At 37.4% G+C, this 57,671-nt stretch carries 53 protein-coding genes (2 of these 53 only partly in view); 25 read left to right on the forward strand and 28 right to left on the reverse strand.

The features are described 5' to 3' along the window. The 6 genes in view from kdpE to GWJ01_RS19075 are tightly spaced (at most 11 nt apart) and all read right to left on the reverse strand, a layout consistent with a single transcriptional unit that may run on beyond the window. Positions 1-476, reverse strand: partial view of a two-component system response regulator KdpE gene (gene kdpE / locus GWJ01_RS16195; RefSeq protein WP_161711309.1) — the 5' portion only. The gene continues 208 nt to the left of window position 1, outside the view; only the first 476 of its 684 coding nucleotides appear in the window; it begins with the start codon at positions 474-476; its stop codon lies beyond the left edge, outside the window. Further along, positions 473-3,193: a two-component system sensor histidine kinase KdpD gene (gene kdpD, locus GWJ01_RS16200; RefSeq protein WP_161711310.1), complete on the reverse strand. Its 2,721-nt coding sequence runs from the start codon at positions 3,191-3,193 to the stop codon at positions 473-475. Before kdpD ends, kdpE begins: the two co-directional genes overlap by 4 nt. Before the next feature lies 1 nt (position 3,194). Next, positions 3,195-3,791, reverse strand: coding sequence for a potassium-transporting ATPase subunit KdpC (gene kdpC / locus GWJ01_RS16205; protein ID WP_109402318.1), 597 nt, complete (start codon positions 3,789-3,791; stop codon positions 3,195-3,197). Positions 3,792-3,801: 10 nt separating this feature from the next. Beyond that, positions 3,802-5,859, reverse strand: a complete 2,058-nt coding sequence (kdpB, locus tag GWJ01_RS16210) for a potassium-transporting ATPase subunit KdpB (protein WP_161711311.1) — start codon at positions 5,857-5,859, stop codon at positions 3,802-3,804. An 11-nt stretch (positions 5,860-5,870) separates the two neighbouring features. Beyond that, the gene (kdpA, locus tag GWJ01_RS16215) at positions 5,871-7,574 is read right to left on the reverse strand and encodes a potassium-transporting ATPase subunit KdpA (protein ID WP_161711312.1); all 1,704 of its coding nucleotides are present in this window, start codon (positions 7,572-7,574) and stop codon (positions 5,871-5,873) included. A 2-nt stretch (positions 7,575-7,576) separates the two neighbouring features. Next, positions 7,577-7,660, reverse strand: coding sequence for a potassium-transporting ATPase subunit F (locus GWJ01_RS19075; RefSeq protein ID WP_099660395.1), 84 nt, complete (start codon positions 7,658-7,660; stop codon positions 7,577-7,579). 227 nt (positions 7,661-7,887) lie between these two features. Between GWJ01_RS19075 and GWJ01_RS16220 the strand changes: the two genes are divergently transcribed. Next, the gene (locus GWJ01_RS16220) at positions 7,888-8,574 is read left to right on the forward strand and encodes an ankyrin repeat domain-containing protein (RefSeq protein ID WP_161711313.1); all 687 of its coding nucleotides are present in this window, start codon (positions 7,888-7,890) and stop codon (positions 8,572-8,574) included. Then, positions 8,574-9,035, forward strand: a complete 462-nt coding sequence (locus GWJ01_RS16225; RefSeq protein ID WP_109402314.1) for a nucleoside deaminase — start codon at positions 8,574-8,576, stop codon at positions 9,033-9,035. The genes GWJ01_RS16220 and GWJ01_RS16225 overlap by 1 nt, the downstream gene beginning before the upstream one ends. 86 nt (positions 9,036-9,121) lie before the next feature. On the opposite strand, the gene dmsD is transcribed toward GWJ01_RS16225, so the two are convergent. The 4 genes from dmsD to dmsA all read right to left on the reverse strand — a co-directional run bounded on the left by dmsD (position 9,122) and on the right by dmsA (position 13,835). After that, a complete protein-coding gene (gene dmsD / locus GWJ01_RS16230; RefSeq protein ID WP_161711314.1) occupies positions 9,122-9,733 on the reverse strand; it encodes a Tat proofreading chaperone DmsD in 612 nt (203 codons plus the stop codon). A gap of 175 nt (positions 9,734-9,908) precedes the next feature. Beyond that, the gene (locus tag GWJ01_RS16235; RefSeq protein WP_161711315.1) at positions 9,909-10,766 is read right to left on the reverse strand and encodes a DmsC/YnfH family molybdoenzyme membrane anchor subunit; all 858 of its coding nucleotides are present in this window, start codon (positions 10,764-10,766) and stop codon (positions 9,909-9,911) included. Between the two features lies 1 nt (position 10,767). Next, positions 10,768-11,385, reverse strand: coding sequence for a DMSO/selenate family reductase complex B subunit (locus GWJ01_RS16240; RefSeq protein ID WP_109402311.1), 618 nt, complete (start codon positions 11,383-11,385; stop codon positions 10,768-10,770). A gap of 11 nt (positions 11,386-11,396) precedes the next feature. Continuing rightward, positions 11,397-13,835, reverse strand: coding sequence for a dimethylsulfoxide reductase subunit A (gene dmsA / locus GWJ01_RS16245; RefSeq protein WP_109402310.1), 2,439 nt, complete (start codon positions 13,833-13,835; stop codon positions 11,397-11,399). A gap of 674 nt (positions 13,836-14,509) precedes the next feature. On the opposite strand from dmsA, the gene GWJ01_RS16250 reads away from it, so the two are divergent. From GWJ01_RS16250 to GWJ01_RS16310, 13 genes are all read left to right on the forward strand, one after another. Beyond that, the gene (locus tag GWJ01_RS16250; protein ID WP_161711340.1) at positions 14,510-15,880 is read left to right on the forward strand and encodes a sucrose-specific PTS transporter subunit IIBC; all 1,371 of its coding nucleotides are present in this window, start codon (positions 14,510-14,512) and stop codon (positions 15,878-15,880) included. Beyond that, positions 15,881-17,287 (forward strand): sucrose-6-phosphate hydrolase, encoded by a 1,407-nt coding sequence (locus GWJ01_RS16255; RefSeq protein ID WP_109402309.1) that lies wholly within the window; start codon positions 15,881-15,883, stop codon positions 17,285-17,287. A 55-nt stretch (positions 17,288-17,342) separates the two neighbouring features. Beyond that, positions 17,343-18,353: a LacI family DNA-binding transcriptional regulator gene (locus GWJ01_RS16260; protein WP_109402308.1), complete on the forward strand. Its 1,011-nt coding sequence runs from the start codon at positions 17,343-17,345 to the stop codon at positions 18,351-18,353. Between the two features lie 82 nt (positions 18,354-18,435). Further along, positions 18,436-19,290 (forward strand): AraC family transcriptional regulator, encoded by an 855-nt coding sequence (locus GWJ01_RS16265; RefSeq protein ID WP_109402307.1) that lies wholly within the window; start codon positions 18,436-18,438, stop codon positions 19,288-19,290. 130 nt (positions 19,291-19,420) lie between these two features. Beyond that, positions 19,421-20,134 carry an AzlC family ABC transporter permease gene (locus GWJ01_RS16270; protein WP_237585721.1) on the forward strand — a complete coding sequence of 238 codons (714 nt, stop codon included), beginning with the start codon at positions 19,421-19,423 and terminating at the stop codon, positions 20,132-20,134. Beyond that, the gene (locus GWJ01_RS16275; protein WP_109402306.1) at positions 20,131-20,445 is read left to right on the forward strand and encodes an AzlD domain-containing protein; all 315 of its coding nucleotides are present in this window, start codon (positions 20,131-20,133) and stop codon (positions 20,443-20,445) included. The genes GWJ01_RS16270 and GWJ01_RS16275 overlap by 4 nt, the downstream gene beginning before the upstream one ends. Positions 20,446-20,758: 313 nt before the next feature. Further along, the gene (locus GWJ01_RS16280; protein WP_098942785.1) at positions 20,759-22,003 is read left to right on the forward strand and encodes a PfkB family carbohydrate kinase; all 1,245 of its coding nucleotides are present in this window, start codon (positions 20,759-20,761) and stop codon (positions 22,001-22,003) included. Beyond that, positions 22,003-22,947, forward strand: a complete 945-nt coding sequence (locus GWJ01_RS16285; protein ID WP_109402305.1) for a tripartite tricarboxylate transporter substrate binding protein — start codon at positions 22,003-22,005, stop codon at positions 22,945-22,947. The genes GWJ01_RS16280 and GWJ01_RS16285 overlap by 1 nt, the downstream gene beginning before the upstream one ends. 31 nt (positions 22,948-22,978) lie before the next feature. Then, on the forward strand, positions 22,979-23,416 hold the full coding sequence (locus GWJ01_RS16290; RefSeq protein WP_161711316.1) for a tripartite tricarboxylate transporter TctB family protein: 438 nt from the start codon (positions 22,979-22,981) through the stop codon (positions 23,414-23,416). A 15-nt stretch (positions 23,417-23,431) separates the two neighbouring features. After that, complete coding sequence (locus tag GWJ01_RS16295) at positions 23,432-24,922, forward strand: tripartite tricarboxylate transporter permease (protein WP_109402303.1); 1,491 nt, start codon at positions 23,432-23,434, stop codon at positions 24,920-24,922. 148 nt (positions 24,923-25,070) lie between these two features. After that, positions 25,071-26,066, forward strand: coding sequence for a dihydroxyacetone kinase subunit DhaK (locus GWJ01_RS16300; RefSeq protein WP_109402302.1), 996 nt, complete (start codon positions 25,071-25,073; stop codon positions 26,064-26,066). 2 nt (positions 26,067-26,068) lie between these two features. After that, positions 26,069-26,674 (forward strand): dihydroxyacetone kinase subunit L, encoded by a 606-nt coding sequence (locus GWJ01_RS16305; protein ID WP_202611243.1) that lies wholly within the window; start codon positions 26,069-26,071, stop codon positions 26,672-26,674. Positions 26,675-26,692: 18 nt separating this feature from the next. Continuing rightward, the gene (locus GWJ01_RS16310; RefSeq protein ID WP_161711317.1) at positions 26,693-27,604 is read left to right on the forward strand and encodes a dihydrodipicolinate synthase family protein; all 912 of its coding nucleotides are present in this window, start codon (positions 26,693-26,695) and stop codon (positions 27,602-27,604) included. A 123-nt stretch (positions 27,605-27,727) separates the two neighbouring features. Here the strand turns inward: GWJ01_RS16310 and GWJ01_RS16315 are convergent, their stop codons facing one another. From GWJ01_RS16315 to GWJ01_RS16330, 4 genes are all read right to left on the reverse strand, one after another. Further along, positions 27,728-28,696: a threo-3-hydroxy-L-aspartate ammonia-lyase gene (locus GWJ01_RS16315; protein WP_109402300.1), complete on the reverse strand. Its 969-nt coding sequence runs from the start codon at positions 28,694-28,696 to the stop codon at positions 27,728-27,730. Then, positions 28,689-29,090 carry a RidA family protein gene (locus GWJ01_RS16320; protein WP_161711318.1) on the reverse strand — a complete coding sequence of 134 codons (402 nt, stop codon included), beginning with the start codon at positions 29,088-29,090 and terminating at the stop codon, positions 28,689-28,691. Before GWJ01_RS16320 ends, GWJ01_RS16315 begins: the two co-directional genes overlap by 8 nt. A gap of 76 nt (positions 29,091-29,166) precedes the next feature. Beyond that, positions 29,167-29,934 (reverse strand): hypothetical protein, encoded by a 768-nt coding sequence (locus GWJ01_RS16325; protein ID WP_161711319.1) that lies wholly within the window; start codon positions 29,932-29,934, stop codon positions 29,167-29,169. Positions 29,935-30,072: 138 nt separating this feature from the next. After that, the gene (locus GWJ01_RS16330) at positions 30,073-31,488 is read right to left on the reverse strand and encodes an MFS transporter (RefSeq protein WP_161711320.1); all 1,416 of its coding nucleotides are present in this window, start codon (positions 31,486-31,488) and stop codon (positions 30,073-30,075) included. A 93-nt stretch (positions 31,489-31,581) separates the two neighbouring features. On the opposite strand from GWJ01_RS16330, the gene GWJ01_RS16335 reads away from it, so the two are divergent. After that, positions 31,582-32,232 carry a helix-turn-helix transcriptional regulator gene (locus GWJ01_RS16335; RefSeq protein WP_109402296.1) on the forward strand — a complete coding sequence of 217 codons (651 nt, stop codon included), beginning with the start codon at positions 31,582-31,584 and terminating at the stop codon, positions 32,230-32,232. A gap of 86 nt (positions 32,233-32,318) precedes the next feature. Here GWJ01_RS16335 and glgP read toward each other — a convergent pair whose 3' ends face one another. The 6 genes from glgP to GWJ01_RS16365 form a co-directional block, all read right to left on the reverse strand. Continuing rightward, positions 32,319-34,769 (reverse strand): glycogen/starch/alpha-glucan family phosphorylase, encoded by a 2,451-nt coding sequence (glgP, locus tag GWJ01_RS16340; protein ID WP_161711321.1) that lies wholly within the window; start codon positions 34,767-34,769, stop codon positions 32,319-32,321. 45 nt (positions 34,770-34,814) lie between these two features. Continuing rightward, positions 34,815-36,248 carry a glycogen synthase GlgA gene (glgA, locus tag GWJ01_RS16345; RefSeq protein WP_161711322.1) on the reverse strand — a complete coding sequence of 478 codons (1,434 nt, stop codon included), beginning with the start codon at positions 36,246-36,248 and terminating at the stop codon, positions 34,815-34,817. Beyond that, positions 36,245-37,594, reverse strand: a complete 1,350-nt coding sequence (glgC, locus tag GWJ01_RS16350) for a glucose-1-phosphate adenylyltransferase (RefSeq protein ID WP_109402293.1) — start codon at positions 37,592-37,594, stop codon at positions 36,245-36,247. The genes glgA and glgC overlap by 4 nt, the downstream gene beginning before the upstream one ends. Positions 37,595-37,615: 21 nt before the next feature. Continuing rightward, on the reverse strand, positions 37,616-39,685 hold the full coding sequence (glgX, locus tag GWJ01_RS16355) for a glycogen debranching protein GlgX (protein WP_161711323.1): 2,070 nt from the start codon (positions 39,683-39,685) through the stop codon (positions 37,616-37,618). Between the two features lies 1 nt (position 39,686). Next, the gene (gene glgB, locus GWJ01_RS16360; protein ID WP_161711324.1) at positions 39,687-41,870 is read right to left on the reverse strand and encodes a 1,4-alpha-glucan branching protein GlgB; all 2,184 of its coding nucleotides are present in this window, start codon (positions 41,868-41,870) and stop codon (positions 39,687-39,689) included. 365 nt (positions 41,871-42,235) lie between these two features. Further along, positions 42,236-43,117 carry a LysR substrate-binding domain-containing protein gene (locus GWJ01_RS16365; protein WP_083629140.1) on the reverse strand — a complete coding sequence of 294 codons (882 nt, stop codon included), beginning with the start codon at positions 43,115-43,117 and terminating at the stop codon, positions 42,236-42,238. Positions 43,118-43,261: 144 nt separating this feature from the next. Between GWJ01_RS16365 and GWJ01_RS16370 the strand changes: the two genes are divergently transcribed. Next, complete coding sequence (locus GWJ01_RS16370; RefSeq protein ID WP_311749057.1) at positions 43,262-43,987, forward strand: sulfite exporter TauE/SafE family protein; 726 nt, start codon at positions 43,262-43,264, stop codon at positions 43,985-43,987. A gap of 29 nt (positions 43,988-44,016) precedes the next feature. On the opposite strand, the gene GWJ01_RS16375 is transcribed toward GWJ01_RS16370, so the two are convergent. Next, positions 44,017-44,634: a TetR/AcrR family transcriptional regulator gene (locus GWJ01_RS16375; RefSeq protein WP_109402288.1), complete on the reverse strand. Its 618-nt coding sequence runs from the start codon at positions 44,632-44,634 to the stop codon at positions 44,017-44,019. An 85-nt stretch (positions 44,635-44,719) separates the two neighbouring features. On the opposite strand from GWJ01_RS16375, the gene GWJ01_RS16380 reads away from it, so the two are divergent. Together GWJ01_RS16380 and GWJ01_RS16385 are read left to right on the forward strand one after the other, a co-directional pair. Beyond that, positions 44,720-45,478 carry a DJ-1/PfpI family protein gene (locus GWJ01_RS16380; protein ID WP_161711326.1) on the forward strand — a complete coding sequence of 253 codons (759 nt, stop codon included), beginning with the start codon at positions 44,720-44,722 and terminating at the stop codon, positions 45,476-45,478. Positions 45,479-45,559: 81 nt separating this feature from the next. Beyond that, positions 45,560-46,159, forward strand: a complete 600-nt coding sequence (locus GWJ01_RS16385; RefSeq protein ID WP_161711327.1) for a sugar O-acetyltransferase — start codon at positions 45,560-45,562, stop codon at positions 46,157-46,159. A 52-nt stretch (positions 46,160-46,211) separates the two neighbouring features. On the opposite strand, the gene GWJ01_RS16390 is transcribed toward GWJ01_RS16385, so the two are convergent. Both GWJ01_RS16390 and GWJ01_RS18890 read right to left on the reverse strand, forming a co-directional pair. Next, positions 46,212-46,979 carry a GNAT family N-acetyltransferase gene (locus GWJ01_RS16390; protein WP_075674316.1) on the reverse strand — a complete coding sequence of 256 codons (768 nt, stop codon included), beginning with the start codon at positions 46,977-46,979 and terminating at the stop codon, positions 46,212-46,214. A 9-nt stretch (positions 46,980-46,988) separates the two neighbouring features. After that, positions 46,989-47,456 carry an FAD-binding oxidoreductase gene (locus tag GWJ01_RS18890; protein ID WP_109402285.1) on the reverse strand — a complete coding sequence of 156 codons (468 nt, stop codon included), beginning with the start codon at positions 47,454-47,456 and terminating at the stop codon, positions 46,989-46,991. 505 nt (positions 47,457-47,961) lie between these two features. On the opposite strand from GWJ01_RS18890, the gene leuE reads away from it, so the two are divergent. Continuing rightward, positions 47,962-48,609 (forward strand): leucine efflux protein LeuE, encoded by a 648-nt coding sequence (leuE, locus tag GWJ01_RS16400; protein ID WP_109393784.1) that lies wholly within the window; start codon positions 47,962-47,964, stop codon positions 48,607-48,609. A 76-nt stretch (positions 48,610-48,685) separates the two neighbouring features. Here leuE and GWJ01_RS16405 read toward each other — a convergent pair whose 3' ends face one another. Further along, on the reverse strand, positions 48,686-48,922 hold the full coding sequence (locus GWJ01_RS16405) for a hypothetical protein (protein ID WP_193528600.1): 237 nt from the start codon (positions 48,920-48,922) through the stop codon (positions 48,686-48,688). 392 nt (positions 48,923-49,314) lie between these two features. Here GWJ01_RS16405 and GWJ01_RS16410 point away from each other — a divergent pair, with 392 nt between their 5' ends. The 3 genes from GWJ01_RS16410 to yqfB all read left to right on the forward strand — a co-directional run bounded on the left by GWJ01_RS16410 (position 49,315) and on the right by yqfB (position 51,231). Beyond that, positions 49,315-49,923: a DNA-3-methyladenine glycosylase family protein gene (locus GWJ01_RS16410; RefSeq protein ID WP_109393783.1), complete on the forward strand. Its 609-nt coding sequence runs from the start codon at positions 49,315-49,317 to the stop codon at positions 49,921-49,923. Positions 49,924-50,000: 77 nt separating this feature from the next. Next, positions 50,001-50,849 carry a bifunctional DNA-binding transcriptional regulator/O6-methylguanine-DNA methyltransferase Ada gene (gene ada / locus GWJ01_RS16415; protein ID WP_109402284.1) on the forward strand — a complete coding sequence of 283 codons (849 nt, stop codon included), beginning with the start codon at positions 50,001-50,003 and terminating at the stop codon, positions 50,847-50,849. Positions 50,850-50,910: 61 nt separating this feature from the next. Then, positions 50,911-51,231: a N(4)-acetylcytidine aminohydrolase gene (gene yqfB / locus GWJ01_RS16420; RefSeq protein WP_161711328.1), complete on the forward strand. Its 321-nt coding sequence runs from the start codon at positions 50,911-50,913 to the stop codon at positions 51,229-51,231. Positions 51,232-51,289: 58 nt separating this feature from the next. Here the strand turns inward: yqfB and GWJ01_RS16425 are convergent, their stop codons facing one another. The 3 genes from GWJ01_RS16425 to GWJ01_RS16435 all read right to left on the reverse strand — a co-directional run bounded on the left by GWJ01_RS16425 (position 51,290) and on the right by GWJ01_RS16435 (position 55,149). Further along, positions 51,290-53,038: an ABC-F family ATP-binding cassette domain-containing protein gene (locus GWJ01_RS16425; RefSeq protein WP_161711329.1), complete on the reverse strand. Its 1,749-nt coding sequence runs from the start codon at positions 53,036-53,038 to the stop codon at positions 51,290-51,292. Positions 53,039-53,410: 372 nt separating this feature from the next. After that, a complete protein-coding gene (locus GWJ01_RS16430) occupies positions 53,411-54,586 on the reverse strand; it encodes an MFS transporter (protein ID WP_109402282.1) in 1,176 nt (391 codons plus the stop codon). Between the two features lie 134 nt (positions 54,587-54,720). After that, positions 54,721-55,149 carry a MerR family transcriptional regulator gene (locus GWJ01_RS16435; RefSeq protein WP_109402281.1) on the reverse strand — a complete coding sequence of 143 codons (429 nt, stop codon included), beginning with the start codon at positions 55,147-55,149 and terminating at the stop codon, positions 54,721-54,723. 202 nt (positions 55,150-55,351) lie between these two features. On the opposite strand from GWJ01_RS16435, the gene ddlA reads away from it, so the two are divergent. After that, entirely contained in the window at positions 55,352-56,452 is a 1,101-nt protein-coding gene (gene ddlA, locus GWJ01_RS16440; protein WP_109393777.1) for a D-alanine--D-alanine ligase, read from the forward strand. A gap of 25 nt (positions 56,453-56,477) precedes the next feature. Next, complete coding sequence (locus GWJ01_RS16445) at positions 56,478-56,864, forward strand: VOC family protein (protein ID WP_161711330.1); 387 nt, start codon at positions 56,478-56,480, stop codon at positions 56,862-56,864. 55 nt (positions 56,865-56,919) lie between these two features. On the opposite strand, the gene GWJ01_RS16450 is transcribed toward GWJ01_RS16445, so the two are convergent. Then, positions 56,920-57,671, reverse strand: the 3' portion of a protein-coding gene (locus GWJ01_RS16450; protein WP_202611245.1) for a DMT family transporter. Its footprint extends 124 nt past the window's final position; 752 of the gene's 876 nt are visible here — the last part of the coding sequence; its start codon lies off the right edge, out of view; it ends in the stop codon at positions 56,920-56,922.

Raw genomic sequence — 57,671 nt, forward strand, 5'->3', positions numbered from 1 at the left:
AATTCAGTCGGCGTTAAATGTACAGGTTCATTTTGACGAGTAACAATACGATTAACCCAATCAATCGTAATATCGCCAAAGGTAAATTGTGTGTTTTCATTTTCTTGTTTAACAAAACGGCGTAGTGACGCTCTAACTCTAGCTAATAACTCACTAATACCAAAAGGTTTAGTTAGATAGTCGTCCGCTCCTGCATCAAGCGCTTTTACTTTGTCTTGTTCCGAATCTCGAGCTGAAAGTACGATAACGGGTGTACTACTCCATTGACGAAAATCTTGAATAAAGCAGAGACCATCTTTATCCGGTAAGCCAAGATCAAGAATAACTAAATCAGGCTTTCTTGATGCCGCTTCAATTAATCCTCGTTGGCATTCACTGGCTTCATAAACACGAAATCCTTCGTTCTCTAAAGCAAGCCGAACAAAGCGTAAGATCTCTTTTTCATCTTCAATAATTAAAATGTTATATGGAGTCACTGTTTTATTTCAATCTCATCAATATCAGGGAGTAATTTTAAAGGTAAAACAAAGTGGAAACTTGCTCCACCTTTTTTATGGTTTTCAGAAAAATTATTGTTTTCAGCCCAAATTTCACCCTCATGTAAGCGAATAATCGCGCTACATATCGCTAAACCTAAGCCAACACCAGGAATTGCGGATTCTTTTACTGCGCGTGAAAATTTATTAAAAATAAGTTGTAGTTGGTCAGTCGGAATGCCATTGCCTTCATCCCACACCTCAACATGAATTTTAAAGGCTTCAATATAGGCTCTTACTCCGAGCTTTGTGTTTGGAGTCGTATATTTTACTGCATTTTCAAGTAAGTTCGTGATAACCCGTTCAATTAAATTACCATCACAATAAAGCAGTAAATCAGCCGGAATATCAATTTGTAATGGATGTTTATCAAGTAAATAAGAGAGTGACCGAATGGCACTGCCTGTAATTTCTTGCAGTGAATTCCATTGTAAATTCACTTCAATACCACCAGATTGAATACGTGCCATATCAAGTAGATTATTGACTAAACGCGAGGTTGTGAGGATCTGCTGTCGAATTTGGTTAACTTGTTCTGTATGGGATGAACCTTCAGCACTTAAATCGAGAAGCAAAATTTCTGATTGCCCAAACAGCACAGTAAGCGGTGTTTTTAAATCATGAGAAAGCGCCGCTAATAATGCATTTCTTAATTGCTCCCGTTCAATGTTAATTCGAGATTGTTCTGCAATTTCAGCTTGTTGTAATCGTTCGAGTGCATTAGCAATCAAACCATTAAACGTTTGCAATAGCTGCTGTTGTTCTGGAATAAGCAATTGGCGAAGATTATTAGGTTCAATAGCTAAAATAGCTAAAACTTGTTGAGATGCGGTAATCGGATGTAATTGGTAAGGCACACTTGGTAACGTATCTGTACCAGCACCTGCAATTTGGTCTTTATCACAACACCAGCGCGCAATGCCATTATCAATAGGTAAATGCCCCATACCTTTGGCATGAAAAGGCATTAATTCACCTTGTTTGTTGGGGAGTAATAAGCAAACTTTTGCATCAAACGCACTCGATAAAAAATGGTAACTGGTACGAACAACATCTTGTAATGTTACCGCGCGTCCCAGCTCTCTTGTCATTTCAAATAAGTGGCGAGTGCGTTGCTCTCTATAACGAGCAACGCGTGTTTGATAACGCATACCCGCAGTTAAATTACCGACTACCAATCCTACAATAAGCATGACTGTAAAAGTGATCAAATACTGCATATCGAGTACAGCAAGTGAAAAATGAGGCTGTACAAAGAACAAATCAAAACTAATGACATTGATTAATGCTGCAAAAATAGAAGGGCGACGACCAAAAAAGAGAGCAATTAATACTACGCCCAATAAATAGAGTGTCACTAAATTGGCTTTATCAAGCGCTAATAGAAATGTGCGAGAGAACAAGGTGATCGCTAAACATATTCCTATCGCTGTAAGATAGCCTTTTATCTCTTGTCGCCATTTTTCATTTTGTAGTGGTGCTGTTTTGGTTTTATAACGGAGCTCCTCGTCATTAAGAGCAACGCTGATAACATGAAGATCGGGTGCATAGCGTGCTAGTTTTTCTGCAAACCGCATCCGTATCCAACGTTTTAACCATTGCCATTTTTGATAAGCACGCTGACCAATAATCACTTTCCCAAGATTATGTTCTCTGGCGTAACGGATCACTGCTTTTTCAGCTTGGTTATCAGAAAGGATCGCGGTTCTTGCACCTAGATGTTGTGCCAGTTTTAAAGAGTGCAAAATTGCCCGGCGTTTATGCTCACCAATTTGATGAAGTTTAGGGGTTTCAACATAAATAGCATGCCATTGGCAACCAAAAGCGGCAGCATAACGAGCTGCCGTACGAACTAATTTGTCGTTACCACCATGAGCACCGAGACACACCATTAGACTATCTGTGGTGTGCCAAACAGGTGATGCTCCTTGGCTATCTCGAAATTCTTTAACTTGTGTATCAACTCTATCTGCCATACGACGTAAAGCTAATTCTCGTAGTGCGATTAAATTACCTTTACGAAAAAAGTGTTCGATGGCTCGTTCTGCTTGTCCGGCTAGATATACCTTGCCTTCATGCAAACGTTGTTGTAAATCATCAGGCGGTAAATCCACCATAACCACTTCATCAGCACTATCAAAAATATAGTCAGGGATCGTCTCTTGAACACGAATTCCTGTAATGCTTCCCACAATATCGTTAAGGCTTTCAATGTGTTGTACGTTTATTGTGGCAAGTACATCAATACCGGCATCCAATAGTTCTTCCACATCTTGCCAACGTTTAGGATGTCGGCATTTGTGTGGATTACTAAATGCCAGTTCATCCATTAATATCACGGCAGGATGTCTGGCTAATGCGGCATCTAAATCAAATGCTACAAGCTTTCTTCCATGATGATGAATACGCAGTGGTGGTAATAAAGGCAACCCATGAAGTAGCGCAGCCGTTTCTTGTCGTTGGTGCGTTTCAACAACACCAGCAAGCACATCAATACCTTGCTGGTGGAGGCGTTGAGCCTCTTGTAACATGGCATAAGTTTTCCCTACGCCAGCACAAGCGCCAAAAAATATTTTTAGGCGTCCACGAGTTGTTGTTCGCGTTGAAGCGAGTAAATCATCGGGTGAGGGTCGTTGCCACTGCTTTTCGAGTTCCATTTTATTGAGTACTCACTTTCTGCTGTTTTTCTGCACTTAATTTATCTAGTGCCTGATTTAGCATAAACACATTCACAACAGGTTCACCCATAAACGACAATAATGGTGATGTTGTATTGTTTTTTATTAATTGCTCAATTTCATTTTTAGTGAGTTGGCGAGAATATGCAATATTTTCAATTTGATAATAAGTTGCTTGTAGTGAAATATGAGGATCAAGCCCACTTCCTGATGCTGTGACTAAATCAACAGGAACAACATGTTGATTATCCGTTGTTTTTTTCCATGTTTGGATACGTTTAGTTATTTCATTAAGAAGTAATGGATTTGATGTTGCCAGCTGGCTAGCACCTGATGCCATGCTGTTATAGGGCATTTCTGACGTCATTGATGGACGACTTTTAAAATAATCATCCCGCGTAAATTGTTGCCCAATCAATTCAGAGCCAATAAGTTTATTATCTTTATACACGAGAGAGCCGTTTGCTTGCCACGGAAAAATAAGGTTGGCTAATCCTGTAACAAGTAAAGGATAGGCAAGCCCAGTTATTAGTGTGAGTAATAATAACATCACTAAAGATGAACGAAATAGATGCATATAAAACTCCTTAAAACCCAATAAACGCTAAGATCATATCGATGATTTTAATGCCAATAAAAGGGACTAATAACCCGGTGATCCCGTATAAAGAGAGGTTACGGCGCAATAATGAGTGCGCAGAAACAGGGCGATAGTGAACACCTTTAAGGGCTAGAGGGATCAAAAAGACTATAATTAAGGCATTGAAAATAACGGCAGATAACATTGCAGATGCGGGTGAATGTAAGTTCATGACATTAAGCATATTGAGTTGTGGGTAAGTGACTGCAAAAGCCGCAGGAATAATGGCAAAGTATTTTGCGATATCGTTGGAAATACTAAATGTAGTTAAAGCGCCTCGTGTCATTAGCATTTGTTTACCAATATGCACCACTTCGATTAATTTTGTTGGATTAGAATCTAAATCAACCATATTTCCCGCTTCTTTGGCAGCTTGAGTACCTGAATTCATCGCAACAGCGACATCAGCTTGTGCCAATGCAGGAGCATCATTAGTACCATCGCCGGTCATTGCGACTAATCGACCTTCAGATTGATATTGACGAATTAATGCCAATTTTGCCTCAGGTGTTGCTTCAGCCAGAAAATCATCAACACCCGATTCTGCTGCGATAGCCGCTGCCGTAAGATGATTATCGCCAGTGATCATGACCGTTTTTATACCCATTTGGCGAAGTTGAGCAAAACGCTCTTTAATTCCGCCTTTCACAATATCTTTAAGCTCAACAACACCTAAGATTTTCTGATTTTCGACCACCACCAGCGGTGTTCCCCCCGTTCTTGCCACTTGTTCGACTATTGTGGTGACTTCATCAGGAAAATGACCGTGACTGACTTCAATATGGCGACGAATAGCATCAACAGAACCCTTGCGGATCAAGCGTTCACCTAAATTAACGCCACTCATTCTTGTCATTGCAGAGAAGGGAATAAAAGAAGCCCCAATTGACGCTAAATCGCGTTCGCGCAAATTGAAACGTTGTTTAGCGAGGATCACAATGCTTCTGCCTTCAGGCGTTTCATCTGCAAGCGAACTTAGTTGTGCTGCATCCGCAAGCTGTTTTTCACTAATACCTGAAAGAGGAATAAAACGAGATGCTTGGCGATTACCCAGTGTAATAGTGCCCGTTTTATCAAGAAGCAAGACATCAACATCACCTGCGGCTTCCACAGCGCGCCCACTGGTTGCAATTACATTGGCATCAAGCATTCGGCTCATACCCGCCACACCAATCGATGAAAGCAATCCACCGATCGTAGTAGGGATCAAACATACTAACAACGCAATCAAGGTTACTACTGAAATAACAGCGCCATGACCTTGAAATTCGACAGCAAAAACACTAAATGGATAAAGGGTAATGCAAGCCAATAAGAAAATCAGTGTCAGAGCGGTTAATAGGATAGTTAAAGCCACTTCATTTGGCGTTTTTCTACGTTTAGCGCCTTCCACCATTCCAATCATGCGATCGAGAAATGAATTGCCAGCTTCAGCAGTGCAACGAATAATCAGCCAATCTGACAATACTCGAGTTCCTCCTGTTACAGAAGAAAAGTCACCGCCTGACTCACGGATCACCGGCGCTGATTCCCCTGTAATCGCACTTTCATCAACAGAAGCACCGCCTTCAATCACTTCACCATCACAAGGAATAACTTCACCGGCATTGACTAAAACGATATCACCTTTATGCAGTGAGAAAGAGTCTACGGTTTCTTTCGAGGAATTAATATCTGCGTGATGTAAACGTACTGCTTTGGATTGTTGTTTGGCTCCACGTAAGCTCGCTGCTTGTGCTTTACTTCGACTTTCTGCTAATGACTCAGCAAAATTGGCAAATAGCAATGTCACCCATAACCAAATCATTACTTGTGAAGTAAAGTGATTATCATTAGGGAGATAACCTAACAGCGAAGCAATCCAAATTCCGCTAGTTAAAAGCGCACCAACATAAACAATAAACATAACGGGGTTACGCCATTGTGCTTGAGGTGTGCATTTTTTTATTGCATCAAAGAAAGCCGACATCACGGTTTTTCTGTCAAAAAGTTGCGTTGTTTTCATGATACGTTTCCTTATTTAGCCCAAAACAGTTGTAAATGTTCTGCTATAGGGCCAAGTGCTAATGCTGGAACAAAAGTCAGGGCGCCGATCATTAATACAGTGAGGATCAATAACAAAATAAATAGCGGTGAAGTGGTAGAGAGAGTTGCCAGGCTTTCTGGCTGACGTTTTTTCACGGCTAAACTACCTGCAATAGCTAAAACCGGTAACATGACACCGAAACGGCCAATCAACATGGCAAGCCCTAATAATAGATTGTAAAAAGGTGAGCTGGCGTTAAGTCCAGCAAAGGCACTGCCATTATTATTAGCAGCAGAAGTAAAGGCATATAACACTTCACTAAAACCATGAGGACCTGGATTTAAAATGGCTTCGCGACCAATATCAGTAAATAAGGCGAGGGTTGTGCCTAATAAAACCACGGCTGGAGAGATTAAAATAGCAACCGCTACCCATTTCATTTCAGCAACACCAATCTTTTTACCAAGGTATTCAGGTGCTCGCCCAACCATTAATCCAGCGATAAATACGGCTAATAATACATAGAGGATCATGCCGTAAAATCCTGATCCCACACCGCCAAAGACCACTTCTCCGGTTTGCATTAACCACATTGGCACCATGCCACCTAAAGCCGTTAATGAATCATGCATGGCATTGACTGCACCACAAGATGCCGCTGTTGTGACAGCAACAAAAATCGCGCTACCAATTATGCCAAAGCGTGTTTCTTTGCCTTCCATATTTAGTGAGCTATCTGTACCAGCAAAGATAAGCTCTGGATTTCCTTGCCATTCAGCCCAAGTGATCACAGCAACGGCAACAATGAAAATTAGCGTCATAGCCCAAAGTAAGGTATAGCCTTGGCGTTGCATCCCACTTAAACGACCAAAGGCAAAACATAAGGCAGTAGGAATAAGAAATATGGCAAGGATCTGCAAGAAGTTGCTGAATGACGTTGGGTTTTCGTAAGGATGTGCAGAGTTTGCTGCAAAATATCCACCACCATTTGTACCCAAGAGTTTAATTGCTTCTTGAGATGCAACAGGCCCCATTGGTAACCATTGTTGGTGTCCATCAAGACCTTGACTTAATACCGCAGGATGAAAGTTTTGTATAACGCCTTGGCTGACAAATAACAGCGACCAAATAATGGCTAAAGGCAATAAAACATATAACGTAATACGCCCAATATCGATCCAAGCATTCCCTAATGAGGTACAAGAAGATTGAGTTAATGCTCTAATTAAAACGAAGGCAACAGCAATACCTGTTGTTGCAGATAAAAAATTTTGTACGGCAAGCCCCGTCATTTGACTTAAATAACTGACAGCCATTTCACCGCTGTAAGCTTGCCAATTCGTATTTGTGATAAAGCTAATTGTGGTATTTAACGCTAAATCCCAACTCATATTAGGGGCAAATTGAGGATTTAAAGGTAAATAGCCTTGGTTAAGCAATATGACAAATAATAGAATTGCGCCCATTAAATTAAAAATAAGTAGAGCGAGCATATAGTGATACCAGCTCATCGGCTGGATTGTTTTTCCTGCGGGTTTAAAACCACAACAACGCCAAACAATATGTTCGATTTGAGTAACCCAATGAGGTAAGTCACCTTCAATAAGGCGAGCTAAATAATGTCCAAGTATTTTCCCCATTACAAATAATGTGATAAGAAAAACAGCAAGATATATCCACATCGTTGTTGCCATTTTTAAAATGCCTCTGCGTTAAATAATACATAGATAAGATAAGCAGTGAGCAAAACAACTAATGCCACAGCACCGAATATCAGCATCAGAACAATCCTTTTACTATTTAGATTGAGTGAGCGTACTTAAAGGTCTGTAAAGATGTTGATAAAAGAGATATGGGAAGTGTAAAAAAAGTATAAAAATGACTTAATAGATGGTTTATTACCCCTTGATTTGTTGAAATAATGTCATGCCTTTGTTAGATATGGAGTGAGTTCAAAGAGTAGGCTAATTAAATGAGTGGGAATTAGCACTTTCTAGGAGATATTGAATGAATACTCTCTATCTAAAGGCTAAATGGTTTTTATACTTCTTAAGCCTGTTAATGATTTCATCTATCTTTATGGTTAAAGCGATGGCAAATTCTGATAAGGCATACCTAGTTACACTGGCACAAGAGGGAAATTTATCTGAATTAAAACGTCAGATAGAACAAGGTGCAAATATTGAACAACGTGATCTAAAGTTACGCACACCGCTAATGGCGGCTACACATGCCAACCAAATTGAGGTTGCAAAATATCTGATTGAGCATGGTGCAGATGTTAATGCCCGTGATGCTATTCATGATTCACCGTATCTTTATGCGGGTGCAAGAGGTTTACAGGAGATCTTAGAATTAACGTTATCGCATGGCGCCTCGCTTAAAAGTGTTAATCGTTATGGTGGAACAGCATTAATTCCTGCATCAGAGCGAGGTCATGTAAAAACAGTAAAAACATTGATTGATGCTGGTGTAGATGTTGATCATATTAATCGTTTAGGTTGGACGGCTTTAATTGAAGCAATTATTTTAGGTGATGGTAGCCAAAAATATGAAGAGATTGTGACTTTACTTATTAAAGGTGGAGCTAATGTTAATCTTGCTGATGGTTCAGGCCATACACCTTTAACCTTGGCTAAAGATAAAGGTTACACAAATATTGTTAATATACTTGAACAAGCGGGGGCAAAATAATGTCAGATAACCAATTTATACAACAAGCCATATCGCTTGCAATGGATAATGTGAAAGTGGGGGGAAGGCCATTTGGCGCAGTTATTGTGAATAATGGTCAAGTGATTGCAAGTGCTGTTAATCAGATAATAACGACAAATGATCCCACTGCTCATGCTGAATTATTAGCATTACGGGAAGCCGGTAAAGTATTAGGGCGAACAAAACTAGATGATTGTATTGTTTATGCCAGTGGACAACCTTGTCCAATGTGTCTTGCCGCAATGCGTATGGCGGGGATCTCTAAAATTTTTTATGCTTATTCTAATGAGGATGCAGAGCCTTACGGACTATCGACAGCCCATATTGCTAAAGTATTAAGAAAGGAACCAGAGCAACAAGATGGCCTCCAATTTACACAGATAAAAACCGAAGATGAAACACAACCTAGGCTTTATCAGTTTTGGTCGAAACAATCATAAGAACGTTAACTTTTTATATATCAAAGCCCTAAAAGCGAGAATTTATTTCGCCTTTAGGGCTTCACATTTTTACTGTCTATTGTAAATCAACAAAATAACTGTTTTTCAGCAGGAGTGACATTTAACTGAGATTGCCAGTTTTTTAGTGTTAATGTTGCCAGCATGGCTAAACCTTCGTAATAAGGGAATGCGCCTTGCAAAGATAACTTTTCTAAATAACGATAAGCCCATGGCAGAAGGTGTTCAGCTAATAGCTCATTTAATTTTTCAGGGCGAGTTTCTGCAATCCATGCCACCATCATCACCATTAAACCAAAGTGATCTTCTGGCTCATTTTGAGTTAATGCAATATCAATGCCGTTTTCTAGCATCCACTCGCGTAAATCTAATGTTGAGTTACCGAATAATACATTTTCATGATCAAGATAAACAGAGCCCCAAGGTGGCGCCGGTAGTGCGTAAGGGCCGACAAATAAACGTTGATATGCCTGTGCTAAAGTTTCTTCCGCTAATGTGGTTTGTGAAAGAAGGTTAGCAATGCGTTGCTTTTCTTCATCACTGCCATAAGGCCATTCTTCAACCCACTTTTGACTAGATAGCAGCTCGACAATGTCACTTTTCTCCGTAGGTGCGTAATAAAACGCGGCGCCTAAAATACGCGCAGTGAGAGAGATATCAGTAATAAGTTGTTGTTCCATAATATTTTTATAATCCGCTTAGATTTATTGTCTTTACTATATGCGATTTTCTATCTAAACATAATGACGAAGATTAAAAAAGAGTGATACCGCATTATAAAAGGAAAACCGCCATAACAGATAAAAAGTATGGGCTTTTTAACTATTACAGCGGTTTAAAGGTAGCCGTTTTTAATTAGCCAACTATCGCCATACCGACAGTCATATGTAAACCATAGAACACACCGCGTCCTATAAACTCACCAGCAAACACTAAAATAAAGCCCAATGCTAACAATGCAACAGAAGGGTTATTTTTACGTAACAGTGGCGCAATCCAGCAACTTAAGCCTAAAACTAAAGCCACTAATTTAATACCCATTAAAGCACCATAGTTAGGGACTAAATCCACCGCTTTTTGCACAGAGGTTTGAATAGAGCCTAATTCAAAACCTTGTGATGTTGCCACAATGGCACTCACAACAATCGCGATAACACTTAATAATGGCAATGCACTGACACAATTGAGGTTAAAACCCGCAATACGCAGTAAAAGTGCCGCTAAAATAGGGCCACCGATAAAGGCGGTTAGCACAAAATTAAATGTCGTGTAGCTGTTATACCAAGTTGGAACGGTATCAATTTGGTATACACGAGAGATCGCCGTAATAAATAATGCGGCTAATACCATAACCAGCGCGACCCATAATTTACCTAATGCAGCGGGCATTTTATTAAGTACAGCCAGTAACCAGTAAATACCACCCAGTGCAAAGAAAATTGAACCGCTGGCAATTTCATTACTTAATGATGAGTGACCTAGACGAAGTAATGAGTTAAATGCACGTAGTGGAGTTCCCATGTGCATCATGGATAGTAAGAAACCAATTCCCATTAATGCCCAGAGTCCAAACATGCTGTAATGCACTTTTCGGTTCATTTCTGCGGAGAGCTTACCCGAAAGAATAGCGCATCCCATAATAATAAAAGCGCCAGCAACACTTTGACCGATAACGGTAAAAAACATTAGTGGCCATTCATGCAATCCCACCATCTTACACCTCCCCTGGGTTTGCCAGATGACCGGTGGTATCACCCACAGGACGGCTATTGGCATTTAATTTAAGGACAATATTTGGCTTGGTATATTTTGCTGAAGGAAGTGGGGCGATTTCAGCTAAATCACCATATTTAGCGCGTAACTCTTCAATCGGTGCCATATCTAATGCACGTAGTGGACAAGATTCGACACAAATCGGTTTTTTACCTTCGGCTACACGCTCATAGCAACCATCACATTTGGTCATATGACCTTTGACTTCATCAAATTGCGGTGCGCCATAAGGGCAAGCCATATGACAATAGCGACAACCGATACAAATATCTTCGTTAACGACAACAAAGCCGTCTTCACGTTTATGCATCGCACCACTTGGGCAAACTTTGGCACAAGCGGGATCGTCACAGTGGTTACACGAAATAGATAGGTAATAAGCAAAAACGTTCTGTGTATAAACGCCATCTTGCTCTGTCCAATCACCACCCGCATATTCATAGATACGGCGGAAATTGACTTCAGGGGATAAATTTTTAAAATCCTTGCACGCCAGTTCACAGGTTTTGCAGCCGGTGCAACGACTTGAATCAATGTAAAAACCATATTGCGTTGACATAACCAGACTCCTTACGCCTTGACGACTTCAACAAGATTACTGTGAGAAGGATTACCCTTAGCGAGAGGTGAAGGGCGTTGTGTCGTTAACACGTTAATGCTACCTGCGTGATCGATACGGTTGCTATCTGGGTTATACCAAGCGCCTTCACTTAAACCGACTACACCAGGTAAAATACGAGGTGTAACTTTTGCGTTGATCCTAACTTCACCACGATCGTTATAAATACGCACTAAATCACCGTGTTTGATACCGCGCTTAGACGCATCAACAGGGTTGATCCACATCTCTTGAGGGCAAGCAGCTTTTAAGACATCAACGTTGCCATAAGTTGAGTGAGTGCGTGATTTATAGTGGAATCCTGTCATTTGTAATGGATATTTTTCCATTGCCGGGTCGCCATAACTTTCAAAGCCAGCAGAATAGACAGGCAGTGGATCAATCACATCGTCAGACGCCAGCTCCCATGTCGCTTTAATGTTGGCAAGCTGAGAAGAATAAATCTCAATTTTGCCTGATGGTGTGGTTAATGGGTTATTTTCAGGATCCTCACGGAATTTACGATAAGCAACGTGATGGCCTTCAGGATCGCGTTTTTTGAAGATACCTTGAGCTCGGAATTCTTCAAAAGTCGGCAGTTCAGGTAAGTTTTGACGAGATTGCTCGTAAAGATGACGTAACCACTCTTCTTGAGTACGGTTTTCAGTGAATTTTTCACCCACTCCCATACGTTTTGCAATTTCGCTTGTCATTTCATAGATATTACGGCTTTCAAAACGAGGTTTGATTGCCTGATCAGCGAAAATAACATAAGCCATATTACCCGCTGAAGCATCCATACAGAAATCCATCTGTTCTGATGCAGTGCAGTCAGGCAGTAGAATATCGGCATATTTAGCAGATGCTGTCATATGGTTATCGATCACCACAATCATTTCGCATTTTTTATCGTCTTGCAAAATGTCATGAGTACGATTGATTTCAGAATGTTGGTTAACTAAGCAGTTACCCGCGTAGTTCCATACCATTTTGATAGGTACATCAAGCTTGTCTTTACCACGAACACCATCACGGGTTGCGGTCATTTCAGGGCCACGTAAAATGGCATCCGTCCACATAAACATGGAAATGCTGGTGGTGACTGGGTTAGTTAGCGTTGGCATACGAACAAAAGGAATACTGTAAGAGCCTTCACGAGCACCAGTATTACCGCCGTTAATTCCCACATTCCCCGTTAAAATAGAGAGCATCGCAATAGCGCGAGAAGCAAGCTCACCGTTAGAACGGCGTTGAGGCCCCCAGCCTTGTGTAATATAAGCTGGTTTTGCTGTTGCGATTTCACGCGCTAATTTAACAATACGTGAAGCAGGGATGCCAGTGATTTGCGCTGCCCATTCAGGGGTTTTTGGCTGACCATCTGCGCCATCACCTAAAATATAGGCTTTATAGTGACCATTTTTTGGCGCACCTTCTGGCATAGTGGTTTCATCATAACCAACACAGTATTTATCTAAGAAAGGCTTATCCACTAAGTCTTCTTTGATCATGACATAAGCTAATGCATTGACTAATGCCGCATCTGTTCCCGGACGAATAGGGATCCATTCATCTTCACGGCCTGCACCTGTATCGGTATAGCGTGGGTCGATGATAATCATTCGTGCATCAGATTTTTCACGTGCTTGCTCAACATAATAGGTAACACCGCCACCACTCATACGTGTTTCGCCTGGATTATTACCGAACATCACGACAAGTTTGGTGTTTTCAATATCTGAAGGGCTATTACCATCTGCCCAACCACCATAGGTATAGTTTAAGCCAGCCGCGATTTGCGCCGTACTATAGTCACCATAGTGATTAAGATAACCACCACAACAATTCATTAAACGTGCAATTAATGTTGCACCCGGTGGCCAAGACTTCGTCATAGTGCCACCTAAAGTACCTGTACCGTAGTTTAGATAAATAGATTCATTACCATAATCTTTGATTAAACGTTTCATGGTATCTGAAATAGTATCAAACGCTTCATCCCATGAAATACGTTCAAATTTACCTTCACCACGTTTACCTACACGTTTCATTGGATAACGTAAACGGTCTGGATTATAAACACGACGACGCATAGAACGACCACGTAAACAGGCACGAACTTGGTGTAATTCTTCGTAGACATCATTGCCTGTGTTATCAGTTTCGACGTACTTAATTTCACCATCAACCACATGCATACGTAATGGACAACGGCTACCGCAGTTTACAGTACAGGCGCTCCATACCACTTTTTCGCTGTTGGTTGTTGGTTTTGTTTCTGAGGCGACGGCTTGATTAAAGGGGAGAGATAATCCCCCAGCAGTTATTGCTAAACCACCCGCTGCACCTGTTTTTACAAAACGACGGCGAGATAAGGGAGTGGAAAGTAACGCCATCTCTTTGATGTTTTTCATACATTACTCACTTGATTATTTATATTTTCAAGAAAAAAGAAGCCCATAAGCTTATAGAGAAATAATTATTGTTATTGTTGTTAAAAAATAAGCATTTTAACGTAGGCAATAAAACCCAACTGTTAATGTGGATACTACGTATTTTCTAAAAGTTGTAGTTGCTTTACATCAAAGAAAAGTGATTTATTACAAGCGTTACCAGTTTTTGAGGTTAACTTAAGTTTTTGTATTAATTAAATTTAATCATTTGATTAAATACATTATATAATAAAATACATAACGATTTATGAGGTATTGTAATGTTACGGATAACAGAAAATAGCAGAGTAATAATGTGCTATCTATCAGATTTAAATAGATTATTTACCAATAAAACTAATGAATGGAATATATTTTTCTAAAATTAAATTATTTAACATTATATTAATTTATTTAGCTAAACAAAAAATAAATTGTTTAGCCTGTCGATTGTATTCACTTCTCTCTTACTATCTAAATAAGATTAATTATCTGTTTTTTTGTCGTTTAGATCACAAATAAAACGCTTTTATACGCATATTTATTGCCATTTAAGATAGGTTTTTATTTAATCAAGTTATTAGCTAAACCGTTTTAGTTTTTGTGGTTTCTATTAATAATCGTTTATAAATGAAGTAAGAGTTACTGAGGCTATGATGAATATTGAAAATATTGCTCGCCAACTAGTACCTTTATTGGGAGGTGCTGAAAACATTGCCAGTGCGGCGCATTGTGCTACTCGTTTAAGACTTGTATTAGTCGATGACACTAAAGCTGATAAAGAGGCAATCAATAAATTAGAGGGTGTGAAAGGGTGTTTTAGTAACGCAGGGCAAATTCAAGTGATTTTTGGTACTGGCTTAGTCAATAAAGTTCATGCTGCATTTATTGCGGCTGCCGGCATTGGTGAATCAAGCAAATCTGAAGCTGCCAATATTGCGGCTAAAAAACTCAATCCATTTCAACGTATTGCCAGACTGCTTTCTAATATCTTTGTTCCCATTATTCCCGCTATTGTGGCGTCAGGTTTATTAATGGGATTACTGGGATTAATGAAAACTAACCAATGGGTAAGTCCTGATAATGCACTCTATATCATGCTTGATATGTGTAGCTCTGCGGCATTTATTATTTTACCTATTTTAATTGGCTTTACAGCCGCAAAGGAGTTTGGCGGAAATCCTTATCTTGGTGCAACACTCGGTGGAATTCTAACGCATCCCGCATTAACTAATGCGTGGGGCGTTGCTGCGGGTTTTAACACCATGAATTTCTTTGGATTAGAAGTCGCCATGATTGGTTATCAAGGCACTGTTTTTCCAGTATTACTTGCCGTTTGGTTTATGAGTGTATTGGAAAAACAATTACGTAAAGTTGTTCCTAATGCCCTCGATTTAATTATCACGCCATTTTTAACCGTCATTATTTCAGGGTTTGTCGCGTTATTAGTCATAGGGCCTGTTGGTCGCCTTTTAGGTGACGGTATTTCATTATTATTAAGCACCTTAATTACACAAGCGGGTTGGATTGCAGGGCTGATTTTTGGTGGACTCTATTCTGTGATTGTTATTACAGGTATTCATCATAGTTTTCATGCAGTTGAAGCTGGTTTATTAGGCAACCCAAATATTGGGGTTAATTTTTTATTGCCAATTTGGGCGATGGCAAATATTGCTCAAGGGGGAGCTTGTATTGCTGTTTGGTTTAAAACCAATGATGCAAAAATTAAAGCTATTACGATCCCCTCAGGCTTCTCCGCTATGTTAGGCATTACTGAAGCTGCCATTTTCGGGATCAATTTACGTTATGGAAAACCATTTATTGCGGCTTTAATTGGTGGTGCAGCTGGAGGCGCTTGGGTTGTAGGCTCGCATGTTTATATGACAGCCGTAGGGTTGACTGCCATTCCGGGTATTGCAATCGTGCAAGCAGGTTCAATGATGAACTATATTATTGGCCTTGTGATTGCCTTTGTGACTGCGTTTGTTATCTCTCTTTTGCTGAAATACAAAGTGGAGTCTGCATAAATGAACACAAACGAAGGGTTATCTGCGATTTTACAATCGGTCATGCGTAATAGCGCTAAAACCATAAAAGATAAATATTATCCGCATTGGCATTTAGCGCCAGTAACTGGGTTATTAAATGATCCCAATGGGTTTTGTTTTGATGGCGAATATTATCATCTATTTTATCAATGGAACCCTTTGTCTTGTGAGCACAAACATAAATGTTGGGGTCATTGGCGCTCAAATGATTTGATTACTTGGCAGCATCAACCTATTGCTTTATTGCCTGATGAATTTTACGACAAAGATGGCTGTTATTCCGGTAGTGCCGTGATCCACCAAGGGCAATTAACCCTTTGTTATACTGGTAATGTCAAATTTGAGGATGGCTCTCGTACGGCATGGCAATGTTTAGCTATTGAAAATAAGCAGGGAGGGTTTGATAAGTTAGGGCCTGTATTAGGGCTTCCTGAAGGTTATAGTGGTCATGTCCGTGATCCGAAGATATGGCAATATAATGATGTCTGGTACATGGTATTAGGCGCACAAAATTTAGATAAACAAGGAAAAGTTTTACTCTATCGTGCATCTCACTTATATCAATGGCAATTAGTCGGCGAGTTAGCGGGAAGTTATTTAGGCGGGTTAGCTGATGCGGGTTATATGTGGGAATGCCCAGATCTCTTTGAATTAGATGATCATTTTATTTTATTAACATGTCCCCAAGGTATAAAAAAAGAGCAACAGCGATTTTTAAATTCGCATTCTAGTGCCTATTTAATAGGAGATTTTGATTATTCAACATTGCAATTTCAGCATGGTGATTTAATCGAACTAGATGCAGGTTTTGAGTTTTACGCACCTCAAACAACATTAGCGAATGGTAGACGTTTATTATTTGGTTGGATGGGAGTTCCTGATGGTGAAGAGATGTATCAACCGACCATTGCTAATGGTTGGATACACCAAATGACTTGCCCTCGCGAATTACATATAAAAGAAGGGAAGCTTTATCAACAACCCGTAAAGGAGTTACAGCAACTCAGACAAAAGCCAGCATATTGGCAGGGTATTGCTGATGATGCGCCAGATATTAGCGGATTTTTATTTGAACTTGAAGTAGAACTATTCGGCTCTCTTACTATTCATTTTTCTGATACTCTTGTTTTACTTATTGAAAATAATCAAGCCGTACTAAAACGCCGTAGTGTTAAAAACGGGGAATGGCAATCACGTTTCTGGTCTGGTGAGATAAAAGATCTTCAAATATTATGTGATAGCTCAAGTGTAGAGATTTTCTTTAATGGTGGTGCTGGCGTAATGAGTAGTCGTTTTTTTCCTTCAGAAAAACGGACTATTTGTTTTTTGGGAAAAGACACCATAAATCTTACAACTTGGCAATTAAAGAATATATTACTTAGCTAAATAAGATTATATACACAGTTTAAATTTAGCGAACGTGACATTAAGTAGAATAACAGTGAAAAAACAAAAACGTATCACGATCACCGACATTGCAAAATTAGCCGGTGTTTCAAAAACAACGGCAAGCTTGGTGTTAAATGGCCGAGGTAAAGAGATGCGCGTTTCGGATGATACCATCGCGCGTATTACGACTATTGCTGAACAATATCAGTATAAGCCTAATATTCATGCTCGCTCTTTACGTGATAATCGTAGTTATGCGTTGGGATTAGTTATTCCTGATATTACTAACTATGGTTTTGCTTCCATGGCTTATGAGCTAGAAATATTATGCAGAGATGCGGGTATCCAGTTACTTATTTCCTGTACTGATGAAAACGCGGCTCAAGAAACGCTAGCAATAGAACATCTGTTATCACGACAAATTGACGGTTTAATTGTGGCTTCTTGTTTACAAAGTGATTTTGAATATCAACGTTTAAGTAAACAAATACCTGTTGTGTTATTTGACCGATATTTTGAAGGAACAACATTGCCTTTTGTTGTCACCGATTCAATAACGGCAACACAACAGCTTATTGCAGAAATTGCTTCGACAAAAGGTATTGATGAATTTTATTTTCTAGGTGGGCAGTCAACACTTTCACCGACTAAGGATCGTCTTTTAGGTTTTACGCAAGGGCTTTCACAAGCACAAATCAATCTAAAATCAGAATGGGTTATTCATGGACATTATCACCCAAGTTCGGGTTATGAAATGTTTGGCTCTTTGTGTGCATCGCTAGGGCGAGCGCCTAAGTTTGTTTTTACTTCTGCTTGTGGCTTATTAGATGGAGTGTTGCGCTATCTAAGTCAAAATAAACAGATGCAAAATGAAGTCTATTTGACAGGTTTTGATGATCACTATCTTTATGATTCATTATCAATACCCATAGATACAATTGCTCAAAATAACCCTGAGTTAGCTTCACACTGTTTCCGACTGATTATGGGATTAATTAACCAGACAAATTTAGGATCTCATCAAATTTTTGTTCCAGCAAAAATTCATCAACGACATGAGTAAGACTGAGCAATTTTATGCAATCATCAGTATAGTGTTTATGATACAAGCTGATGATTTTTACTGTTGATGGAGTCAATATTCAATGCGACAAGAGCAGGCTAAACTTATTCACCTTCCTGAGCTTAATAGCCTTGCTTATCTGCAAGCTGAATATTTATATCAAACTTTCTCTCGCCATACCCATGAAGGCTTCTGTATTGGTGTAATTGATGATGGCGCACAACAGTTTTATCGCACAGGAAGTGAACATATAGCCCCTAAAGGCGATATCATTATTGTTAATGCAGATGAAGTTCATACCGGCTCCTCTGCGGTTGAATCTGGTTGGGCGTATCAAGCTATTTATCCCACACCAGAATATCTGCAAACATTAACGCGTGATTTACAGCAAGAGCGTGGTTCAACGCCATGGTTTCCTGATGCCGTCATTCACGATCCGGGTTTAAGTCAGCAGCTTTTATTGCTTTTTTCATTATTAGAACAACCCAATAATTTTCTACTTAAAGAGTCTCTGTTACTTTCAACAATGGCAATGTTGATATTGCGTTATAGCAAAACACGAATTCAAGAAAAGCCGTTGAGTGCAATAGGTCAACGCTTGCAATGGGTAAGTGAATTAATGAATGACACACCTGAAAATGAATTTTCACTTAATACCTTAGCCGAGATGGTAAATTTAAGCCCTTGGCATTTTTTACGTCAATTTAAAAAAGAAATTGGCATGACTCCCCACGCTTGGCTTATTCAAGCGCGAATTCGCAAAGCAAGACAATTACTTTCTTTAGGTCATACGCTTTCTGATGTTACACAACTTTGTGGTTTTTCAGATCAAAGCCATTTTCATCGCCATTTTAAAAATGCCATTGGTGTCACGCCGGGTAATTATTTAAAAGGGCTTCGATTGTCATCCTCTTTAAAATCCCCTTTATTGTCATAAAAAATAAATGATAGTAAAAAAATACAGCGTAATAAAAAAACAAAATAGCAATTTTATACAATCCCATTTATCTTTACTGACTGATAATCATTCTCCATAGAATTAATGCATTAGAAGTGAAGACAGGTAAATGGAAAAAATCAAAAATAATAATGAAGATAGGCAAGTAATGTGTACTTTCGGCCTTGGTGCTTTGCATGTTTTGCCTTTATGCCTTGCAGTTATTCCTTGGGGAATATTAGCAGGATCAATGGCAGTTGATGCAGGGTTGAGCTTTGCTCAAAGTGTCGGAATGTCTGCAATTATATTTGCAGGAGCTGCACAACTAGTCACACTAGGATTAGTGGTTTCTGGTGCAGGAATGATGACCATTATTGTTTCTGTCTTTTTTATTACAGCACAACATCTTTTATACGGATTGACCTTACGTCCACATGTTGCCCATTTAAAATGGTATCAACGTATCACGATAGGTTTTTTATTAACGGATGAGCTTTTTGCCGTTTCAGCACAACCAAAAGTAAAACTCACACCCGCTTATATGATAGGTGCGGGATTATGTTTTTATTTAGCGTGGGTGGCTGTCAGTATTGTTGGCATTATTATGGCAAGTCAAGTTTCTGATTTATCTCGTTATCATCTTGATTTTTCTATTGTTGCTACTTTATTAGCGATTGTTATTCCGTTAATAAAAACATTTAGTACGTTAGTCGGCGTTATTGTCTCTTTTTGTCTCTCGATTATTTTTAGTTGGTTGAATATAGAAGGTGGCGTAGTTATTGGTGGATTAACAGGCATGTTTATTGCTGTTTGTGTCGCTAGAGCAAGAGGAGAACAAAAATGACATGGTCGTTATTATTAATTTTGGCACTGGTCATTTTCATGTTGCGTTATTTCTTTCTTGAACCGGCGATCCCCGTCAAATTACCGTCAGTGATCAGACAAGCATTAGGATATTCTGCACCTTGTTTATTAACAGCAATCTGTGCGCCAATCGTGCTGTTAGAAAAAGGAGAATTTAAAGGTTTTTTAGATAATCCTTATCTTTGGGGAACCTTATTATGTGTAGGATTGGCGCTTAAAATACGTAATACCTTAGTGGTGGTTTTACTCACATTAGTGGGTTTTTATTTGCTTAATGCCTTGTTAAATTAAATATCAAGGTGATTTTATCTAACATAATATTTACATTTTAGAATTATCATTTCTGTAATAATATAAGTCGTTATTTTATCAGCCGTCTTTGAACGGCTGATTCTACCTCTCTTTTCTTAATCACCATTCTTTATTCGACTCGTTTCACCTCTCACTTTTAACGTATACCAATTGATATTGTGTTAAAGAAATGTGATCTAAATTGCTTCGGTTTGGTTTTGCTTTTGCTTTTGGTTTTTTGTTTTGAATACCATCGCAGAATCACTGACCTAATCTCCTTATTCTCGTTATCAATGATACGGAGGCACTTTATATGTTTTCAGAAGAACGGCGGCAGGAAATTTACACCATCATCAGGGAACAAAAGAAAGTTAAAGTGGCTCAGCTTGCGGAAAGATTCAGTGTCACATTAGAAACTATCCGCAGTGATTTGAAATACCTTGAAGGAGAAGGGTTGATCAAACGTTGTCATGGTGGCGCCATACTAGGGAAACAAGAAATTAAAAAAATAAGTAAATTTAGTGATAGTTTTGATATTTCATGTTTATTGCACGATTTATTAATCGTGAGAGAACGTAAAGATAGAAAGCCTGAAGGCAAAGTCTGTGTGCTTGGGTCGTTTGTGGTAGATATTATTGCCAATGTCGATTCTTTTCCAAAAGTTGGTGAGTTAATTAACTCTAAAAGTAATTCGATAGGCCCTGGTGGAAAAGGAACAAATCAAGCAATGGCTGCCAGTTTTTCTGATGCGAAAGTGCACTTAATAACGAAAGTGGGTGAAGATCATTTTAGTAAATACGCTTATAAATATTTACAAGAAAGTGGGATTGATTCTTTTACTATTTTTCAAACAGAAATAGAACCAACAGGTAGTTCAATTAGTTATTTAGCTGATAAAACACAAAATAATATTACAGCGACTTATTTAGGTGCGAACAATACATTCTCAGATCAAGAAATTGATATTTCTTTGCCTTATGTAAGTGAAGCTGATGTGTTATTGCTCCAAGGTGAAATTAATATAGAAGCCAATATTAAAGCCGCACTGTTTGCAAAATCAGTTAATAAAACAGTTGTACTTAATGTTGCACCTTATAACGAAAACCTAAAGCAACTTTATTCAAATCTTGATTTTATTACCTTAAATGCGAATCAAGCATCACATTGGGCTGACATTGAAATAAACGATATTAATGACGCTAAACAGGCTATTGACGTTATTTCAGGTGATGAAAACAAGAAAGTCATTATCTATATGGATGAGCTTGGTGTGGTTTATTTTGATGGACGAGCCACATTTCATATACCCCCAATGCCATCGTTGCGAGTGGATACGATGGCAGCCACGGATGCTTTTAATGGCGCATTTGCTTCAAAAATAGCGGCGGGAGGCACAATGCATGAGAGTGTATTATTTGCCAGTGCTTTCCTCTCTGCATTTATAGAACAAAAAGGCGTAACAGCAATGCCTGTGCTTTCTCAAGTTCAGGCTCGCCTTAAATCAAGGCTCGAAGATATTCGACCACACATAATCTGCAATGAGAAAAGGTGCATATAATGAAAAAAACACTTCTGGCATTTACCCTATGCAGTTCCATTTTTACACTTCCGGCTTTTGCTCAATACCCTGAAAAGCCGATTACTATTGTTGTTCCTTGGGCTGCTGGAGGTAATACTGATACAGTTGCACGCCTAGCAGCTAAAGGGCTACAAGAAGAATTGGGCGTGACTGTTAATGTGGTAAATAAAACTGGCGGTAGTGGAGTTGTAGGTCACGATGCGATTAAAAATGCAAAGCCCGATGGTTACACGCTGGGGATTGCAACAGTTGAAATTACCATGATGCATCATCAGGGAATGACGAATTTAACTTATCAAGATTACACACCGATTACACGCCTTGCCGTTATTTATGGTGGATTACAAGTTGGAAAATCTTCGCCATTTAAAAATGCACAGGAAATTATTGATTACGCGAAAACAAATCCGGGCAAGTTAAAAGCATCGGGTAGCGGCTTAAATTCAATCTGGCATCTCAATACGATTGGTATGTTGCGTGCCGCAGGGTTACCTGATAACGCCATTCGCTTTATTCCATCACAAGGTGCAAGTGCTGCATTACAAGAGCTTGCTTCTGGTGGTGTTGATATTGTGACTTCTTCATTAGGTGAAGCGGACAGCATGGTAAAAGCTGGATTAGTGAAACATATGGCAGTTATGTCAAATGAGAAATCGGCTTTTTATCCTGATGTACCGTTATTCAAAGAAGCCACACCTTATAATTGGGATCTGCAAGCGTGGAATATGCTAGTTGCGCCAAAAGGGCTAGATAAAGAAGTACAAGATAAACTCACTGCGGCAATGAAAAAAGTGTATGCCTCTGGTGAATTAGCCGAGTTTGCAAATAAACAAGGTTTTGAAGTTATCGAATTATATGGCGATGATGCCACTCAATTTATGGCCAATGAAGATAAAAAGTTTGGTGAAATTATAAAGAAATAACTGAGGAAACGGCTGAACAACAGCCGTTTTTATGCCTATGCTAAATCGTCATATTATATCGCTAATATTTTGTTGCTTTGGTTTATTTCTTATTGTTTATAGTGCGTATTCATTAGGTGATTTTAGTGAATATGGTGCCGCATTTATGCCTTCCATTATTGGCGGTGGCATGATTATATTTTCATTAATCGATATATTTTCACGTGATCAAGAAAGTGATATTCCATTAGTTTCATGGCATGAAATCAAATTTGTTTTATTAATTATTGGCATTATTCTTTTTTATGTTTTTGCATCAGATTATCTAGGTTTTATTTTAACAGGTTTAATTATTACAGCACCGCTAATGATGAAGTATGCAATAACAAAACCTATATACAGTTTTATTATTTCAGCCAGTGTGGTGTTAGGTGTGTATTACTTATTTACCGCTGTACTGTTAGTACCGCTACCTCAGCTATTTTCATAAATAGAGAACAACAGTATGGATATATTAATTAGCGCCCTTGCTTATATTGATTACACAACAATACTTGTCATTATTGGTGCTTGTTTATTTGGCTTATTTGTTGGTGCAATTCCTGGGTTAACATCAACAATGGCCATCGCATTAATGGTGCCATTTACTTTTTTCCTCGATCCCATACCTGCATTAGCCTTAATGATTTCTGTCGGAGCCTCTTCTATATTTGCAGGCGATATTCCTGGTGCCTTATTAAATATTCCGGGTACGCCAGCATCGGCAGCCTATACCAATGATGCGCACTCTTTAGTTAAAGAGGGCAAAACAAACCGCGTACTGGGCATGTCATTAACAAGCTCTGTCATTGGTGGCGTTATCGGTACGATTATATTAGCGTCCACAGCACCAATTTTAGCTGAGTTTGCTTTAAAATTTAGCTCTTATGAATATATGTGGCTCTCTTTAATTGGGCTTAGCTGCGCAACCATAGTTTCAGGTTCACATATTCGAAAAAGCCTATTAGCGCTGTTCTTTGGTATCGCACTAGCCACTATTGGTTACGATGAGTTTACCGGACAAGCTCGCTTTACTTTTGGTGAAGTCTCTTTAATGCAAGGAGTAAGCTTTATTCCAGCAATGATAGGATTATTTGCAATTTCGGGTGCAATTAAATATTACGTTGAACGTTGGAAAAAAAAGCAAATTACGCTAAACGAAGCGAATGCCGAAAATAACTCTTACAATATTTTTAAAGGGGTTGGTGGCGTTGTTCGCCAACGTAAAGGCGGTATTTTCCGTAGCGGAATAATAGGAACATTAATTGGTGCTTTACCGGGTGCTGGCGCCGATATTGCGGCATGGATCTCGTATGCTGTTTCAAAGAAGCTCTCTAAAAAACCAGAGAAATATGGTCATGGCTCTGAGGAAGGTATTGTTGATGCTTCAGCGAGCAATAATGCAAGCTTAGCAGGAAGTTGGATACCTTCTTTAGTCTTTGGTATTCCGGGCGATTCTGCGGCTGCAATTATTATTGGTGTATTGTATATGAAAGATATGCAACCAGGGCCAACACTGTTTTTATTCAATCCTGATAAGTTATATGCCGTTTTTATTATTTTCTTTATCGCTAACCTAATTTTATTACCGATTGCTTTTATTGTTGTCAATTTATTGAAAAAGATTGTTGCTATTGATAATGCGATTATCTATCCAGCAATTATCTTATTTAGTCTTGTCGGCTCTTATGCAATCACAAATACGATGTCTTCTATTGTTGTTATGTTGGTAATGGGCGTTATCGGCTATTTCCTTCAAGAACGAAAATTCCCAATATCACCGATTATTTTGGGCATGATCTTAGGGCCAATGTTAGAAAAGAATTTACTCTCATCATTAATGAAATCTGATGGTGACTTAATTAATTTCGTTAACAGACCTATTTCGATGGTATTAGCAAGTGTATTTCTACTCATTGTAGTAATGCAAATTAGAGGTGCATTTAAAGCTAAATAAAATAACCTATTTAATACTCATATTTATTATTAAACATTTAATCATAGAGAGATACTTTTTTAAGTATCAGGGAAAACTCACCTTAAATAAAGTCAGTTTATTTAAGGTGTCAGAAATCAGCAGATAAATAAAAATATCGGGTGATCACATGAAAAAAATATTAAATAAGCCAGAAAATTATGTCAATGAAACATTAGCAGGTTTATGCCTTGCTCATAGTGATATTTATCGCCAACCACAGTCAAGATTGATTACTCGTTCGAAAAAAACAGATAAGCCCAAAGTGGGGATTGTAACTGGCGGTGGTTCAGGTCACTTACCTGTATTTACCGGATATGTCGGTGAAGGGTTACTCGATGCTGCCGCTGTAGGTGATGTTTTTGCTTCGCCTTCAGCAGATTTAATGGCCGATGCCATTCGTGAAGCCAACAATGGCTTAGGTGTATTGCTACTTTATGGTAATTACGGTGGCGATATTATGAATTTTGATATGGCGACTGAAACGGTTGATTTTGAAGATGATATTCGTTGTACAACTGTTTTAGCCGCTGATGATGTGGCTTCAGCAAAACCAGAAGAAGCGCACAAACGCCGTGGTGTTGCTGGGATGATCTATGGTTTTAAAATGGCAGGAGCAAAAGCAGAAGAAGGTGCAACGCTTGATGAAGTTACGCGTATTGCTCAAAAAACCATGGAAAACACCCGAACTATTGGCTGTGCGTTGACATCTTGTACCTTACCCGCAGTAGGCCATCCTACTTTTGAAATTGGTGAAGATGAAATGGAAATGGGGATGGGCATTCACGGTGAGCCAGGAATTTGGCGTGATAAATTACGTAGTGCAGATGATATTGCACAAGAGATGTTTGAACGTCTACAAACGGAATTATCATTAAAAGCAGGGGATAAAGTCTCTGTATTAGTTAACTCTTTAGGCGCAACGCCATTAGAAGAGCTTTATATTCTGTACAATAAAATTGCACAACTGATCAATAAAACAGGTGCAACCATTGTGCACCCATTGGTCGGCCGTTATGCCACATCTATGGAAATGACAGGTGCAAGCTTAACATTGTGCAAGTTAGATGAGGAGCTAGAAGCCTTGATGAATGCACCGGCTCATTGTGCATTCTGGAGGGTATAACGATGAATATTACACTTGAAATGCTCAAACAAGCGGTTGTGCGTATCGCCATCGCTTGTGAGCAATCTCAACCAATGCTTTGTGAAGCAGATAGCCGCCTAGGTGATGGGGATTTGGGGATCACCATGCAAAAAGGCTGGCGGCAAATTGCCGACGATTCACATGATTGGCCTGATGATCTCAGCAAAGCATTTTTTCAATGCAGTAAATCATTACAAAAAGCCTGTGCTTCTTCTTTTGGTACATTGCAAGCAACAGCTTTTATGGCCATGGCAAAATATTGCAAAGAAAACCAACTTCAAGAAATATCGCCCTCCGACATTTCACCGCTATTAACCGTTGCCTATCAAAGCATGATGGCGAGAGGAAAAGGGGAATTAGGGCAAAAATCTGTACTCGATATTCTTTACCATTTATCTGAAGCGTTAAAACCCATTTTAGCTATCGATAATCTAAAAGCAGTAGCCTTACAAAGCATCGATAGTACGCTTAATGAATACCGCCAAAAACCTAATTTATTAGGTCGAGCTCGTATGTTCCCAGAAAAATCTATTGGTTTAGATGATCCGGGTATGTTGGCAATTAAAGTTATTGTTGAAGCAATCTGATTTAATAAAGGTCTTTATATGAAAAAATTATTTGGCGTTACAGTGGCAATGGTTACTCCGTTTGATTTGAACGATCAAGTGGATATTAAAGCGTTATCTGCATTAACTGAAATGTTAGTAACCAAGGGTGTTGATTGCCTTTATCCTTGTGGTACAACAGGTGAGATGTTGCGTTTATCCGCGTTAGAACGTAAAAATGTTGCAAAAACCGTTGTCGAAACGGCGAATAAACGTTTACCTGTCTTTATTCATGTTGGTGCAATGACATTAAATGAAACCATTGAATTAGCCAAACATGCTGTTGAAGTTGGTGCTGATGGTATTGGTGTGGTGACACCACAATTTTTTAGTGCAACAGACAGAGAATTAGAAAATTATTTTGTAACAGTAGCAAACAGCGTACCGGATAATTTCCCTGTTTATCTGTATAACATTCCCCAATGTGCTGCAAATAATATAAAGCCTGAATTAGCGGCAAAAGTACAACAACAGTGTAAAAATGTAATTGGTATTAAATACAGTTTTGCTGATAACAATACAACATTAAGTTATCTTGCGGTTGCAGAAGGTTTTTCAGTTCTTCACGGCTACGACAAATTATTCTTAGGGTTATTAGATGCAGGTTGTGATGGTACAGTTTCAGGTTGTGCTTGTGTGTTCCCTGAGCCATTTGTGAATATGTATAAAGCCTATATTGCAGGTAACTATCAAGAAGCGAAACATTGGCAACAATTTTGTGTGAAATTTAGTGATGCACTTAAGTCTGGTGCGAATATGGCAATATTTAAATCAGCATTAACTATGCGTGGTTTAGATGGTGGTCATATGCGTTTGCCACAACTGGATTTATTGTCTGATGAAAATCAACAACTAAAAGAAAATCTAACTCAATTATGTAAAGAAGCAGGTATCACTTTTTCACTTAATTAAACAGTGATCAAATAAACGCCCCCGTTATTTTAATTGATTGGGGTTGTATGTTGATCCTTTCAAGCAGTATAGGCTTTTCTATACTGCTTTTTTAATATTAGGACATACATAAGGGGCAATGGTTTATTGTGCTAAAAAGTGACCATATTGCGCGATATCGACATTACCGCCACTGATAATAATACCGATTTTTTTACCTTTAAATTTATCACCAAATTGACGCGCTGCGGCTAAACTTAAACAACCCGTTGGCTCTACAATTATTTTCATTCGCTGGGCGTAAAACTGCATAGCCGAAATTAACTCTTCATCTGTTGCAGTTAAAATATCGTCCACATTATTACGAATAATCTCAAAAGTATAATTGCCTAGATGCTGAGTTTGCGCGCCATCTGCAATTGTTTTCGGGGTATCAATATGAATGATTTCGCCTTTGCGTAATGATTGTTGTCCGTCATTTCCAGCTAAAGGCTCAACACCGTATATTTTACATTGCGGTGAGAGGGCTTTGGTTGATAATAAAGAGCCAGAAAGTAATCCACCACCACCTAATGGAACAAATAGCATATCTAATTCACCCACTTCATCGAATAGCTCTTTGGCAGCAGTACCTTGCCCCGCAATAATATGAGGGTGATCGTAAGGTGGAATTAATGTTAAGCCTTCTTTTTGTGCTAATTGTTGCCCAATTTCTTCGCGATCTTCTGTATAACGATTATAAGTGATCACACGACCACCATAGCCTTTTGTTGCTTCCATTTTTGCCTTTGGTGCATCTTCAGGCATGATAATTGTTGCAGGAATACCTAATAGCTTTGCCGATAAGGCAATTGCCTGAGCATGATTACCTGATGAAAAAGTCACAACACCATTTTTACATTGTTGATCATTAAATTGAGATAACGCATTCATCGCACCACGGAATTTAAATGCTCCCATTCGTTGAAAGTTTTCACACTTAAAATAAAACTGTGCTCCTGTTAGCTCATTAATCGTGCGAGAGGTTAAAACAGGTGTTTTATTAAGATAAGGCAGAATGCGTTGATGGGCTTCTGCAACATCTTTATAGGTAGGAATAGACAACTTATTCATAAGATTGCTCCTTGATCACCACGGCTTCAATTTCAATTTTGCTCCCAAAATGGAGCTCTTTTACACCTGCGACTAATCTTGCTGGTCTGTGCTCACCAATCCATTTTGCGTATAGTTCATTAACAATAGGCCACTCGTTAATATCTGTCACATAGACTTTAACTTGAGCAATATCGGTTTTCTTTGCATTAATTCCGAGAAGACAAGCATTTAAGTTTTCAAGCACTTGTGTAATTTGAACTTCAACGGGCTTGTCTGCCAATGGATTACCTTGTTTATCTAAGGGTAATAACCCAGAAATAAACGACATATTGTTTGCAGTCACAACATGAGAGTAATGCCCACCAGGGGATGAGAGGGCATCAATATTTTGTAGTGTAAGATGTGAGGTCATTGCGGTTTCTTATTTCACTTAAGTTAGATAAAATGTATATCTATTTATACGCAATGTCTAAAACTAGATCAATAGTTTAATTTTTACAGAAAGCGAGTGTAAATACAGGATAAAAAGAAAAACCACCTAATTCACTTTTAGGAACACCGAATTTTCGTTGCGCTATTTCTTTAATTGCTTCTTTTATTTCAGAAAAATTAACTTTATTTTCATTTCCTGATAAAAAATTGTAGATATTTCCAGCCAATAAACAATAGACTTCATATTTTAAATATGAGTTATCAGAAATTCCCAAATCATCTATTGCTTTTACTACTTCAGGAATATCTTGTAATTGCTGGATCAGTGTACTTTGAGCAACGTTACTATCTAGTTCTAGATTAAATTCATGAGATATTAAAGAAAATAAACATTGCTTAGTCTCTTTATCCACAATAATCTTTTCATTACGATATAAATTGTCAATTGTCCGATTAATTATTGAAGAAGGGAGAACTTTCTTTTCATTTATCCACCAATCTAAAATATTGTCATCTACTTTTTTATAGGCTTCATTTAATAAACTTGTTGATTTTTCTGGGTTTTTTATATCGACCCTGTAAGAGGATATTTCTTCTGGTGTATATAGATCTCGTATTTTTGATATTAATTTTTTACTGAGATCCGCAATGTCTACAGTGATCTCTTTTCTTTTATTATTATCACATATGGAGATATCTAAATAGGTGTTTTTAATATTTTTTATATTATTTAAAAAATTCCCATAATTATTTAATGGTTCTTTGTTAAAAACAACATTAGAATTATTATTTAAAATTGCAGGTTTTGAAAAAATATTTGTCATAAAAACTCCTTTTATCGTTAAAAGGTATTTTGACAGAATAAAAAATAGGATCTTTCATAAATAAAACCAATGTTTTAATAAAAAAGAGGCGAAAATATATCACCTCTTTTGTGTTTTATATGACATTAAAAATAAGGATTAATAAGAACAACGCGTTATTTTCCATGCCGTATAAATCGCCATTAACGGTGCTAATGCTAAAAATAAGAATAGAGCAGATGCAGAAGAAGAAAGCCCTTCAGGAGTACCACTATTAAAACCATTCAAGTTAACTATCATACCTGCAAATGCAGAGCCTAATGCGGTTGCAAACAGTTGTACGGTTGTAATTGAAGCGCCTGCAATATCTTTATCTTGCGTGGAAGCAGCTTGCAATATACGAGTTAATAAATGAGGCCAACCAAAACCAATACCATAACCCACCAAGAACAACGCAAATAAAATAATAAAAAGACTAACCGCGTTTTCTGATTGCAGTAGTGGGTTTGGAATAACAAAAGCCAACACCAGCAAACCGATAAAAACAATAATAGGGCCACTTAAAATACTAAAACGCATTTTAGCACCTTGCCAACTTGCGCTAATTACTTCAGCAACTGTCCAACCTAATGCCATTAATGCACTCATATAACCTGAAGCTAAAGGTGTTTGCATATGTAAGCTTTGTAGATAATAAGGGACAAAGATCTCACAAGTCATACCAATAGCTAATAACGAAATAGTTAAATACAAAAGTGCATGTAAAGAGAGACCTTTAAACGTATTAGTGGGTAGCAATCGAACAGCAAGGCGTTTCTCACAAAAAATAAGCACACCAATTAAACCAAACACAACCACGATACTCAGTAAATTAATGGTAAGTGAGGAAGAAAGACTACCCGATGAAATAAGCAGAACGGCAACTGTTAAAATTATTAACTGAAGATAAGGCAAGCTTTGTGATGTTGATTTTGGAGCGTCATTGTCATTCTTGGGTAAGATAAACCACAGATAAATTCCATAAAAAAGCATGATAGGTAGCATAATACCAAAGGCATAACGCCAAGCATCTAATTGAGCAAAAATACCGCCAATAGCAGGGCCAATTAATGTAGCAACACCCCACATACCTGAAATTAATGCCATTGCTCTTGGCCATAATGCTTGATCGTAAACGATATTTACCATGGCGTAAGAAAGGGCAAATAAAAGCCCACCACCAAGGCCCTGAACAAATCGACCAATTAGCATCACTTCCATTTTAGGTGCAACTGCACACAACAAACTACCAATAAAAAATAATACTGTACTGGCTAAATAGGCACCTTTAGCGCCCAACAAATTGAGCAAACGAGCAGATAATACTGAGCCAATAATTGAAGCTGCTACAAATAGCGTGGTATTCCATGCATATAATCCCATTCCACCAATATCAGTTACAACAGAAGGCAAAATAGTGGTTGCCATTAAAATATTAATCGCGTGGATCACGACACCAAAAGAGAGGGCAAAGGAAATTGCACCATTCCGTCCTGAAAAGAGATCACGCCATTGGCTATTATTATTTGGGTGCATTAGAAAAAATATCCTTCTTTTATTGCTATTACGACATAGCTTCGTTAAATTACCAAGGTAAAACTTGGATAAATAAATACTGAGACGCTTAATATGTCAAGAAAAAACTTGGAATATAATTATCCTGCTCAACGTACTGTTGGCGATAAAATTCTATTTTTAATTAAAAAACATGGGCCTATGCAAGCAAATGAGATTGGGCAACGTCTTGGTACAAGTGGTGAAGCCGCAAGACAACAATTTGTAAAACTTGCTAATGCAGGACTTGTTGAAGCGATAACTGAACCAAAAGGTGTTGGAAGACCTATTCAATATTGGCATTTAACCGAATTAGGACAGAAACAATTTCCTGATACACATGCTGAATTAACCGCTCAGATTTTACTGACTATTCGTGAAGAATTGGGTGAAAGTGCTATCGAAAAAATTATTTTAGCACGAAAGAAACAGAGTTATCAGCGCTACACACAAGCAATAAAAGATTCAGATGAACTCACAGACCGTTTAGATATTTTAGCCACACTGCGTAGCCAAGAGGGCTATATGGCACACTGGGAGCAAGTAAAAGATAACGAGTATCTTTTTATTGAAGATCATTGCCCAATTTGTGCAGCAGCTAAAGTGTGCCAAGGTTTTTGTAATACAGAGAAAGAGCTATTTTCTGAAACACTAGGGGTAGAACTACAACGTGTTGAATATATCTTAGAAGGCGCAAGACGTTGTGCCTACCGTATTAAAATCTAATTTTATTAAACCGCTTAACCAATAAAAGCAAAAACCGCGCAATAAAGCGCGGTTACTGTTCTGTCCTTAGAAATTTAGCTTAATTTTTACAATGTAATCGCAGAAGCTTTCCAAATTCGTTGCATATATTCTGTTACCGCGCGATCCGCAGAGAAATAGCCCATTTGGCAGATATTTAACGCGGATTTTTTCAACCAAGCATCTTCATCTTGATAAAGCACATCAACATTATCTTGCGTATCAACATAACTACGATAATCGGCTAATACCTGATAATGATCACCAAATTCAATTAAGCTATCGAAAATTGATTTGTATTTATCAGGATAAGTTGGATTAAAGAAACCATTAGCGATTTGATTAAGCGCAGTGTGTAATTCGATATCTTCATCGTAATAACGACGAGGGGAATAACGCTGTCTTAACTCTGCCACTTCTTGTGCATTGTGACCAAAGATAAACATATTATCAAAACCAACATGCTCACCAATTTCAATATTAGCACCGTCAAGTGTACCGATAGTTAATGCGCCATTTAGGGCAAATTTCATATTCCCTGTACCAGAAGCTTCTGTTCCTGCTAATGATATTTGCTCAGATAAATCTGCAGCTGGAATAATGTGTTGCGCTAAGCTTACGCCGTAATTAGGAATAAAGATCACTTTTAGTTTGTCTTTAATTCGCTCGTCATTATTAATCTTATTGGCAATATCGTTGATAAGATTGATAATTTTCTTCGCATTATAATAAGCTGATGCAGCCTTACCTCCAAAAATAAATACGCGAGGTACCCAGTTTTTCTCTGGATTTTCTAAAATGCGATTATAACGAGTGATAATGCCTAACACATTGAGAAGTTGGCGTTTATATTCATGAATACGCTTGATTTGCACATCAAACAGCGCATCAGGGTTAATATCAATATTTAAATCTTCCTTAATGATTTGCGCAAGATTTTGTTTATTGATACGTTTTGAATCTTTTAATTGGCGCAAGAAATTTTTATCTTTCACCAATGGCATTAACTCACCCAACTGCTCTAAATTGGTTCGCCAATTAGTACCAATATGGCTATCAATTGCTTGAGAGAGAGATGGATTTGCTAATGCCAGCCAACGACGTGGTGTGATCCCATTGGTAATATTGCAGAATTTCTTAGGATAGATCATCGCAAAATCAGCAAATAAAGATTGCACCATTAATTGGCTATGAAGCTCAGAAACACCATTAACCTGATGACTAATAATAACCGCTAACCATGCCATACGAACATTACGGCCATTTTCTTCATCAATAATAGAAACACGACGTAATAAGTCGTTATCGTTAGGGAATTGCTCTCTAACTTGTTTCAAAAATTTATCATTGATTTGGAAAATGATTTGTAAATGACGAGGAAGCGAACGACCAAGCATATCAACAGGCCAAGTCTCTAATGCTTCACCCATTAATGTATGGTTGGTGTATGAGAATATATGAATAGTTTGTTCCCATGCTTCATCCCAACTAAATCCATGATTATCAATTAGCTGACGCATTAGTTCAGGAATAGCAAGAACAGGGTGAGTGTCATTAAGATGAATTGCAATAAAATCTTTTAGATTATCAAAGCGTTGATGCAAATGATAATGACGTTGCAAAATATCTTGAACAGAAGCACTTACTAAGAAATATTCTTGTTGTAAACGCAATATTTTACCTGATGTTGTTGAATCATCAGGATAAAGAATACGAGAAATATTTTCAGAGCGATCTTTAGCCTCTGTTGCCTCTAAATATTCACCTTTATTAAATTTACCTAAGTTAAACGCCACATTTGATTTAGCTGACCATAAACGAATGGTATCTGTCGCTTGTGTGTTATAACCCGGAACAATAGAGTCATAAGGTTGTGCCATTACGTTGAAAGTATCAACCCAATAATTTTTCTCACCTTCTTGCTGTAAACGTCCGCCAAAATCTACTTCAAATTGCAGATCATGACGAGGGAATTCCCAAGGGTTACCTTTTTCAAGCCAGTTATCCGCAACTTCATGTTGTTCGCCATTCTGAATTTGTTGGCGGAACATTCCGTATTCATAACGAATACCATAACCCGTAACGGGATAACCTAATGTGGCACAAGAATCAAGGAAACAAGCAGCCAAACGACCTAAACCACCATTACCTAAACCAGGATCGGGCTCAAGTTCGATTTGTTTTTCAAGATCAAGACCTAACTCTTTTAAAGCCTCTTTAACTTCGTGATAAACACCTAAAGAGAGCATGGCATTGGTTAAAAAACGCCCCATAAGAAATTCCATCGAAATGTAATAAACCTGTTTTACTTTCGGTGAAAGCTCTGCTTTGGTTGATTTTAACCAGCGTTCAACTAAACGGTCTCTAATGGCATAAGAGGTTGCATTTAACCAATCTGTTGGTGTTGCATATTTTGGCGACGTACCAACAATAAACATTAGTTTATAAACAATAGAACGTTTTAATGATTCAATATCCTTATCAGGTGATAAATAATCAAACTCACATAAATTTTTCATTATAAATCTCTTTTTGTTATCCACTGGCTCGAATAGACCTCATATCTATAAATGTTGATACAGTGTCGCATACGTTTTTGCAGCGGTTTCCCAACTAAAAATAGTTTGATTCATGCCATCAGTTTGAGCTTGTTGCCACTGTTTAGGCATACTCCATAAGGTAAAAGCACGATTAATAGCCTGACGCAAAGAGTCAGTTGTCGCTTCATAGAAAACAAAACCTGTAGCTTGGTGATGCGCTAAATTTTCTAATGAACAATCATTAACCGTATCGGCTAATCCGCCCGTGTATCTCACTAAAGGTAGGGCTCCATATTTCAAGCCATATAACTGAGTTAATCCACAAGGTTCAAAACGACTAGGCACCATAATCACATCAGCACCGGCGACAACTTGGTGTGAAAAACTTTCGTCATAACCAATATGAACCGCTACATTTTGAGGATACTGTTGTTGTGCGTGTAAAAATGCCGCTTCAAGGTGACTATCGCCAGTACCTAATAAAACAAACTGACCACCTTGTTCAACGATATTAGGAAGCGTTTCAATAACTAAATCGAGCCCTTTTTGCGAAGTTAAACGACTGACAGCCGCAAAAAGAGGAGCATTATTTTTGACAGGTAAACCACATTTTTTCTGTAATGCAGTTTTGTTTTCTAAACGCTTATTCAGGTTTTTAACATCATAACGACGTGTAATTAAGCTATCTTTTGCAGGATCCCAAACCGCCTCATCAACGCCATTTAAGATGCCACTTAATCGCTGTTCATAAGCACGTTGACGCAATAACCCCTCTAAACCGTAGCCAAATTCTTGAGTGGTTATCTCTTTGGCATAAGTTGGGCTGACTGTCGTAATGTGGTTAGCATAAAAAAGACCTGCTTTTAGGAATGAAATTTGTCCGTAATATTCCAGTCCATTAATTGAAAAACTGTAATCAGGTAATTCAAGTTGATGCAGATGATAAGGTGAGAATTCACCTTTATAAGCCAGATTATGAACAGTAAAAACAGATTTTGCTGAATAATGTTTAAATGCTAAATAGGCACAAGCAAGTCCTGCATGCCAATCATGGGCGTGAACAATATCAGCTCGCCATAAAGGATCTAATCCCGCTGATAATTCGCTTGCCACCCAACCTAATAAAGCAAAACGAAAGACATTATCACCATAAGGATGTTGATGTTGATCGTGATAAGGACTACCAGTACGTTGATAAAGATGAGGTGCATCAATAAGATAAATATCAACACCTTGGTATTGGCCATAAAGCAGAGAAATATTACCTGCAAAGGTATCGATATTAGTCACTAATTTGAGATCGGGGATATTATCTTTGATAGCAGGAAACGCGGGTATAACAACCCGTGCATCTAAGCCTATTTTTTTCTGAGCTAAAGGCAAAGAGCCCATAACATCAGCTAATCCCCCTGTTTTTAGCAGGGGGAATAGTTCAGAACAACAGTGAAGGACATTCACGAAAATGCCTCCTCATTTTGAGGTTTTTTTTCTGCAGTTGTTTCAGTTGGATTTTCTTTTTCATTAAGTGCGAGTTGCTCAAGCATTTCTCTTGTTACAAGCACAATACCTTCTTCAGTACGGTGGAAACGTGCCGCATCTTCTTCGGCATTCATCCCAATAACAGTACCTTCTGGAATAGTACAGCTACGCTCAATAATGCAGCGTTTTAAGTAGCAATGATGGCTCACAGTCACATCAGGTAAAATCACGGAATCTTCGATATGGCAGAAAGATTCAACGCGAACTAATGGGAATAGGATAGATGAATAGAGTGTTGATCCATTGATAATACAACCGTCAGCAATCAAGGAGTTCATCATTTGTCCATGTTCACCATGATTATCTTGGACAAATTTAGCTGGCGGTAACGGAGTCATAAAGGTACGGATTGGCCAATCTTTCGCATACATATCAAGCTCTGGTGTTACAGAGGCTAAGTCGAGGTTAGCAGACCAATATGCTTCAATAGTTCCTACATCGCGCCAGTATGGTGGTACTGAAGGATCTGAACTGACACAAGAGAGTTCAAATGGGTGAGCAAGAACATCGCCACGTTCAGTAATTTTAGGAATGATATCTTGGCCAAAGTCATGGTGTGAATTTGGATCACGGCTATCTTCTTCTAATAAATCAAAGAGGTAATCTCTATCAACCACATAAATACCCATACTTGCTAATGAATGTTCAGGATCATCAGGAATACAAGGTGGGTTTGATGGTTTTTCTAAGAAATTGAGTACTCGACGATTTTCATCGATATCCATAATACCAAATTGGAATGCATCTTCTTTAGGAACACGAATACAAGCCACTGTGAATTTTGATTTATTTTCAACGTGATCAAGTAATAAACGGGCGTAGTTCATTTTATAAATATGATCGCCAGCTAAAATAACGACATATTTTGCTTTGTAGCTACGAAGAATATCGAGGTTTTGATAGATAGCATCAGCGGTACCCATATACCAATGTTCGGTATTACAACGTTGCTGAGCCGGTAATAAATCAACAAACTCATTCATATCTTCGTTGAAGAATGACCAACCACGCTGAATATGTTGAACTAAAGAGTGTGACTGATATTGGGTAATTACACCAATACGACGGATCCCTGAGTTAAGACAGTTTGATAGCGTAAAGTCGATAATTCGAAATTTCCCACCAAAGAAAACCGCCGGTTTAGCACGTTTTGAAGTCAATGCTTTTAAGCGTGTACCACGACCTCCCGCTAAAACGAGTGCAATTGCCTCTTTAGGAAGTTGTTGTGCCAACATTAATTTTTGGCCTTGTTCTGTTGTCATCATAGTTATAGCACTCCAATCAAATTACTTAACTTGGGAGGAAATAATGGGTAATTTTTCAGTAGAAGACTGAGTATAAAAAACGCTATTTCGCCAAAGGGTGATACTGTTAGGTTGTACTTCACAATGCTGAGATTGTGTTGGGTGACAATCAGGCCAGCTAGCCGTATCAAGCAAGCAAGACCAAGACCCTTCAGGTAAAGAAAAAATGGCGCTGTTTCTTAATGGGTTAAACATTAAGATCCATTGTTGCGCTAAAAGAAGTTGTAATGGTGAGGGGGGAAGTTGTTGCCAATCTTCATGACTCATAGGTTGAGCATTCTGATTGAACCAAATGACATTTTGGTTATCTTCTTCCCACCATTTAAGCGAACTTAAAGGTGTAATTTGGTGACGTAATTCAATAAGGTGGCGGATGTAATCAGTTAAGTTGTAAGGCTGTTGAAACCATTTGATCCAACTGACTTTATTATCCTGACAATAAGCGTTGTTATTACCATATTGCGTATTACCCACTTCATCACCGGCGAGTAAATGAGGTGTTCCTCTAGAAAGCAGTAGCGTTGCCAGCATGTTCCTTATTGCAAGCAATCTGTATTGATTTATTTTTTCGTCAACTATCAAACCTTCTTCACCAAAATTCACACTGTAATTGGTGTTATGTCCATCTAGGTTTGATTCTCCATTTTCCTCGTTATGTTTATTCTGATAACTCACTAAATCCCGTAGTGTAAAGCCGTCGTGGCTAGTTATCATATTGACGCTAGAATAGGGGGGTCTGCCATTTTTGTGATACAGCTTTGCTGAGCCTGTAATATTGTCTGCAAATGTCGCAATAGAGACATCACGCCATAACCAAAAACGACGAATAACATCACGATAACTATCATTCCATTCTGTAAATGGAACAGGAAAATTACCGACTTGATAACCATCAGAGCCTAAGTCCCAAGGCTCTGCAATAAGTTTAATGCGTGACAATAGCGGATCTTGTCGAATAGCCGTCAATAGAGGTGATTGAGTATCAAAATAGGGAACCCGGCCAAGACTTGTCGCCAAATCAAAACGAAAACCATCAATATGAAATTCTGTCACCCAATAACGCAGGCAATCCATAACCCACTGCACCGTTTCTGGGCGACTTAAGTTGAGCGTATTACCACAACCCGTCCAATTTTGAGCTTTGTTTTCGTCGTTTAGCCAATAATAGCTTTGGTTATCAATACCACGTTGCGAAACAATATAGCCTTCGAATTGATCACTTAATTCCGCAGTATGGTTAAATACCACATCTAAAATTACTTCAATATTGGCTTTATGTAGGCATCTTACGGCTTCTCGAAATTCATCAATAATATTGCGACCTGAATTAGAATAATACTGAGTAGATAAAGCGAAAGGCGCTAATACGTTATAACCCCAATAGTTTTTTAAACCGATTTTATGAAGATGTGGCTCTGTTAAATGATATTGAACAGGCAATAATTCTAATGCCGTAATACCTAATTTTTTCAGATGTGAAATAAAAGCAGGGTGTCCTAATGCTGCATAAGTGCCCCGCAATTTCTCAGGTATTTCAGGATGCAGTATTGTCAGTCCTTTTACATGTCCTTCGTAAATAATGGTTTCTGACCACGGTGTATTTAAACGCTGATAAGTGCCTTTTTCTTTATAAGAATGACAAAAACAGCCACTATCATCTGTGATAACTGCTTTAGGTGTAATCGCACTATCATCATGCTCTAATGCATTAAAAACAGGGGAGGTGTAAGGTAATGTATTATCAACAATACCCGTCACCTGTTTTGCATAAGGATCTAATAATAGTTGCTGAGGTTGATAGAATAATCCTTGCTCTGGATCCCATTCACCTTCTACACGATAACCATAATGTAAACCTGGCCCTGCTCCGGGCAAATACCCATGCCAAATTGAGCCAGTTTTACCCGGTAATGGGTAGCGGATCTCTTTGCCTGCTTTATCAAACAGGCAAAGAATGACTTTAGTGGCATTTTCACTAAAGAGTGTAAAATTTACTCCATAGCCATCATAATGACTGCCCATAGGAAAAGGGCGACCATAGTCTAAAGACATATTAATCCTTCAATCTTAAATACAGCGTCGCAAGTGGGGGTAATGACAATGACAAAGAGTGAGGCTTGCCATTAAATGCACTTGCAGTTGTCTCTATTTCACCTAAATTTCCTACATTACTGCCGTTATAAAATTCAGAATCACTGTTGAGAATTTCTTGATAAGCACCGGCTTTATTTACACCGACAACGTAGTTGTGATGAACAACTGGAGTGAAATTACTGATAACAATAATTTCATTGCCTTGTGCATCTTTACGGCAAAAAGCAAAGACGGAGTTATCGTGATCATCAACGGTAAGCCACTCAAAGCCTTCACGTTCAAAATCACATTCATAAAGCGGGGCATTAGCTTGATAGGAAAGATTCAAATCTCGTACAAAGTGTTGAACACCTTGGTGCGGACTATTTGGCTCTTCAAGAAGATGCCAATCTAAGCTACTGTCGTGGTTCCATTCACGCCATTGTGCAAATTCACATCCCATAAATAGCAGTTTTTTGCCGGGATAAGCCCACATAAAGCCAAGATATGCACGTAAGTTGGCAAATTTTTGCCAATCATCGCCCACCATGCGACCAATTAACGAACCTTTACCATGCACAAATTCATCGTGAGAGAGAGGCAGAACAAAGTTTTCGTTATAGGCATAGAGCATGCCAAAGGTCATTTGGTTGTGATGATATTTACGATAGATAGGATCACGTTGCATATAAGCTAACGTGTCATGCATCCAACCCATATTCCATTTGTAATTAAAACCTAAACCACCATCATCAGGCGGTAATGTCACACCTGGAAAATCGGTAGACTCTTCTGCAATTGTGATAGTACCAGGGCAAGTTGTACCCAGTAATTTATTGGTATAACGAATAAAATCAATGGCTTCTAAATTCTCACGTCCACCATGCTTATTTGGGATCCATTCGCCTTCTTTTCGGCTGTAATCACGATAAAGCATTGAAGCAACAGCATCGAAACGGAAACCATCAAGCGCAAAATGCTCATGCCAATACAATAAATTACCAGAAAGGTAATTCAGTACTTCATTGCGCCCATAGTTATAAATCAAAGTATTCCAATCAGGATGAAAGCCTTCACGTCTATCTGCATATTCATAGAGTGATGTGCCATCAAAATTACGTAAACCGTAATCATCCTCAGGGAAATGACCAGGAACCCAATCTAATATGACTTTAATTTCTGCTTGATGCGCCGCTTCAATAAAGTCACGGAAATCCATAGGAGAGCCAAAGCGACGAGTTGGTGAATATAACCCTAACGGTTGATATCCCCATGAGCCATCAAAAGGATGCTCATTAATAGGGAGCAACTCAATATGAGTAAAGCCCATCTCTTTAACATATGGAATTAACTGTTCAGCTAATTCGCGGTAACTTAACCAGCTTTGATCGTCAGTATGTCTACGCCATGAACCTAGATGAACTTCATAAATAGACATAGGTGCATTGCGTTGATTCGCTTGCTGACGCGATAGTGGCATCGGTTTGATTGGGGGTAATGTATTGATAATTGACGCAGTTTCAGGGCGTATTTGTGTTTCAAAAGCATAAGGATCAGCTTTTAATCGACGTTCACCATTCGCATCAAGAATAGAATATTTATAGCAATCACCAAGATGAGCCTGTGGAAGGAAAAGCTCCCATATTCCACTTTCACGACGTAATCGCATTGGAAAACGTCTTTCATCCCAGAATGAAAAATCGCCTACAACGCTTACACTTTTTGCGTTGGGTGCCCATACAGCAAAAGTAATACCATCAATATCCCCCAGTTTTGTAGGGTGCGCTCCTAAACATTGGTAAGGGCGGGAGTGATGGCCTTGTGCTAAAAACCAAATATCCATTTCTTGCAATAAAATGCCAAATTGATAGGGATCATCAACGACACCTTGTACATTTTCCCACGTTACATTTAAACAGTAACTAAAACGACGTTTACGTCGAGGAATAGCGCCACAGAAAAAACCACTAGGATGCTTACGCTCTAGTGTTGCTACATTTCGACCGTTTTTTCTATCAATGACACTGACTGCAACTGCATCTGGTAAAAAAGCACGAACCTCTAAACCTGCCAACGTTTCATGCATACCAAGAAGTGCAAAAGGATCAGACTCATACCCATTAATTAGTTTTTCTATTGCTTTTTTTGTCACAGCTACAGACATCTTATCGTCCTTCGTTGTCAGCAAATAAATTAATAAATTTTATATATAAATATCAGCATAGAACGTTAATTTAAGTTAAACAATAAGTGTTTATAACAGATTATTTAAAATCAAAATAATTTTTATAAGTTAATGTACTTATTTTTTAATTTTAATTAATTGAATTTAAATGGGTTTGCTGGATAACACAGGGGAAGATCGCGAATTATTAAAACAGCACGATTAGTGTTTTTACTTGTTCACAAAAAGAAGGCTAACATTAGATATTTTTAATTAAATAACTAACAATTAGTTTTAAAAAGTGTAATTAATAAGATTAGAATCGCTATTTTTATGAAAAATAATCACTTATTTCATTAGTAAAATTAACTTTTCTGTTGGGTAAGCCATTGTTCAAAATCAAGATGTGTTTTGGTTTTTTGTACACCTATTGGCGTTAAAGCGTAATAACTCATCGGTGCAATTTGAATATTTGGAAATAAAACTTTTAAAATACCATTATTTATTTCATTCGATAAAATTGAAATAGGGCCAATACCAAGTCCTAATCCTTCAATAATAGCTTGCAGAGAAATATGAAAGTGATCAAAGCGATAATGACGCGAGAACGATCGCTGCGTATTGAGATGAGTTGCGTTTAACCATTGTTGCCAATGTCCGGGACGAGTAAGTGTATCGATAACAGGGCAGCCAAAAACATCTTCAGGCTCAGTGACACTGTAACGGTTTAAGAATTTTTCAGAAGCAATTAAACAATGTTTATCCTCTAAAAAAACAACAGATGAATACTCTTGTTGCTGAGGTTGAGGACGAATTATCAGATCATCATGACTAATCAAATGAAATCGCTCGCTATTTGCAGAGGCAATTTGGATATTTGCATTAGGATATTGAAGATAAAAATCCTCCATTCGGGGAATAAGCCATTTTAAACAAAGTGTTGTCGGAACACTGATATTTAAAATATCGTTTTTTCCGCCATTGCCATACCGAAAACCAATATCATTTAATTTATCAAAAACTTCACTTAATTCTTGCGCCAATGTCAATGCATAAGGGGTGGGTACTCGACGTAAACCTTGTTTATTAAATAAAGTGACGCCAAACCATTTTTCTATAACTTGGATATGACGACTAATTGCACCATGAGTGACACACAATGTTTGTGCGGCTTCTGTATAACTTTGACTATGGCAAGCAACTAAGAAAGCACGTAATGAAGGCAATGGAGGAAGATTTCTCATCATAATTTTCTCATTATAGTTTATGCATCATAAATAAATCGGGCTTTCTGATTAAAACTCACAATACCGTGACATTTTATCACAGGTAAAAATAAAGAAGGTAGGTATGATACAGCGTCTTTAACTTATTGAACTTAAAGGATGATAATGAGTTTTATCGCGGTTATTTTACTGGCAATATTTTCTGGTGTGATCAGTGGCGTTGTAGGTACGGGCTCTTCTATTTTATTAATCCCAGCGTTGACCTATGTTTTTGGTGCTAAAGAAGCTGTACCTATTATGGCGTTAGCTTCAGTGATGGGAAATTTATCGCGTATTTATTTATGGCGTCACAGCATTCGCTTTAAACCACTATTTTATTACCTATTACCGGGTATTCCTGCCGTGGTTCTTGGCGCTAACACATTATGGAGAATGCCGGAAAAATGGCTAAATATTGGTATGGGAATGTTCTTCATATTGATGATCCCTGTGATCCATTTATTACGCAAACATCAAATTAAAATGAAAACCTACCAAGTTATTATTGCTGGCGCGGTTATTGGCTATTTAACGGGGGTTGTATTTTCTACAGGACCATTAACTATTCCTATATTTTCTGCATATGGTCTGACATTAGGACCATTACTTGCGACGGAAGCTGCAGCTTCATTTGTTATTTATCTCACTAAAGCCTTAACTTTTAGCCAACTAGGTGCGGTTAATAGCTTTATCTTAATTAGTGGTGCATTAGTGGGAAGTGGTTTAACTGTAGGAAATTATCTAGGTAAAAAATTGGTATTAAAACTGACACCAAAACTTTTTCAATGGCTGTTAGATGCTATGCTGATTTTTGCTGGTGGCTCACTGCTTTTTAATGGCATTTATTCTTAATGAAAATGGCTGTATTAACAGCCTTTACTTTAGTTATTATCTGATAAAAAAGGTATTAATAAAGTTTGTGAAATATCAGCAAATGGCATCAATTCATTAACGGTGGCTCCCGCTCTTGCTCTCAAAGAAATTGAATGTAAAAGGGCAACTACACCCAATGCAATGGTGTGAACATCCGTTCCTTCTTTTAATTCACCTGCTTCTAACGCTTCTTGTAAGGCATCTTCAACTTGCTGAGTTTGCGCGTTAATGACTTGATTTAACATCATTCTTATTGCTGGATCTCCAACTTCAGTCACCGCTGTTGAAAGCACCATACAGCCTGTTAATCCTTCATTATCCGTATAAAAATGGATAGCTGAAGTCAGATAGCGTTTTATTCTTTCTGTCACTTTATCTTGAGCTGATTGTTTCTCAAGTTCATGCCGATAACGCGTGGAAGCAATATGATTAAAGCGCTCAATCGCTTTTTCATACAATGCCGCTTTATTGCCAAATGCAGCATAAAGACTCGGCTTATTCATTTGCGTTTCAATGACTAAGTCATCCATAGATGTTGCTGTAAATCCTTTACGCCAAAATAATGCCATTATTTTTTCAAGTGCAGCATCACTATCATAACGGCGAGGGCGACCTTTCTTTTGCATTTTGTACCATTTAGTAAGAAATATATTTACTCAGTATAAAACAAATGTCATTATTTTACTAATCAGTACAAAATAGGAAAATCAAATGAGTCATAATGAAATGCTGTATGGAAAGAATATGCCTTCAATCATTAAGCTTGTTGAAGAAGGGCGTGAGCAACAAGTCAAACCTCTTAGAGTTGGTATCTTTGTTTGTCCTGGCTTTATGCCTATGGATATTAATGGTGCTCAATCAGTATTTACTATTGCAAGTGCAGAAATTTATTTTATTTGGAAAAAGAAAGAGTTAGTTGAAGACTATATTGGCTGGCCGACAATGCCAACTATGACTTTTGAGGAGTGCCCAGACGATCTTGATGTATTAGTGGTTGGAATGGTGCCACCAGAGATTGTTGAGGATGAACAGACATTGGCATTTTTTGCCAAAATGGGTAATAAAACTCGTTATGTCATTGGTACATGTTATGGCTCTTTAGTTTTGGGTGCTGCTGGATTATTAAAAGGTAAGAGAGCAACCAGTAATTCCAATGTCGTTCCGATGTTACCGGATATGGGGGCCATCGCAGTAGAGGGAAGTGAGGTTGTTGTTGATGGCAATATTTATACCTCAGGGCCAGCAACTGGTTCATTCGACGCTTCATTATTAGTATTAGAACAACTGTTAGGTACCCCTTTTGCTCAATTAGTTGAATTAGCAATTGAGTATGATCCTCGTCCTCCTTTTGGTACAGGTTCACCTACTTTAGCAGGGCCAGAAATGACCGCTATTTCACAAAGCTTAACCGCTAATTTAAATGCTCAATTTCATCAAGCCGCACTTAATGGACTTAAAAAACACCGCTAATTTAAGTTAATTAACGTTAGAATAAGGAAATAAATATTGATGTTTACCTAAACTGTTTTATTTCAATTTCGGAGTATTACAATGACAGAATACGAAAAAATGGTATCAGGCAATCTTTATCATGCCAGTAAAGATGATAGTTTAGAACCTCTTAGAGTAAAAGCGCGTGAAATTATTTATGATTTTAATATGACGCGTCCTTCTGACGTTGAAAAGAGAAAGGCATATTTAAAACAGCTGTTAGGAAAAACAGGCAACAATTTTACTATTGAGCCACCATTTCATTGTGACTATGGCCAATTAATTGAAATTGGTGAAGTGTTTTACGCTAATTTTAATTTAACGATATTAGATTGTGCATCTGTGAAAATTGGACACAATGTGATGTGTGCGCCCAATGTCAGCATTTTAACTGCAACTCATCCGATTGATCCTGAAATACGCAGTAGTGAACTTGAATATGCATTACCTATTACTATCGGCAATTCGGTATGGTTAGGCGCAGGATGTATTATTTTACCAGGTGTAACTATTGGGGATAACTGCGTTATTGGTGCGGGTAGTGTAGTAACAAAATCTATTCCCGCTAATTGTGTTGCCGTTGGCAATCCTTGTCGTGTGATAAGACTAATTAGTGATAAGGATAAACAAGACGCTGAAAAAAGGCTTGGCCTTTATTAATATTTAAAAAATAGGCTCAAGAAACACGATGAGCCTATTCATACAATTGCTTTTATTCTTTAATAAAGCTGAGATAGTTAAAGAGCGATTTAAAGCCAAATTTACGGTATAGCGCTAAACCATCTGCTGATGCATCTAAGAAGCAACGTTCAACGCCTTGTTCGCGGCAAAACTCTAAAACATGCTTAATTAAATGTGTCGCATAGCCATTACCTTGATAGGCAATATCTGTCCCAATATCATCAAAACGCGCTAATTTATCATGTATTGTTAACGTTAATGAAGAAACTGGCTGACCATCAACTAATAACGCGTAATGGAAGATAGCTGCGCCATTATCTAATGCTTTCTGGTGATAACGAATATACTCATTAACAATCGTATCATCACTATCATCTCCCACTGGGAACGCCGTTTTTAATGGATGAGCCCACTGTTCAAGGTTGTAATTGGTTAAAATAATATCGCAAGGATTATTTTTATAAGAAGGGAATACTGCTTCAGATAATGTTAAATACATTGCGGTTGTCATACCATCACCGGTATAACCTGCATTTTTTATTATCTCTTCAAATTCAGGTAATAATGACTCAGGCAATACTAAAATATGATTTTTTTTCTGCGAAGTAAAAAGGGTACTGGCTTGCTGGAATGAGCCTTCTGTTGCGCCTTGGCGCAAATAAATAAAGTTAAAAATGGCAGCATCCATTGGTGTCATAAAGCAGTGAGTATGATCACCAATACGAATATTATTTTCACAAATTTCTGACCAAAAGGCTTTTTCTACTATTTTAAACTCTTTATACAGTTGTGCATCCATAATGGTTCTCTAGCTGAATCGTGATACGCGATAAGGCGTTAATAGAGGTTCCGCTTTTTTGTAAATAAGTTCTTGTGCAACTAATTCACATAATAAAGGTGACAATGTCACGGCAGCGTGCATAGTAACAAGATATAATCCCTGATAAGGAGATATTTCTCCAATAATTGGCATTTCATCTTTAGGCATAGGTCTTTCACCAACTGCAACCTGTTTTATTGTTAGTTTACCTGTTTGTGTAAAATTATCATAAAAAGTCGCTTGTGCATGACATGCAATACGCTCAGGGTGATGTTCATCACTATTATCAATGTAATCTTCAGCTGCAATAATCTCATTTTGAACAAAGTGGCGTAACTCCATTTCTTGTGTGGAGATGATGCAAGGTAAAAAAGGGCGTTCTGCATCTGTCGTTAGTTTGAGTAAAATACTTGGCGATGAGTATAAAGGTAAATCAATACCTTTTTCAGATAACAACGCTAAAGCACCAACACCTATAGAATAATGGTTTTGGTAAATATAATCTTTTTTATCCTCTCGCTTTTCGTGCTAATCAACTTACTAAATATGAATAAAAACACTTATTTTTCATAAAATTAATGAGTGAGACAGTTTTAATTTTAAAAGTAACATATCGTTCAAGATCACAAAAAGAACAATGAACCATAACATAAAACAAACAACAGGCAATTACATCTAAATTTAAAACATAATGCAGTTTATAATTCCATGAAAACTATATTTTTATAGATGTTAAGTTCGTATAAATTTTAATTTCAGCATCATACTATAACGCTCATTTAAACTGGTTTTTTAACCTGAAATTAAATTCAAAAAAAGACTTATAAACTGCTTTTTGCGCGCAAAAGTAGAGTAACTCACTTATCTTTGGTGTATATAAAGATTATTGTTTTACAATAAAATTATTATGGATATGATAGTTCACATATTCAGCATGTTATTTTTTAAAAAAAGGCGTCGTATGTTAGAAAGTATCGGTATTTCAAATATTTGGACATACCTTTTAGGCGTTATTTTTATTACTTTAGTACCAGGTCCAAACTCGATTTTCGTCCTTACTTCCAGTGCGAAGCATGGCGTAAAAGGGGGGTATAAAGCCGCTCTTGGTGTTTTTACGGGTGATGCATTATTAATCTTTTTGGCATTTTTGGGGGTTGCTTCATTAGTCAAGACTTCACCCGTCTTCTTTATTGTCATTAAATATGCTGGTGCTCTTTACTTAACCTATTTAGGGTTGAAAACGTTATATGCAACGTTTCAAAAGAAAAAAGAGACACCGGAGCAAGTAGCTGAAGTAACGGTAAAAGCAAAAGATGGCCTTTATGTTAAGGCGTTATTTTTGAGTATGCTAAACCCAAAAATGATCATTTTTTATGTTTCTTTCTTCATTCAGTTTATCGATCCTAAATATGAAAATGCGGGTGTTCCATTCTTTGTTTTAGGTGCGATTTTAGAGACATGCAGTATGCTTTATTTATCAGTTCTTATTTTTGGCGGTGTTGCTATTACTAACAAAGTAAAACATAACAAACGATTAGCATCATTATCAAATAGTTGTATAGGTGCTGTGTTCTTACTTTTTGGAGCCAAACTTGCTTTAACAGCATAAAAATATAGTTTTAGTTAAAAAGGTCACTAATAGTGACCTTTTTTGATCTCTCTAATTTACTAGAGAAAATATTTTATTATTTAATAATCACTTCTAATATTGAATTATATGTTTCTGTTTTAATAAATTTATTGATTTTTAAATCTGCTTTATCTAATAATTTAATAAACTCTTCTTCAGTACGCTCCCCTGATTCAGGAAACGCACTCACACAAAGAAGACCCATATATTTTGCAACGTCGGGAATATTTTTCTTAAAAACAATAGGTTCAATAATAAGTACTTTTGAATCTTTATTCGTCAGCAATCTCATTAATATTTTTAGGACCATCTTTTAATAAATCAGTAATTTTTAATTTAGCAACAACTCTTAACGCACCAGGTACGGTAAAACTCATTGATTTTTTCATTAAATCTAAATCTGCTGATTTGTTTTTTTAAATTCAAAGTATTATTTCTCATATTGAACCTTATAATTAAATGTAATTAACAATTAACCTAAGGAATCATTAAAACAAATAAATTATAGATGATTAATTTATTTTTATTATTTTTTTATTTAAAATAATTATTTTTAATAGACCCTATTTAATTGTTACTTTTTTATTAGAACTACATAAAGAAAAAAGCAAGAAATGGAGTGCATAACATCTCTATTTTCACGTTATACTAATTCTAATGTTTCCAGTTTATCTGAGTGAATTTATGTACTTCCAGTATGGTGAAAAAGAGATAAAGACCTTAAAGCAACGTGATAAACGTTTAGCTGCACTCATTGAAAGAATGGGTAACATTAAGCGTCCTCTTACTCCTGATTTATTTACAGCATTAGTTAAAAATATTATAGAGCAACAAATTTCGGTTTCTGCTGCTATAACCGTTAATCAGCGGTTGCTCAAATTATGTGATGGTATTTACACGCCTGAACGCATTGCAAAACTATCGGAGCAAGAGATACAACAGTGTGGCATGACAATGCGTAAAGCCGGTTATATTATCGGTATTGCTGAAGCCGTCATTTCAGGAAAATTAAATTTAAATAAAATCCCTGATATGACAGATAAAGAGGTTATTGATACTTTAATTCAATTAAAAGGTATTGGGGTTTGGACTGCCGAAATGTTATTAATTTCCTCACTTAATCGCCCAGATATTTTAAGTTGGGGAGATTTAGCTATTCAACGTGGGATCATGCGTCTTTATCGTCATAAAACATTAGATAAAACACGCTTCGAACGTTACCGAAAACGTTATTCACCTTATGGTTCTACCGCGTCTCTTTATCTATGGGCATTATCTAAAGAGATAGCGTAATTAAGCAATAAACGGAGTTTTTTGTTCATTATGTTTTTCAATAATAGCCATAATCCCGCATTCAAAGGACTACCATAATGGAAAATAAACATAATCAACTTATTGAGCAAGCTTGCCGTTTTATTGAAAAAAACAACGGTGATGTGTCGCTTACCTGCATTGCAGAGCATGTTATGGCAAGCCCGTACCATTTTCATCGCTTATTTAAATCAACGATGGGGATCACGCCAAAAGATTATGCTAATGCTTATCGCCAAAAATTAATAAAAAAAGCATTAGTACAAGATGGAAGTATTACAGATGCGATTTATCAATCAGGCTTCAATGCCAATAGCCGTTTCTATGAGAATGCAACAGCAATATTAGGAATGACGCCAACAAATTGGCGTACAGGTGGTAAGAATATTGCTATCTTTTTTGCTATTGCTCAGTGCTCTTTGGGCAGTATTCTGGTCGCGCAAAGTGAAAAGGGGATTTGCGCCATTATGTTAGGAGATGATGCCGCGCTGTTATTAGAAGACTTGCAAAAACAATTCCCTCTGGCTGAATTAATTGGCGCAAATGAAGAATTTGAGCAAGTTATAGCACAAGTCATCGGTTTTATTGAATTACCTAAACAACCCTTATCTTTACCTCTTGATATCCAAGGTACTGTATTTCAACAAAAAGTTTGGCGAGCATTATTAGATATTCCTTTTGGTAGCACAATAACTTACCAAGAAGTAGCAGACAAAATTGGAGCACCTAAGGCATATCGCGCAGTCGCTAATGCCTGTGCAGCTAATAAACTTGCAGTTGCTATTCCATGCCATCGTGTTATTCGACAAAATGGTGAATTATCAGGTTATCGTTGGGGGATTGAGCGTAAGGCTAAGTTGCTTCAGACGGAGGCATTAAATAATTCACCAACGGACAAAAAAGAATAAAAAGTAGTTATTGCATGATAAGATAATCAGCAAATTATTAATAAATTTATGAGTCAATATTATGTCGGCAGTACCAACAGAAATTACTTTTTTTGAACGTTTAATTCCTTCCATTCTTGAAGAAAAAAAAGTGATTACTATCCGAGATGAAAGTGAAAGTGATTACAAACCGGGAAGCATTGTTGAATTATTTGCTAATGAACGTCGTACTCATTATGGAAAATTGAAAATCATTGCGGTATCGCCATTACGTTATGATGATATCAATGAGTATCATGCACAACAAGAAGGTATGACACTTCCAGTTCTGAAAGCGCTTATCAAAGATATTTATCCGACAACACAATCTTTATATCTGATTGAATATCAGTTGGTAAAATAAGAACAGATAAAAAAGGATCACATTGTGATCCTTTTGCTTAAACAAAATCTTATCTATCTTAAATTAACTTAAGTAATTGCTTTAGTCGGTTAATTTCTAATTTCCATTGCGCCTGCAAAGCAGGTTTTTGGTGATTAGTTTTACGCGCTAAATCAGCCTCTAATTTCTCTTCTAGCTCAATTAACTTAAAGAGTTTTTCATCATCATCATGATGTGAAATCAATGGAGCTGATGGGATATCCTGCAAATTATTAAGTTTATCCATTAGCAAAGTTTCAGGCATTTCTTCTTCTGAAATAAGCTGATAAATGGCTTCAATATTATGATGTTCTGTTAAAACACCGTTATGAATATACCAAAAACGATTACAGCTATTTTCAATCAACTCCCTATCATGGCTAACTAGTAGAACACCACCAGGAAATTGACTAATTTGCTCAGCTAATGCCTTTTTACCTTCCATATCAATATGGTTTGTGGGTTCATCCAACATTAATAAAGAATAGTTTGCTAAACTCAAACCAACGAATAATAAACGCGCTCGTTCACCACCGCTTAAAGTACTCACTTTCTGCCCATGACGCGTATAAACAAAGCCAGCACTAATAAGTGCCATTTTTCTCTGTTCATCCGTTAATGGTGCAAACGGTTTTAATGCATCAGAAAGGGTATCATTATCAATTAATTGCGCAATTTTTTGATCGTAATAACCCAATTCAACTCGGGGGTGTAGCTTTATTTCATTTTGTTCACTTATTTCAGCTAAACTTAGTGACCAAATCATCTTTAATAATGATGATTTGCCTGTTCCATTGGCACCAATTATTGCTACTCGATCACCACTTTTTATACGCTGATTTTCAACAGTGTATAAAATAGGTGCATTTTCAGCAGGAATAACAGCGAGTTGATTTAATTCACAGAGCCTATCAGCCCGTAATGCCGTACCGGAAAACTGCAATACCCATTGATTTCCAGCCGTCACTTCAGTTTGTTCATCTTTTAAACGAACAATATGTTTTTCCATCTGTTTGGCTTTACGAGATAAATTTTCGTTATCATAAACGTGCCCCCATATTGCGAGTTGCTTCGCACTTTGGGCTATTCTATCTATCTCTTTTTGTTGCGCATCATGACGATGCTGTGCACTGATATCTTGCTCTTCTTGTGCAACTCGAGCTTGAGAGCAGGGTAACCGAAAGATAGATAGCGATTTATCACGAATGATCCATGTACAATTCGTCACGTTGTCTAATAACGTATTATCATGTGAAACCAGAATGAAGCTACCACGCCACTGTTTTAAAAATGTTTCCAACCATAAAATAGTGGGTAAATCGAGATGGTTACTTGGTTCATCAAGCAATAATAAATCAGGCTCAATAATTAACGCTCTCGCTAATAATAAACGAGTGTGTTGACCACCACTTAGTTGCGAAACGAGTAGATCTTTTTCGTGAAGTTTAAATCCCATTTCACTTAGCAATAATTCAGCTCGCCAACCTTCAGATAATCTGTATTCTTCTGATAATTTATGAAGTACAGCATCCATTAAAGTCATTGACTGTAATTCAGCGGGTAAGTGCTGTTCTATATATGCCATAACCGTTTGATTAGCGACAGAAATAGCACCTGAACTTGGTGATAATTGATATGAAAGTAATTTTAATAAAGTACTTTTCCCACAACCGTTATAACCAATTAGACCAATCTTCTCACCTTTAATCAGTGCTAAAGAAATATCGTTTAATAATAAACCGTGATTATTATGGAAAGACAGATTTTGTGTAGATAATAATGTGCTCATAGCTTACTCATTTTTTAGGCATAATGATGCCTTGGGTAATATCAAGCGATAACCCTGTAAGCTGAGGAGAGGTAATAGTTAACGTCGCTCAGGCAGGTTAACGCAGTAAAATACTGTGAGAGCCTGAGCTGTGGCGATTACCAAAGAAGTGTGAGTATTCAATAAGATCACACAAAAGCATAATTAGCCTCCTTCTCTAAGTTTAAAAGTTAATCGGTAATGTAATTCTATCAAGATAAATTTCCGATATGCAATCCTGTAAGAAAAACAAAAGGTGTCATTTTGTGTGAAAGCCCGCCATTTAAGCGGACTTAAAATAATTATGAACAAATAGAGAATACATTTTATTTGTCATAAATCTATAAGACTTCTCTATTGTGCCGAAACAGGTAAATGCTTCCGCAGTTTAATTGCTGTCAACAACACTCCCGTTGCAACAGTAATACCAACAATATTAGTGAGTTGCCAACCTATTAAATAGAAAGCAACACCACCAGTAATACTTCCTAATGCTCCCAAAAAGAAAATCAAAAAGTCATTTGTACCTTGTACTTTTGCTCTCTCGTGAGATAGATATGTTTTAGATAGCAAATGTGTAGAACTAATTAAATTCAAATTCCATGAAATACCAATTAAAACAAAGCTAATAAGGTAATGATAAAAACTGTTACCTTGTAAGTTGATACTTAACGCAATAATTAATAATAATATTGCAGTGAAAAAGAATATTTTAATCCCAAATCGATGAATAAGTTGTCCAGTAATAAAAGAGGGTGCGAACATACCCAAAATATGGCATTGGAACACAAAAGCAATTGTGGCAAATTCAAAACCATTTTGCTTCATAGAAAGTGGAATGGCACCAACCATATACACAACAACTCCATAGCCTAATGCGCTAACAATAGTTACTAAAAACAATAATGGTTGGCTATATAATTGATGATAACTTCTTGGTTTTTCATCAAATTCAGTTTTTGTTTTTATGCTCTTTTTTAGTGGGATTTTTAACAATAATCCAAATGCTAAAATATAAATGACGCTCAGAGCTGAAAATGGCCCAATAAACGGATAATCTGTAAAAAGTTGTCGTGTTGCAACGGCTAAAGTTGGCCCAATAATAGCCGCAACAATACCGCCACTCATGACCAAGCCAATAGCTTTTGCATGCATATTAATGGGTGTTTCTTCAAGCACAGCAAAACGATATTGTTGTGCTGTACCAATAGCGATTCCCGTAAAATAAGTACCGAAAGAAAAAAGCACTAAATTCTGATAATAGATACCTACAATAGATAATAATGCTCCAATTAACCCTCCGATATTACCAATAATAAAACCAGCTTTACGTGAGTATTTCATCATAAAGTGAGCCATTGGAATGGTTGCTGAAATTATTCCAATATATTGGCTTAATAAGGGAACCGTTGAATAAATAGGATCTTTGGCTAATTGTTCACCGACAAGAACAGCAACAGAAAGTACTAATGCATTTCCCGTTGTGAAAAGAGCCAAAGAAAATGCCAGCCACCATACTGATTTAGGCATAGAGATCTCCACTGATGCGATAACTAGATTTAAGAGATACGCATCTTACAACTTGAAGTTAACTTCAAGTCAATAGAGGAATAAATATACTGCAACTGACTAATATTTAATAAAATGTGATAGGAAGGAAATGATTATTCTTTTTTACTCATTCTCTTTTTCAGGCTTAAGGCTAAGATCTTTTGAAAGCGACTGCACTGAAAATGATTCTCTTCGGGACATACTTGAATATGTTCTAACCCCTTTTTAAGACGTTTAAGTTCATTGATTTTATTATCAATCTCTTCAATCTTTAGGTGAACAATATTTCTATCTATTGTTGGTATTCTTTGGTTGATGCTAAGTTGGGCTATCTCATCTAAAGAAAAATGGGCTTGTTGTGCTAAAGAAATTAACGCTAAACGACTCAGAACATCACGATGATATACACGCTTAATTCCTTTGCGTCCTATCGAATTAATAAGTCCTTTTTTCTCATAATAACGGATTGCTGAAGAGGCAATACCCGTTGCTTTTACAACCTCAGTAATATCCATTTCAATCGGTTGTTTTACATCAACCATGGTGTCTACCTTATGCCAATAGAATTGTTATCGTTATTGAGTCGTTATATCTTGAAATAGTGACGTTTTAACACTCTAAATCATAGAATTTCATCATTTTATCGTAATTTTTCGCAGATAAGAACTATCTACCTACATTGGGGGTTTTTATCATGATATATTGCTACCTATTCGCTATAGCTGTCCTATAAAAGGTTAGAAAATGAGTAAATTAAGAGTCGCTATTATTTTTGGTGGTAAATCCACAGAACATCAAGTTTCATTACAGTCAGCAAAAAATATTATTAATGAATTAGATCGAACGAAATTCGACCTTTGCTTAATCGGTATTAATGAACAAGGTCAGTGGCATGAATATTCAGAAACTGACTATTTACTAAATAGCGATAATCCTAAAACCATTTCATTAAGTAAACCTTTAAGAGCAGTTGCTATTATTCCTGGTAGTGTAAAAGGCCAATTTATTTCACTTGAAGATGGTCAAGCATTACCTCAAATCGATGTTGTATTCCCAATTGTTCATGGTGCGTACGGGGAAGATGGTACACTCCAAGGCTTATTACATATGATTGATATGCCTTATGTAGGGCCAAATATCATGAGTTCGGCAGCTTGTATGGACAAAGATATTACTAAACGTCTGCTTGATGGTGCAGGATTAGCTATTGCTCCATTTATTACTATTATGGCGCATCAAGTTAATGACATTCCTTACAACGAAATGGTTCGTCAATTAGGACTTCCTTTATTTATTAAGCCAGCGAACTTAGGTTCTTCTGTAGGAATTAGCAAAGTTAATAATGAAGAAGAGTTTAACGCGGCATTAGAAATGGCCTTTGAATACGATCTTAAAGTGATTGTTGAAAGTGCAATTGTGGGTCGTGAAATAGAGTGCGCTGTTTTAGGTAATGAAGCTCCCGAAGTTAGCCCTTGTGGCGAAATCGTATTAAACGATGCTTTCTATGCTTATAACACAAAATATATTGATGAAGATGGTGCTAAAGTCGTTGTTCCGGCAATAATGGATGAAAATACGAGTTCGCATATTCGTCAAGTTGCTTTAAAAGCATACCGTGTTCTTAATTGCTTAGGTATGGCTCGTGTTGATGTGTTCTTAACACAAGATAATCGTGTTGTGATTAATGAAATAAATACACTACCTGGTTTTACTAATATCAGCATGTATCCAAAATTATGGCAAAGTGCAGGTTTAGGCTATCAATCATTAATTACTAAATTAATTGAGTTAGCACTAGATCACCATAGAAAGACGGCAGTTTTAAAAACAAAGTGTGAGCTTTAATTCATATATAAAAAGTGAGAGCCTGATGAAAATTACACACCTTGACCATCTGGTATTAACTGTTGCTGATATTCAGATAACCTGTGATTTTTATCACCGTGTATTAGGCTTTAACGTTATTACGTTTAAAGAAGGGCGCAAAGCTCTCACTTTTGGTTCTCAAAAAATAAATCTTCATCAAGTGGGAAAAGAGTTTCTTCCCAAAGCGGCAAAACCAACCGCAGGTTCGGCTGATTTATGTTTTCTAACACAAACACCATTATTAGAGATTATTGAGCATTTAAATCAACAGGGTGTAAAAATAGAAGAAGGGCCCGTTCCTAGAACGGGTGCAACTGGCGCAATTATGTCGGTTTATTTTCGTGATCCTGATAATAACTTGCTCGAAGTTGCCAATTTAATTGAAGAGTAAAACACGCTAAATATGATTGTTTAGCGTGTTTTTAGTTTTAAATGTTTGGTTTTAATTAGGCATATTTTCTTGAACCAGCAACACAAAAAATAACGCCAACAGTTACTAACAACATCAATAAATTGACTGATTCATGAAGTAATATAGCAGCTAAACCTAATCCAAAGAAAGGTTGTAATAATTGAAGTTGTCCTACTGCTGCGATCCCACCTTGTGATAATCCTTTGTACCAAAATATAAAACCAATCAACATACTAAAAAGCGAAACATAACCTAAGCCCACCCATGCTGATACACTAATTGTCACAAGCTTTTCAGGCATAAGAATAAAGCTAAAAATAAGCATTGGAGGTAAAGATACAATCAATGCCCAACATATAACCTGCCAACCACCTAATGCTTTCGTTAAAGTCGCACCTTCAGCATAACCTAAACCACAAACAATCACTGATGCTATCATTAATAAATCAGCACTGATTAATGATGCTCCATCTTGAGAAATGGCATACCCCATCACCAATAAACTCCCAATAATAGAAAAAAGCCAGAAAATAGGGCGTGGCTTTTCACCACCACGTATTACTGCAAAAATTGCCGTAGATAACGGTAATAAAGCTAAAAAAACAAGAGAGTGTGCAGAAGTTATTTCTTGTAGTGCAATAGCCGTTAATAATGGAAAACCAACGACAACACCTAATGAAACAACTGTTAATGAAATCCACTGTTTAAACGTAGGTAATTTTTCTTTATATAACAGTAGCATTGCTAAAGATAATAATCCTGCAATTGTTGCTCTCGCTGCGGTTA

The sequence above is a fragment of the Proteus sp. G2618 genome (assembly GCF_009915995.1).
In the GTDB taxonomy this organism is placed as follows: Bacteria; Pseudomonadota; Gammaproteobacteria; order Enterobacterales; family Enterobacteriaceae; genus Proteus; species Proteus terrae.

What these genes read in the sequence shown, in the direction of transcription:
- GWJ01_RS16370 (WP_311749057.1), top strand. Translation starts at nt 43,262, where the DNA reads ATGAGTTTTATCGCGGTTATTTTACTGGCAATATTTTCTGGTGTGATC.
- GWJ01_RS16295 (WP_109402303.1), top strand. Translation starts at nt 23,432, where the DNA reads ATGGATATATTAATTAGCGCCCTTGCTTATATTGATTACACAACAATA.
- GWJ01_RS16250 (WP_161711340.1), top strand. Translation starts at nt 14,510, where the DNA reads ATGAATATTGAAAATATTGCTCGCCAACTAGTACCTTTATTGGGAGGT.
- yqfB (WP_161711328.1), top strand. Translation starts at nt 50,911, where the DNA reads ATGTCGGCAGTACCAACAGAAATTACTTTTTTTGAACGTTTAATTCCT.
- GWJ01_RS16220 (WP_161711313.1), top strand. Translation starts at nt 7,888, where the DNA reads ATGAATACTCTCTATCTAAAGGCTAAATGGTTTTTATACTTCTTAAGC.
- dmsD (WP_161711314.1), bottom strand. Translation starts at nt 9,733, where the DNA reads ATGGAACAACAACTTATTACTGATATCTCTCTCACTGCGCGTATTTTA.
- glgP (WP_161711321.1), bottom strand. Translation starts at nt 34,769, where the DNA reads ATGAAAAATTTATGTGAGTTTGATTATTTATCACCTGATAAGGATATT.
- GWJ01_RS16290 (WP_161711316.1), top strand. Translation starts at nt 22,979, where the DNA reads ATGCCTATGCTAAATCGTCATATTATATCGCTAATATTTTGTTGCTTT.
- GWJ01_RS16270 (WP_237585721.1), top strand. Translation starts at nt 19,421, where the DNA reads ATGGAAAAAATCAAAAATAATAATGAAGATAGGCAAGTAATGTGTACT.
- GWJ01_RS16235 (WP_161711315.1), bottom strand. Translation starts at nt 10,766, where the DNA reads ATGGTGGGATTGCATGAATGGCCACTAATGTTTTTTACCGTTATCGGT.
- GWJ01_RS19075 (WP_099660395.1), bottom strand. Translation starts at nt 7,660, where the DNA reads ATGCTGATATTCGGTGCTGTGGCATTAGTTGTTTTGCTCACTGCTTAT.
- GWJ01_RS16390 (WP_075674316.1), bottom strand. Translation starts at nt 46,979, where the DNA reads ATGGATGCACAACTGTATAAAGAGTTTAAAATAGTAGAAAAAGCCTTT.
- leuE (WP_109393784.1), top strand. Translation starts at nt 47,962, where the DNA reads ATGTTAGAAAGTATCGGTATTTCAAATATTTGGACATACCTTTTAGGC.
- GWJ01_RS16335 (WP_109402296.1), top strand. Translation starts at nt 31,582, where the DNA reads ATGTCAAGAAAAAACTTGGAATATAATTATCCTGCTCAACGTACTGTT.
- GWJ01_RS16375 (WP_109402288.1), bottom strand. Translation starts at nt 44,634, where the DNA reads ATGCAAAAGAAAGGTCGCCCTCGCCGTTATGATAGTGATGCTGCACTT.
- ddlA (WP_109393777.1), top strand. Translation starts at nt 55,352, where the DNA reads ATGAGTAAATTAAGAGTCGCTATTATTTTTGGTGGTAAATCCACAGAA.
- glgX (WP_161711323.1), bottom strand. Translation starts at nt 39,685, where the DNA reads ATGTCTTTAGACTATGGTCGCCCTTTTCCTATGGGCAGTCATTATGAT.
- kdpB (WP_161711311.1), bottom strand. Translation starts at nt 5,859, where the DNA reads ATGAAAACAACGCAACTTTTTGACAGAAAAACCGTGATGTCGGCTTTC.
- GWJ01_RS16365 (WP_083629140.1), bottom strand. Translation starts at nt 43,117, where the DNA reads ATGATGAGAAATCTTCCTCCATTGCCTTCATTACGTGCTTTCTTAGTT.
- GWJ01_RS16240 (WP_109402311.1), bottom strand. Translation starts at nt 11,385, where the DNA reads ATGTCAACGCAATATGGTTTTTACATTGATTCAAGTCGTTGCACCGGC.
- GWJ01_RS16325 (WP_161711319.1), bottom strand. Translation starts at nt 29,934, where the DNA reads ATGACAAATATTTTTTCAAAACCTGCAATTTTAAATAATAATTCTAAT.
- GWJ01_RS16430 (WP_109402282.1), bottom strand. Translation starts at nt 54,586, where the DNA reads ATGCCTAAATCAGTATGGTGGCTGGCATTTTCTTTGGCTCTTTTCACA.
- GWJ01_RS16435 (WP_109402281.1), bottom strand. Translation starts at nt 55,149, where the DNA reads ATGGTTGATGTAAAACAACCGATTGAAATGGATATTACTGAGGTTGTA.
- GWJ01_RS16300 (WP_109402302.1), top strand. Translation starts at nt 25,071, where the DNA reads ATGAAAAAAATATTAAATAAGCCAGAAAATTATGTCAATGAAACATTA.
- glgC (WP_109402293.1), bottom strand. Translation starts at nt 37,594, where the DNA reads ATGATGACAACAGAACAAGGCCAAAAATTAATGTTGGCACAACAACTT.
- GWJ01_RS16380 (WP_161711326.1), top strand. Translation starts at nt 44,720, where the DNA reads ATGAGTCATAATGAAATGCTGTATGGAAAGAATATGCCTTCAATCATT.
- GWJ01_RS16385 (WP_161711327.1), top strand. Translation starts at nt 45,560, where the DNA reads ATGACAGAATACGAAAAAATGGTATCAGGCAATCTTTATCATGCCAGT.
- GWJ01_RS16315 (WP_109402300.1), bottom strand. Translation starts at nt 28,696, where the DNA reads ATGAATAAGTTGTCTATTCCTACCTATAAAGATGTTGCAGAAGCCCAT.
- kdpC (WP_109402318.1), bottom strand. Translation starts at nt 3,791, where the DNA reads ATGCATCTATTTCGTTCATCTTTAGTGATGTTATTATTACTCACACTA.
- GWJ01_RS16320 (WP_161711318.1), bottom strand. Translation starts at nt 29,090, where the DNA reads ATGACCTCACATCTTACACTACAAAATATTGATGCCCTCTCATCCCCT.
- GWJ01_RS16425 (WP_161711329.1), bottom strand. Translation starts at nt 53,038, where the DNA reads ATGAGCACATTATTATCTACACAAAATCTGTCTTTCCATAATAATCAC.
- GWJ01_RS16280 (WP_098942785.1), top strand. Translation starts at nt 20,759, where the DNA reads ATGTTTTCAGAAGAACGGCGGCAGGAAATTTACACCATCATCAGGGAA.
- GWJ01_RS16305 (WP_202611243.1), top strand. Translation starts at nt 26,069, where the DNA reads ATGAATATTACACTTGAAATGCTCAAACAAGCGGTTGTGCGTATCGCC.
- GWJ01_RS16310 (WP_161711317.1), top strand. Translation starts at nt 26,693, where the DNA reads ATGAAAAAATTATTTGGCGTTACAGTGGCAATGGTTACTCCGTTTGAT.
- kdpD (WP_161711310.1), bottom strand. Translation starts at nt 3,193, where the DNA reads ATGGAACTCGAAAAGCAGTGGCAACGACCCTCACCCGATGATTTACTC.
- dmsA (WP_109402310.1), bottom strand. Translation starts at nt 13,835, where the DNA reads ATGAAAAACATCAAAGAGATGGCGTTACTTTCCACTCCCTTATCTCGC.
- kdpA (WP_161711312.1), bottom strand. Translation starts at nt 7,574, where the DNA reads ATGGCAACAACGATGTGGATATATCTTGCTGTTTTTCTTATCACATTA.
- GWJ01_RS16445 (WP_161711330.1), top strand. Translation starts at nt 56,478, where the DNA reads ATGAAAATTACACACCTTGACCATCTGGTATTAACTGTTGCTGATATT.
- GWJ01_RS16255 (WP_109402309.1), top strand. Translation starts at nt 15,881, where the DNA reads ATGAACACAAACGAAGGGTTATCTGCGATTTTACAATCGGTCATGCGT.
- GWJ01_RS16330 (WP_161711320.1), bottom strand. Translation starts at nt 31,488, where the DNA reads ATGCACCCAAATAATAATAGCCAATGGCGTGATCTCTTTTCAGGACGG.
- GWJ01_RS16275 (WP_109402306.1), top strand. Translation starts at nt 20,131, where the DNA reads ATGACATGGTCGTTATTATTAATTTTGGCACTGGTCATTTTCATGTTG.
- ada (WP_109402284.1), top strand. Translation starts at nt 50,001, where the DNA reads ATGGAAAATAAACATAATCAACTTATTGAGCAAGCTTGCCGTTTTATT.
- GWJ01_RS16225 (WP_109402314.1), top strand. Translation starts at nt 8,574, where the DNA reads ATGTCAGATAACCAATTTATACAACAAGCCATATCGCTTGCAATGGAT.
- GWJ01_RS16410 (WP_109393783.1), top strand. Translation starts at nt 49,315, where the DNA reads ATGTACTTCCAGTATGGTGAAAAAGAGATAAAGACCTTAAAGCAACGT.
- GWJ01_RS16405 (WP_193528600.1), bottom strand. Translation starts at nt 48,922, where the DNA reads ATGAGATTGCTGACGAATAAAGATTCAAAAGTACTTATTATTGAACCT.
- glgB (WP_161711324.1), bottom strand. Translation starts at nt 41,870, where the DNA reads ATGTCTGTAGCTGTGACAAAAAAAGCAATAGAAAAACTAATTAATGGG.
- GWJ01_RS16265 (WP_109402307.1), top strand. Translation starts at nt 18,436, where the DNA reads ATGCGACAAGAGCAGGCTAAACTTATTCACCTTCCTGAGCTTAATAGC.
- GWJ01_RS16285 (WP_109402305.1), top strand. Translation starts at nt 22,003, where the DNA reads ATGAAAAAAACACTTCTGGCATTTACCCTATGCAGTTCCATTTTTACA.